This is a genomic window from Agrobacterium cavarae (assembly GCF_004310285.1).
GTDB classification, from domain to species: domain Bacteria; phylum Pseudomonadota; class Alphaproteobacteria; order Rhizobiales; family Rhizobiaceae; genus Agrobacterium; species Agrobacterium cavarae.
In genome coordinates this window covers 30,277-87,947 of sequence record NZ_SISF01000013.1, presented here as the reverse complement: position 1 = coordinate 87,947, position 57,671 = coordinate 30,277, and the positions used below count along the sequence as shown (strand labels likewise).

At 60.0% G+C, this 57,671-nt stretch carries 44 protein-coding genes (1 of these 44 running past the window's edge); 18 read left to right on the top strand and 26 right to left on the bottom strand.

Going from position 1 to position 57,671, the window contains the following annotated elements; all coding sequences use genetic code 11:
* The 7 genes from EYC79_RS00380 to EYC79_RS00350 form a co-directional block, all read left to right on the top strand.
* Positions 1–2,043 carry the 3' portion of a primosomal protein N' gene (locus EYC79_RS00380; RefSeq protein ID WP_130976844.1) on the top strand. 201 nt of this gene lie to the left of the window's left edge, so only the last 2,043 of its 2,244 coding nucleotides appear in the window; its start codon lies off the left edge, out of view; it ends in the stop codon at positions 2,041–2,043.
* An 83-nt stretch (positions 2,044–2,126) separates the two neighbouring features.
* On the top strand, positions 2,127–2,513 hold the full coding sequence (locus tag EYC79_RS00375; RefSeq protein WP_130976843.1) for an AGROH133_08824 family phage infection protein: 387 nt from the start codon (positions 2,127–2,129) through the stop codon (positions 2,511–2,513).
* Between the two features lie 261 nt (positions 2,514–2,774).
* Positions 2,775–3,341, top strand: a complete 567-nt coding sequence (locus EYC79_RS00370; RefSeq protein ID WP_186330269.1) for a F0F1 ATP synthase subunit delta — start codon at positions 2,775–2,777, stop codon at positions 3,339–3,341.
* Positions 3,341–4,870: a F0F1 ATP synthase subunit alpha gene (gene atpA, locus EYC79_RS00365; RefSeq protein ID WP_130976842.1), complete on the top strand. Its 1,530-nt coding sequence runs from the start codon at positions 3,341–3,343 to the stop codon at positions 4,868–4,870. Before EYC79_RS00370 ends, atpA begins: the two co-directional genes overlap by 1 nt.
* A 27-nt stretch (positions 4,871–4,897) precedes the next feature.
* On the top strand, positions 4,898–5,776 hold the full coding sequence (locus EYC79_RS00360; protein ID WP_062424872.1) for a F0F1 ATP synthase subunit gamma: 879 nt from the start codon (positions 4,898–4,900) through the stop codon (positions 5,774–5,776).
* A gap of 23 nt (positions 5,777–5,799) precedes the next feature.
* Positions 5,800–7,257, top strand: coding sequence for a F0F1 ATP synthase subunit beta (atpD, locus tag EYC79_RS00355; RefSeq protein ID WP_062444338.1), 1,458 nt, complete (start codon positions 5,800–5,802; stop codon positions 7,255–7,257).
* A gap of 87 nt (positions 7,258–7,344) precedes the next feature.
* The gene (locus EYC79_RS00350) at positions 7,345–7,755 is read left to right on the top strand and encodes a F0F1 ATP synthase subunit epsilon (protein ID WP_112954622.1); all 411 of its coding nucleotides are present in this window, start codon (positions 7,345–7,347) and stop codon (positions 7,753–7,755) included.
* Between the two features lie 332 nt (positions 7,756–8,087).
* Here the strand turns inward: EYC79_RS00350 and EYC79_RS00345 are convergent, their stop codons facing one another.
* The 6 genes from EYC79_RS00345 to EYC79_RS00320 all read right to left on the bottom strand — a co-directional run bounded on the left by EYC79_RS00345 (position 8,088) and on the right by EYC79_RS00320 (position 19,357).
* Positions 8,088–9,857 (bottom strand): methyl-accepting chemotaxis protein, encoded by a 1,770-nt coding sequence (locus EYC79_RS00345; protein ID WP_130976841.1) that lies wholly within the window; start codon positions 9,855–9,857, stop codon positions 8,088–8,090.
* A 318-nt stretch (positions 9,858–10,175) separates the two neighbouring features.
* On the bottom strand, positions 10,176–10,652 hold the full coding sequence (locus EYC79_RS00340; RefSeq protein WP_062424868.1) for a chemotaxis protein CheW: 477 nt from the start codon (positions 10,650–10,652) through the stop codon (positions 10,176–10,178).
* Positions 10,652–12,436, bottom strand: coding sequence for a methyl-accepting chemotaxis protein (locus tag EYC79_RS00335; protein WP_130976840.1), 1,785 nt, complete (start codon positions 12,434–12,436; stop codon positions 10,652–10,654). Before EYC79_RS00335 ends, EYC79_RS00340 begins: the two co-directional genes overlap by 1 nt.
* A 210-nt stretch (positions 12,437–12,646) precedes the next feature.
* The gene (locus tag EYC79_RS00330; RefSeq protein WP_130976839.1) at positions 12,647–16,807 is read right to left on the bottom strand and encodes a translocation/assembly module TamB domain-containing protein; all 4,161 of its coding nucleotides are present in this window, start codon (positions 16,805–16,807) and stop codon (positions 12,647–12,649) included.
* A 98-nt stretch (positions 16,808–16,905) separates the two neighbouring features.
* Entirely contained in the window at positions 16,906–18,834 is a 1,929-nt protein-coding gene (locus EYC79_RS00325) for an autotransporter assembly complex protein TamA (protein WP_130976838.1), read from the bottom strand.
* Between the two features lie 271 nt (positions 18,835–19,105).
* Entirely contained in the window at positions 19,106–19,357 is a 252-nt protein-coding gene (locus EYC79_RS00320) for a glycine zipper domain-containing protein (protein WP_062424864.1), read from the bottom strand.
* Positions 19,358–19,725: 368 nt separating this feature from the next.
* Here EYC79_RS00320 and hemA point away from each other — a divergent pair, with 368 nt between their 5' ends.
* Positions 19,726–20,943, top strand: coding sequence for a 5-aminolevulinate synthase (gene hemA / locus EYC79_RS00315; RefSeq protein WP_062444330.1), 1,218 nt, complete (start codon positions 19,726–19,728; stop codon positions 20,941–20,943).
* Positions 20,944–21,001: 58 nt separating this feature from the next.
* On the opposite strand, the gene EYC79_RS00310 is transcribed toward hemA, so the two are convergent.
* Both EYC79_RS00310 and dxr read right to left on the bottom strand, forming a co-directional pair.
* Positions 21,002–21,682: a metal-binding protein ZinT gene (locus EYC79_RS00310; protein WP_130976837.1), complete on the bottom strand. Its 681-nt coding sequence runs from the start codon at positions 21,680–21,682 to the stop codon at positions 21,002–21,004.
* Positions 21,683–21,836: 154 nt separating this feature from the next.
* On the bottom strand, positions 21,837–23,036 hold the full coding sequence (dxr, locus tag EYC79_RS00305) for a 1-deoxy-D-xylulose-5-phosphate reductoisomerase (RefSeq protein WP_130976836.1): 1,200 nt from the start codon (positions 23,034–23,036) through the stop codon (positions 21,837–21,839).
* 228 nt (positions 23,037–23,264) lie between these two features.
* Here dxr and EYC79_RS00300 point away from each other — a divergent pair, with 228 nt between their 5' ends.
* The gene (locus EYC79_RS00300; protein WP_130976835.1) at positions 23,265–23,963 is read left to right on the top strand and encodes a phosphatase PAP2 family protein; all 699 of its coding nucleotides are present in this window, start codon (positions 23,265–23,267) and stop codon (positions 23,961–23,963) included.
* Positions 23,963–25,213, top strand: coding sequence for an FAD-dependent oxidoreductase (locus EYC79_RS00295; protein ID WP_418121556.1), 1,251 nt, complete (start codon positions 23,963–23,965; stop codon positions 25,211–25,213). Before EYC79_RS00300 ends, EYC79_RS00295 begins: the two co-directional genes overlap by 1 nt.
* A gap of 260 nt (positions 25,214–25,473) precedes the next feature.
* On the opposite strand, the gene EYC79_RS00290 is transcribed toward EYC79_RS00295, so the two are convergent.
* The 7 genes from EYC79_RS00290 to EYC79_RS00260 form a co-directional block, all read right to left on the bottom strand.
* Entirely contained in the window at positions 25,474–26,649 is a 1,176-nt protein-coding gene (locus EYC79_RS00290) for a glycosyltransferase family protein (protein ID WP_418121531.1), read from the bottom strand.
* Positions 26,646–27,893 (bottom strand): glycosyltransferase, encoded by a 1,248-nt coding sequence (locus EYC79_RS00285; protein WP_165456928.1) that lies wholly within the window; start codon positions 27,891–27,893, stop codon positions 26,646–26,648. Before EYC79_RS00285 ends, EYC79_RS00290 begins: the two co-directional genes overlap by 4 nt.
* A 105-nt stretch (positions 27,894–27,998) precedes the next feature.
* Positions 27,999–29,204, bottom strand: a complete 1,206-nt coding sequence (locus tag EYC79_RS00280) for a glycosyltransferase family protein (protein ID WP_062444320.1) — start codon at positions 29,202–29,204, stop codon at positions 27,999–28,001.
* A gap of 124 nt (positions 29,205–29,328) precedes the next feature.
* On the bottom strand, positions 29,329–30,504 hold the full coding sequence (locus EYC79_RS00275; protein WP_130976832.1) for an ABC transporter permease: 1,176 nt from the start codon (positions 30,502–30,504) through the stop codon (positions 29,329–29,331).
* Positions 30,501–31,499, bottom strand: a complete 999-nt coding sequence (locus EYC79_RS00270; RefSeq protein ID WP_062444318.1) for an ABC transporter permease — start codon at positions 31,497–31,499, stop codon at positions 30,501–30,503. Before EYC79_RS00270 ends, EYC79_RS00275 begins: the two co-directional genes overlap by 4 nt.
* Position 31,500: 1 nt before the next feature.
* Positions 31,501–33,405: an ABC transporter substrate-binding protein gene (locus EYC79_RS00265; protein WP_130976831.1), complete on the bottom strand. Its 1,905-nt coding sequence runs from the start codon at positions 33,403–33,405 to the stop codon at positions 31,501–31,503.
* Positions 33,402–35,294, bottom strand: coding sequence for an ABC transporter ATP-binding protein (locus tag EYC79_RS00260; RefSeq protein ID WP_112519448.1), 1,893 nt, complete (start codon positions 35,292–35,294; stop codon positions 33,402–33,404). Before EYC79_RS00260 ends, EYC79_RS00265 begins: the two co-directional genes overlap by 4 nt.
* Positions 35,295–35,491: 197 nt before the next feature.
* Here EYC79_RS00260 and EYC79_RS00255 point away from each other — a divergent pair, with 197 nt between their 5' ends.
* On the top strand, positions 35,492–36,454 hold the full coding sequence (locus EYC79_RS00255; RefSeq protein WP_165456927.1) for a glycosyltransferase family 32 protein: 963 nt from the start codon (positions 35,492–35,494) through the stop codon (positions 36,452–36,454).
* Here the strand turns inward: EYC79_RS00255 and EYC79_RS00250 are convergent.
* The 3 genes from EYC79_RS00250 to EYC79_RS00240 all read right to left on the bottom strand — a co-directional run bounded on the left by EYC79_RS00250 (position 36,446) and on the right by EYC79_RS00240 (position 38,699).
* Positions 36,446–36,658: a hypothetical protein gene (locus EYC79_RS00250; RefSeq protein WP_165456926.1), complete on the bottom strand. Its 213-nt coding sequence runs from the start codon at positions 36,656–36,658 to the stop codon at positions 36,446–36,448. The genes EYC79_RS00255 and EYC79_RS00250 overlap by 9 nt on opposite strands.
* A 197-nt stretch (positions 36,659–36,855) precedes the next feature.
* Positions 36,856–37,605 carry a polysaccharide deacetylase family protein gene (locus EYC79_RS00245; RefSeq protein ID WP_130976829.1) on the bottom strand — a complete coding sequence of 250 codons (750 nt, stop codon included), beginning with the start codon at positions 37,603–37,605 and terminating at the stop codon, positions 36,856–36,858.
* The gene (locus tag EYC79_RS00240; RefSeq protein WP_130976872.1) at positions 37,602–38,699 is read right to left on the bottom strand and encodes a glycosyltransferase family 4 protein; all 1,098 of its coding nucleotides are present in this window, start codon (positions 38,697–38,699) and stop codon (positions 37,602–37,604) included. The genes EYC79_RS00245 and EYC79_RS00240 overlap by 4 nt, the downstream gene beginning before the upstream one ends.
* 127 nt (positions 38,700–38,826) lie before the next feature.
* On the opposite strand from EYC79_RS00240, the gene EYC79_RS00235 reads away from it, so the two are divergent.
* Together EYC79_RS00235 and EYC79_RS00230 are read left to right on the top strand one after the other, a co-directional pair.
* Entirely contained in the window at positions 38,827–40,167 is a 1,341-nt protein-coding gene (locus EYC79_RS00235; RefSeq protein ID WP_130976828.1) for a nucleotide sugar dehydrogenase, read from the top strand.
* A 16-nt stretch (positions 40,168–40,183) separates the two neighbouring features.
* Complete coding sequence (locus EYC79_RS00230) at positions 40,184–40,666, top strand: class I SAM-dependent methyltransferase (RefSeq protein WP_062424848.1); 483 nt, start codon at positions 40,184–40,186, stop codon at positions 40,664–40,666.
* Positions 40,667–40,678: 12 nt separating this feature from the next.
* Here the strand turns inward: EYC79_RS00230 and EYC79_RS00225 are convergent, their stop codons facing one another.
* The gene (locus EYC79_RS00225) at positions 40,679–42,004 is read right to left on the bottom strand and encodes an aminotransferase-like domain-containing protein (protein WP_130976827.1); all 1,326 of its coding nucleotides are present in this window, start codon (positions 42,002–42,004) and stop codon (positions 40,679–40,681) included.
* A 101-nt stretch (positions 42,005–42,105) separates the two neighbouring features.
* Between EYC79_RS00225 and EYC79_RS00220 the strand changes: the two genes are divergently transcribed.
* From EYC79_RS00220 to EYC79_RS00200, 5 genes are all read left to right on the top strand, one after another.
* Positions 42,106–43,068, top strand: a complete 963-nt coding sequence (locus EYC79_RS00220) for an ABC transporter substrate-binding protein (RefSeq protein ID WP_130976871.1) — start codon at positions 42,106–42,108, stop codon at positions 43,066–43,068.
* 58 nt (positions 43,069–43,126) lie between these two features.
* Positions 43,127–44,017, top strand: coding sequence for an ABC transporter substrate-binding protein (locus EYC79_RS00215; protein WP_062444300.1), 891 nt, complete (start codon positions 43,127–43,129; stop codon positions 44,015–44,017).
* A complete protein-coding gene (locus tag EYC79_RS00210) occupies positions 44,014–44,937 on the top strand; it encodes an amino acid ABC transporter permease (RefSeq protein WP_112359270.1) in 924 nt (307 codons plus the stop codon). The genes EYC79_RS00215 and EYC79_RS00210 overlap by 4 nt, the downstream gene beginning before the upstream one ends.
* Positions 44,934–45,713, top strand: a complete 780-nt coding sequence (locus EYC79_RS00205) for an amino acid ABC transporter ATP-binding protein (protein ID WP_113178101.1) — start codon at positions 44,934–44,936, stop codon at positions 45,711–45,713. The genes EYC79_RS00210 and EYC79_RS00205 overlap by 4 nt, the downstream gene beginning before the upstream one ends.
* A 71-nt stretch (positions 45,714–45,784) precedes the next feature.
* Positions 45,785–46,966: a M20 aminoacylase family protein gene (locus tag EYC79_RS00200; RefSeq protein ID WP_116494184.1), complete on the top strand. Its 1,182-nt coding sequence runs from the start codon at positions 45,785–45,787 to the stop codon at positions 46,964–46,966.
* Positions 46,967–47,092: 126 nt separating this feature from the next.
* Here EYC79_RS00200 and EYC79_RS00195 read toward each other — a convergent pair whose 3' ends face one another.
* The 7 genes from EYC79_RS00195 to EYC79_RS00165 all read right to left on the bottom strand — a co-directional run.
* On the bottom strand, positions 47,093–48,739 hold the full coding sequence (locus EYC79_RS00195) for an adenylate/guanylate cyclase domain-containing protein (protein ID WP_404944077.1): 1,647 nt from the start codon (positions 48,737–48,739) through the stop codon (positions 47,093–47,095).
* A 305-nt stretch (positions 48,740–49,044) separates the two neighbouring features.
* A complete protein-coding gene (locus EYC79_RS00190; RefSeq protein ID WP_116494330.1) occupies positions 49,045–49,905 on the bottom strand; it encodes an MBL fold metallo-hydrolase in 861 nt (286 codons plus the stop codon).
* A gap of 170 nt (positions 49,906–50,075) precedes the next feature.
* Positions 50,076–50,531 carry a cyclic nucleotide-binding domain-containing protein gene (locus EYC79_RS00185; protein ID WP_062424841.1) on the bottom strand — a complete coding sequence of 152 codons (456 nt, stop codon included), beginning with the start codon at positions 50,529–50,531 and terminating at the stop codon, positions 50,076–50,078.
* Positions 50,532–50,574: 43 nt separating this feature from the next.
* Positions 50,575–53,292 (bottom strand): ABC transporter transmembrane domain-containing protein, encoded by a 2,718-nt coding sequence (locus tag EYC79_RS00180; RefSeq protein WP_130976826.1) that lies wholly within the window; start codon positions 53,290–53,292, stop codon positions 50,575–50,577.
* A gap of 176 nt (positions 53,293–53,468) precedes the next feature.
* Complete coding sequence (locus tag EYC79_RS00175) at positions 53,469–55,934, bottom strand: glycosyl hydrolase 2 galactose-binding domain-containing protein (RefSeq protein WP_130976825.1); 2,466 nt, start codon at positions 55,932–55,934, stop codon at positions 53,469–53,471.
* The gene (locus tag EYC79_RS00170; RefSeq protein WP_130976824.1) at positions 55,931–56,917 is read right to left on the bottom strand and encodes a DUF1839 family protein; all 987 of its coding nucleotides are present in this window, start codon (positions 56,915–56,917) and stop codon (positions 55,931–55,933) included. The genes EYC79_RS00175 and EYC79_RS00170 overlap by 4 nt, the downstream gene beginning before the upstream one ends.
* A 16-nt stretch (positions 56,918–56,933) precedes the next feature.
* Positions 56,934–57,671 (bottom strand): amino acid--[acyl-carrier-protein] ligase (locus EYC79_RS00165; RefSeq protein WP_245495150.1); only part of this gene is annotated, 738 nt, incomplete at its 5' end.

Below are 57,671 nucleotides of genomic sequence, written 5' to 3'. Positions count from 1 at the left end.
GTCATCGGCGTGGTGTGGGACAAGAATGACGGACCGCCCGTCGATCCCAAGAAGCTTCGTCCGATCACAAAAACCTTCGACTGCCCGCCGCTTCGCGAAGAAATGCGCCGCTTCATCGATTGGGTGGCCTCCTATACGCTGTCGCCGCCCGGGCTGGTGGCGAAGATGGCATTGCGCGCGCCGGCCGCCTTCGATCCCGAACCGATGGTCGAGGGATTGCGGCTGACCGAAGCCCGGCCGGAACGGCTGACCCCTGCACGCGAACGGGTGATCGAGCTTGCCGGCGAGGGCCATGGCTGGACGCGGAGCGGCCTTGCCCATGCGGCGGGCGTCTCCACCAGCGTGGTCGAGGGTCTTGCCAAGCAGGGTGTGTTCGAGACCGTCTTCCTGCCCGCCCCGCCGGTGGTGGCGGAGCCTGACCCCGAATATTCGCCAGCGCGACTGGAAGGGCCGCAAAGACAAGCGGCCGCCGAAATTCTGGAGGATGTGCGCAAGGGCGGCTTTGCCGTTTCGCTGATCGATGGCGTGACGGGGTCTGGCAAGACGGAGGTCTATTTCGAGGCGGTTGCCGAGACGTTGCGGCAAGGCAAGCAGGTGTTGATCCTGCTGCCGGAAATCGCTCTGACCGCCGCCTTCCTCGACCGATTTCAGGATCGCTTCGGCTCGCGCCCGGCTGAGTGGCATTCGGATGTCTCGCCGCGCATGCGCGAACGCGTCTGGCGCCAAGCGGTGACGGGTGAGGTGAGGGTGGTTGCGGGTGCGCGTTCGGCACTCTTCCTGCCGTTCGACAATCTTGGCCTCATCATCGTCGATGAAGAGCATGATCCGGCTTACAAGCAGGAAGACCGCGTCTTCTATAATGCGCGCGACATGGCGGTGGTACGGGCTCGTATCGGCGATTTCCCGATCGTGCTGGTGTCGGCCACGCCTTCGGTGGAAAGCCAGGTCAACGGCAATTCCGGTCGTTACAATACCATTCATCTTCATACGCGTTTTGGCGATGCGGCGATGCCGGATCTGCATCTGGTCGATATGCGCCGTCACCCGCCGGAACGTGGCGGTTTCCTCTCTCCCGTCCTGTTGCGCGGCATTGCCAAGACGATCGAGAAGGGCGAGCAGGCGCTGCTCTTCCTCAATCGACGTGGCTACGCACCCCTGACGCTTTGCCGGGTGTGCGGCCATCGCTTCCAGTGCCCGCAGTGCTCAAGCTGGCTGGTGGAGCATCGTTTCCGCAGCCAACTCCAGTGCCATCAATGTGGCTATAGCGAACCGACGCCGGATCATTGCCCTGAATGCGGGACCTTCGATCATCTCGCCGCCTGCGGTCCAGGCGTGGAGCGCATCGCCGAAGAGGTCGAGAAGCATTTCCCTGAGGCCCGCACCATCGTGCTTTCCTCCGACCTGATGGGCGTGAAGCGCCTGCGTCTGGAATTGGAAGCCATCGTCAAGGGCGAGGCGGATATCGTCATCGGCACGCAGCTCGTCGCCAAGGGCCACAATTTCCCGCTGATGACGCTGGTCGGCATTGTCGATGCCGATCTCGGACTGGCAAATGGCGATCCGCGCGCGGCAGAGCGCACCTTCCAACTTCTGTCGCAGGTCACGGGCCGCGCAGGGCGCACCGGGCGCAAGAGCCATGGTCTGCTGCAGACCTACCAGCCGCAGCATCCGGTCATGCAGGCGATCGTGTCCGGCGATGCGGAGGCGTTTTACGACCGCGAGATCATCGAGCGGGAAAAGGCGATGCTGCCGCCATTCGGGCGTCTGGCCTCCATCATCGTGTCGGCTGATAGCAGGGCGGAAGCGGAAACCCATGCGCGGGCGCTTCGCGCCTCCGCGCCGCAAGCGCCGGGCATCATGCTGCTTGGTCCGGCCGAAGCGCCGCTGGCACTCATCCGCGGGAGGCATCGTTTCCGGCTTCTGGTGCATGGCAAGCGCAATTCCGACATGCAGTCCTTCCTGCGGGCGATGATTGCCAATGGCCCGAAGGAGCGTGGCTCCATCCATGTACAAACCGATATCGATCCGCAAAGCTTCCTGTAACGGGGTCGGACGCAACCATCTTTCGGCATCGTTCCTGTCATGGCATAAGGCGGCCAAGGGATTCGCAATTTGGGGGCGCAATAATGGAGTTTTACTTTCCGACAGAACTCGGTGAGCAGCTGGCTTTTTTCGCAGCGGTTGTGTCGGCGCTGATCGGCCTGGTGGTGATGTTTGCGCCGATGATCACCTTTCGCCTCTTTGGCCTGCAGGTGGCCGGCGAACGTCGTGACGGGCTGGTGCTGATCCGCTCCTGCCTTGCAGGTTTCTATCTCGGTCTTGGCGCGTCGGCGCTGCTTCTTGCCCAGCCGATGGTCTACCTGGCCTTTGGTGGCGCATTCGCGCTTGCCTCATTCGGCGCGCTGCTCTCCATCCTCTCCGATGGAGGCGCAACGATCCGCAATTCTTTACTTCTGGTTGTGCATGCTGCCTTGGCTGCTCTTCCGCTGATGTATGTCTTCGGACTGGTCTAATGTCCGGTTTGAAGCATTTCTTTCCAGTATCAGCGTCACAAGCGCGTCATTGGGAAAATTAAACGGCATTCCCCCTTGCCCAAAAGAAGGTTTCCGCTATTACGCGTGTTGCGAGTCCCGGCGTCCTATGCTAGACGGACCGCGAAATCGAGATAAGGCAGGGGGGAATTCCAGCCTTTTTCGGGGAAATTGAAACGAATTCAAGAATTTGACGAAGCCGATCGCTCGGCTGCGTTTTCTTGGATGAATAGCAGGGAAAAATTGCCCGTGGCAGATACCTCCCATGGAACATCCGGTGTAGCGGAAAGGTATGCGTCTTCGCTTTTCGAGCTTGCCTTGGAAGCGGGTGTTGTTGAGGCAGTCGGTGCCGATCTCGACAGGTTTCAGGCCTTGCTCGATGAAAGCGACGACTTGAAGCGTCTGGTTGTGAGCCCGGTCTTCTCTGCGGAAGATCAGTCGAAGGCCATCTCGGCCATCGCTGAAAAGGCTGGCATTTCCGGTCTTGCTGCCAATTTCCTCAAGGTCGTGGCCAATAACCGCCGCCTGTTTGCCGTTCCCGGCATGATTGCCTCCTACCGTACCACTGCTGCTGCCCATCGCGGCGAAATTGTTGCCGAAGTTACTTCGGCGCATGCGCTCGATGAAGCGCAGGAAACTGAACTGAAAGCGGCGCTCAAGAGTGTGACCGGCAAGGATGTGACGATCGATCTCACGGTTGATCCCTCCCTGCTTGGCGGTCTCATCGTTAAGGTCGGTTCACGCCAGATCGATACGTCTCTTCGCACCAAACTTTCCACCCTTAAGCTTGCACTGAAAGAGGTTGGCTGATGGATATCCGCGCCGCGGAAATTTCCGCAATTCTGAAAGATCAAATCAAAAATTTCGGCAACGAGGCGGAAGTCTCCGAAGTCGGCCAGGTTCTGTCCGTTGGTGACGGTATTGCTCGCGTTTATGGCCTCGACAATGTCCAGGCTGGTGAAATGGTCGAGTTCCCCGGCGGCCTTCGCGGCATGGCGCTGAACCTTGAAGCCGACAATGTCGGTGTGGTTATTTTCGGTTCCGACCGTGACATCAAGGAAGGCGACATCGTCAAGCGCACCGGCGCGATCGTTGACGTTCCTGTCGGTCCTGAGCTGCTTGGCCGCGTGGTCGACGCTCTCGGCAACCCGATCGACGGCAAGGGCCCGATCAATGCGACGGAACGCCGCCGCGTCGACGTCAAGGCTCCTGGCATCATTCCGCGCAAGTCGGTTCATGAGCCGATGTCGACCGGCCTCAAGGCTATCGACGCTCTGATCCCGGTTGGTCGTGGCCAGCGCGAGCTCGTCATCGGCGACCGCCAGACCGGCAAGACCGCCATTATTCTCGACACGTTCCTGAACCAGAAGCCGATCCACGACAACGGCCCGGACAACGACAAGCTGTACTGCGTCTACGTCGCCGTCGGCCAGAAGCGTTCGACCGTTGCCCAGTTCGTCAAGGTTCTGGAAGAGCGTGGCGCTCTGCAATACTCCATCATCATCGCGGCAACCGCATCCGACGCTGCTCCGATGCAGTTCCTGGCTCCGTTTGCCGGTTGCGCCATGGGCGAATACTTCCGTGACAACGGCAAGCATGCCCTGATCGCCTATGACGATCTTTCCAAGCAGGCTGTCGCCTACCGTCAGATGTCGCTTCTTCTGCGTCGTCCTCCGGGCCGCGAAGCTTACCCTGGCGACGTTTTCTATCTGCACTCGCGTCTTCTCGAGCGCGCTGCCAAGATGAGCGACGAAATGGGTTCCGGTTCGCTGACGGCTCTGCCGGTCATCGAAACCCAGGGCAACGACGTTTCCGCCTTCATTCCGACCAACGTGATCTCGATCACCGACGGCCAGATCTTCCTCGAAACCGACCTGTTCTATCAGGGTATCCGTCCGGCTGTTAACGTCGGTCTGTCGGTTTCGCGCGTTGGTTCTGCCGCTCAGATCAAGGCCATGAAGCAGGTTGCCGGCTCGATTAAGGGTGAACTTGCCCAGTATCGTGAAATGGCAGCATTCGCCCAGTTCGGTTCGGACCTCGATGCCTCCACCCAGCGCCTCCTGAACCGTGGTGCGCGTCTGACCGAGCTTCTGAAGCAGCCGCAGTTCTCTCCGCTCAAGACGGAAGAGCAGGTTGCGGTGATCTTCGCTGGCGTCAATGGCTACCTCGACAAGGTCGCGGTCAACCAGATCGGCAAGTTCGAACAGGGTCTGCTCTCCTACCTTCATTCCGAAGGCAAGGCGATCCTCGACACCATCCGCACGGAAAAGGCTATCAGCGACGATACCAAGGGCAAGCTCAAGGCTGCTCTCGATAACTTCGCCAAGTCTTTCTCCTGATTAGGCTCTGACTGGGACGGATAACGGATGCCTTCACTAAAGGATCTGAAAAACCGCATTGCCTCCGTAAAGGCGACGCAGAAGATAACCAAGGCGATGAAAATGGTCGCCGCGGCGAAGCTTCGGCGCGCCCAGGAAGCTGCGGAGGCCGCCCGCCCTTACTCGCAGCGCATGAGCGCCGTGCTGGCCAACATCGCTCAGGCGGTGGAAGCCGATGTCGCTCCGGCGCTGATGACCGGAACCGGCAAGGACGATGTGCATCTGCTCGTCGTCTGCACGGCCGAGCGCGGTCTTTGCGGCGGTTTCAACTCACAGATTTCCCGCTTTGCCCGCGATCAAGCCCGCAAGCTGATGGCGCAGGGTAAGACGGTCAAGATCATCACGGTCGGCAAGAAGGGCTACGACAGCCTGCGTCGCGAGTTCTCGTCCAACATCATCGAGCGCATTGAACTGCGTGACGTGAAGCGGGTGGGTTTTGCCAATGCCGATACGATCGCCAAGAACATCATTGCCCGTTTCAACGCTGGCGAGTTCGATGTCTGCACGCTGATCTATTCGGAGTTCAAATCCGTCATCAGCCAGATCCCGACCGGCCTCCAGCTGATCCCGGCTGCTGTTCCGACGGTCGAACAGGCAGCGACCAGCAACACTGCGATCTACGAATACGAGCCGGATGCGGCCTCCATTCTGGAAGACCTCATTCCGCGCAACATTTCCGTTCAGGTTTTCCGCGCACTGCTGGAAAACGTGGCTGGCGAAATGGGCGCAAAGATGAGCGCGATGGACAACGCAACCCGCAATGCCGGTGAAATGATCCACAAGTTGACGCTCTCCTACAACCGTCAGCGTCAGGCTCAGATCACCAAGGAACTCATCGAAATCATTTCGGGCGCGGAAGCGCTCTGAGGTAAGGAAAGAGGGTAAGGATAATGGCTCAGGCAGCTACCCCCATTAAGACCGCAGCGACCCAGGGCGCTACCGGCAAGGTTACGCAGGTTATCGGCGCTGTCGTGGACGTTGCGTTCGAAGGCGAACTGCCGGCGATCCTGAACGCGCTCGAAACCGACAACAACGGCAACCGCCTTGTTCTCGAAGTCGCGCAGCACCTTGGCGAAAACGTCGTTCGTACGATCGCGATGGACTCGACCGAAGGTCTGGTTCGTGGCCAGCCGGTGGCGAACACCGGTTCGCCGATTTCGGTTCCGGTCGGTCTTGAGACGCTCGGCCGCATCATGAACGTCATCGGTGAGCCGGTAGACGAAGCTGGTCCGCTGAACACGGCAACCAAGCGCTCTATCCACCAGGAAGCCCCGGCCTACGTCGACCAGTCGACGGAATCGGAAATCCTCGTCACCGGCATCAAGGTCGTTGACCTGCTCGCACCTTACGCAAAGGGCGGCAAGATCGGCCTGTTCGGCGGCGCTGGCGTCGGCAAGACGGTTCTGATCATGGAACTTATCAACAACGTCGCCAAGGCGCATGGCGGTTACTCCGTCTTCGCAGGTGTGGGTGAGCGTACCCGTGAAGGTAACGACCTTTACCACGAAATGATCGAGTCCGGCGTGAACAAGCACGGCGGCGGCGAAGGCTCCAAGGCTGCGCTTGTTTACGGCCAGATGAACGAGCCGCCAGGCGCACGTGCTCGCGTTGCTCTGACCGGTCTGACGATCGCTGAAAACTTCCGCGATGAAGGTCAGGACGTTCTGTTCTTCGTGGACAACATCTTCCGCTTCACGCAGGCTGGATCGGAAGTGTCCGCTCTGCTCGGCCGTATCCCGTCTGCCGTTGGTTATCAGCCGACGCTTGCCACGGACATGGGCCAGATGCAGGAACGCATCACCACCACGACCAAGGGTTCGATCACCTCGGTTCAGGCCATTTACGTTCCCGCCGACGACTTGACCGACCCGGCACCTGCAACCTCGTTCGCCCACTTGGACGCAACGACGGTTCTGTCGCGCTCGATCGCTGAAAAGGGTATCTACCCGGCTGTTGACCCGCTCGACTCCACGTCGCGCATGCTCGATCCGCTGATCGTCGGCGAAGAGCACTACGACGTGGCTCGTAAGGTTCAGTCGACCCTGCAGCGCTATAAGGCTCTTCAGGACATCATCGCCATCCTCGGCATGGACGAACTGTCCGAAGAAGACAAGCTGTCGGTTGCCCGCGCCCGTAAGATCGAGCGCTTCCTGTCCCAGCCGTTCTTCGTTGCCGAAGTCTTCACCGGTTCTCCGGGCAAGCTGGTTGCTCTCGAAGACACGATCAAGGGCTTCAAGGGTCTCGTCAACGGCGAGTACGACCACCTGCCGGAAGCGGCATTCTACATGGTCGGCTCCATGGACGAAGCCATCGAGAAGGCAAAGAAGCTGGCTGGCGAAGCCGCTTGATGTGATTGAACTGGTGCGCGGTTTTTCGCCGCGCGCCGTTGCCCCCCGCGACATCGTCTGTCGCGCAATCAGAAGAAGTGAATAGCCATGGCCGACACTTTCAAATTCGAACTTGTTTCTCCCGAGCGTTTGCTGGTTTCCGAGACGGTCAGTGAAGTCGTGATTCCGGCAACGGACGGCGAAATGACGGTTCTGGCGAACCACGCACCGGTCATGACAACGATCAAGCCCGGCATCGTCACGCTGAAGACGGCATCTGGCGAATCCCATAAATATGTGGTGTTCGGCGGCTTTGCCGACATTCTGCCGACCGGCTGCACGCTGCTTGCAGAATCGGCCGTTTCGGCTGACGACATGAGCCCGGACGACCTGCAGAAGCGCATCGCGGTTGCCCGTTCGGAGATCGAGGAAGGCAACCACCACCACGATCATCTGACGAAGCTGGAAAAGCACCTTTACGAGCTGACGAACCTGCACGAGGTTCTCGTCGCCGCTTGAAAGGACCGGGCGGGGTCGCGCGAGCACCCGTCCACATAGGAAATGAGAAAAAAGCGGTCCTGGTGACCGCTTTTTTTGTTTTGGGTGCCGCTCACAACGGTGGAAATATCCAGCGCAGTATAGACCGCCATGGGGCGTCGAATGCGACTGTCGACATTGCCCAGCCTACCTCATGCCGGCAACATCACCCGGTTTATGGTCACACTCCATATCGAGAACAATCAGAGCGCCGTGTGTCCTATTGGACGGACAAAGGATGCTCAATCTTCCTTGATCGTTGCATCGTGCTTTCCGAAAATCGATTCCGATTTTCGAGCCGATGCTGTCGGCTTTCAGAACTCCGTCCACTCCGCCGCAACGACGGCCGGTGCCGCTGAACCATAGCGTCGAGTCGGCGCGTGTCTCACAGGTGTCATGACCTCTCGGGCGGGAGCAGGCGCAGCAGACGAGGCTCCGGTCGCAAAGCCCACATCAAACTGGGTCAGAAGCTGGCGGAGCGTCTCGGCCTCACGTGCAAGCCCATGGCTGGCTGCCGTCGTCTCTTCCACCATGGCAGCGTTCTTCTGCGTGGCCTGGTCCATGAGGTTGACGGCATTGTTGATTTCGCTGAGGCCTGACGCCTGTTCGCGTGCCGCTTCGACAATGGCCGCCACATTGGTGTCGATCAACTCGACCTGGGATGCGATATCCTTCAGGGCTTCCCCCGTTTCGCCCACCAGCCCCACACCGCGCGCCACATGCGCGCCCGACGCATTGATCAGTTGCCTGATCTCCTTGGCCGCTGCGGCGGAGCGCTGTGCAAGATCGCGCACCTCCTGCGCCACGACAGCAAAGCCCTTGCCGGACTCGCCCGCGCGTGCCGCCTCAACGCCAGCATTCAGCGCCAGAAGGTTCGTCTGAAAGGCGATGCTGTCGATGACGGTGATGATGTTGGTGATTTCGCCGGCGGAATGGGAAATGGCGTCCATGGCGGCGATGGCGCGGTGAACGATCTCGCCGGAGCGCTCGGCGTTCGCCTTCGTCGCGCTGACGAGGCGGCCCGCCTCATCGGCCCGCTGGCTGGCGTCCGCGCCCGTGGTGGTGATTTCCTCGAGCGCTGCGGCGCTCTCCTCCAGAGAGGCTGCCTGCTGCTCTGTGCGCTGCGCAAGCTGGTCTGCGGCGACACGGATCTCTGCCGAGCCGGAGGCGATGATCTCGGAGTTCTGTGCCACAGTCTGCATCGTAATGCGCAGCTTCTCGATGACCTCGTTGAAGTCGCTTCTGAGCTTCTCCATGCTGGGCACGAATGGGGTGTCGAGCCTCTGGCGCAGATTGCCTTCAGCGAGTGCGCGCAGTGCCAGGCCAAGCGTCGAGATCGCACTCATGCGTGGTGTCACGTCGGTGGCAAATTTCACCACCTTCACCACCGCGCCGCGGTCGTCAAGGATGGGGTTATAGGCTGCCTGGATCCAGACCTCTTTGCCATCCTTGCCAAATCGGACGAACTCATCGGAGATGAATTCGCCGGAGGCCAGCCGTCGCCAGAAATCGCGATAGGCCTCCGAGGTGGCGTATGCTTGCTCGCAGAACATGCGGTGATGACGGCCTTGGATATCGTTCAGGCCGTAGCCCAGAGTACGACAGAAATTTTCGTTGGCGGTGATGATGTCGCCTGCTGGTGTGAACTCGATGACCGCCTGGGAGCGGGAGATCGCTTCCAGCTTGCTGTTGTCCTCTTTCGCCTTCAGCTTCTTCTGCGTGATGTCGCTGGCGATCTTCACGACCTTGTAGGGCTTGTTGCCGCGAAAGACGGGGTTGTAGGACGCCTCGATCCAGATTTCTCGCCCGTCTTTGCGCAGCCGCTTGAACTCGCCGGTCTTGAAGGAACCTGACGCGAGTGCACTCCAGAAGTCGCGGTAGTCTGGGGAGTTGACAAAGTCCTGATCACAAAAGATCCGGTGGTGCTTTCCCACGATGTCGGACAGTTCATAGCCCAGTGCTGCGCAGAAATTCGCGTTTGCATCCAGGACATTGCCGTGCAGATCGAATTCGATCACGGCCTGCGATGCGGAGAATGCCTTTAAAACATTGGTCTTGTCTGCGCTCTTTACCAGCCAAAACATTTTCTTCTCCAGGACAGCCGAAATGTTGTGGTCGTGCTCCTGGTTTACTGAGCACAAAAACGCCCGTTACTTGCGCATCGGCCGGATCGATTATGCGCTCGTCTGGGTGTATTAGAGCAAATTAATATTAAAAGTTTCTTTCTTAGTGCGAGCGCAATAATGACGTGTAGAAAATACTCTTGTGTGGTGCGGTGACGGCTTCAGTGGTCAGCGGGATCTTTCCGGTATTTCCCTCCGCGAGGCGTCCCGGGAAAAGCAAAAAGCCGCGCGGAGGTACCCGCACGGCTTTGATGATTGGTCTTGAAGATGAGGCGCCGATCAGGCGGCCAGTTCATCCATATCGGTTCCCTTGAACATCTTGGCTAGGTTCAGGAAGCAGATCATGCCATGCTCGTTGGCGATGATGCCTTCGGAGAAGGACTTGTCGAAGGAGGCGGAGACTTCCGGAACCGGCTGAACCTGGCTCGCCGGGATTGTCAGAATGTCGGAGACGCGGTCGACCAGCATGCCGATGACCATATTATGCACTTCGGCAACGACGATGGCGCTGCGCTCATTGGCAACCGTGCTCGTCATGCCAAGCTTGTAAGCCAAGTCGATGATCGGAATGACCGAGCCGCGCAGGTTCATGACGCCGATCACATCCGGTGGCGCATGCGGGATGGGCGTGGACGGTGCCCAGCCGCGGATTTCGCGGATCGTGGTCGTCTTGACGCAGAATTCCTGATCGTGAAGACGAAACGCTATGATTTCGAGGGTTTCGCCGCCGAAGTTTGTCGAGTTGATCATTGCCATCAGAATTCTTCCCAATCCTTTTGTGTCGGAGCCAGAGCAAGAGAACCGGATGTCGCGTAGACCGCGGGTTTCGGCTTCCTCTCCGGAGCGCGCGCAACGGGCGTTCTCTGTTCCAGCTTCACTGGTTGATTCGTAACAGAAGAATGTTTCTCAAATCTAAATTGCGCGAGAAGTTCGTGCAGGACATGTGCTTCATGCGCGAGGCCGTGGCTGGAGGCGGTCGTCTGCTCCACCATCGCGGCATTTTGCTGGGTGTTGGTGTCCATGGCTTCAACCGCGTGGTTGATTTCCTTGATGCCGTTGGCCTGGTCATGCGCCGTCTCGACGATCGCCGCGACATTGGTGTCGATCTCCGCCACCTGGCCGACGATCTTGCTGAGCGCGTTGCCGGTCTCGCCGACGAGATCGACGCCTTCCTTTACCTGCGAGGCGGAGGTGTTGATCAGCGTCTTGATCTCCTTTGCCGCATTGGCCGAGCGCTGCGCCAGTTCACGCACTTCCTGCGCCACGACCGCAAAGCCCTTGCCGGCTTCCCCGGCGCGTGCCGCTTCGACTCCGGCGTTCAGTGCAAGCAGGTTGGTCTGGAAGGCAATGTCGTCGATGACCCCGATGATGTTGCCGATCTCGTTGGAGGATTGCGAGATGCGGCCCATGGCATCGATTGCCTTGCCGACGATGAGGCCCGACTGTTCCGCATCGGCCTTCGTATTGGCAACGAGGCGGCCTGATTCTTCGGCACGCTCGGCGTTTTGCGCCACGGTGCGAGTGATCTCGTGCAATGCCGCCGAGGTTTGCTCAAGTGCCGCCGCCTGCTGTTCGGTGCGCCGCGCGAGGTTGTCGGTGGCGTCGCTGATTTCACGCGCACCCATGGTGATGCTGCTGGTGCTTTTCGCCACATCGCGCATGGCGCCTTGAAGCTTTTCCAGCGAGGCGTTGAGATCGTGGCGGACTTTTTCCAGCGTGGGGGTAAAGGGCACGGAGATCGTGCCGGTCAGGTCACCATTCGACAATGCCGTGAGGCTGGCGGCAATATCGTCCACAGCCACAACGCGATCGGTCACGTCGGTCGCATATTTGACGATCTTGAACACCTTGCCGTTCTCATCGAAGATCGGATTGTAGGATGCCTGGATCCAGATCGGCTTGCCGCTTTTGCTCAAGCGCTTGTACTCGGCTGCGGTGAATGTGCCGCCAGCCAGAGTCTTCCAGAATTCATTGTAGGACGGATCGTTGCGGACGCTGTCTTCGCAGAAAATGCGGTGATGCTTTCCCTGAATTTCTTCAAGTTTGTAGCCGACGGCATCGAGGAAATTCTGGTTCGCCGTGATGATGTTGCCGGTCGGGGTGAATTCGATGATGGCCTGCACACGCGAAATTGCCTCCAGCTTCCCGGCATCTTCGGACGCTTTCCGCTTCGTTTCGGTGATGACGGTTGCAAGCTTGACGACGCTCTTGACGCTGCCGCCGGCCATGACCGGATTGTAGGAGGCCTCGATCCAGACTTCCTGTCCGCCATTGGCGATCCGCTTATACTGACGCTTGTCGAAACGGCCAGCCGCGAGATTTTTCCAGAACTGCCTGTAATCATCGCTGTTTGCGTAGGACGGTTCGCAGAACATGCTGTGGTGCTTGCCGATCAACTGATCGGCTGTGTAACCCATCGCGGCGCAGAAATTCTCATTCGCAGACAGGATTTTTCCCGAAGTATCAAATTCGATAATCGCCAAAGAACGGCCAAGAGCGGCTAGAACCGCCTTAGCATGGGTTCCAGGAAGAGAAAGCATTCAGTGAACTCCATCACTCACGGTTCAACCGCAAGGTCACACCACTATTGCGTTGCGTGCAGACAAGAGCCTTAAGCGCAACCGGCGCGGATGGTTCAGGGCAACAACAATTGTTTTAGCCCATCAAATTTAAGAATCTCTGAATTTCAAAAAGTTTGACTATTCTCTTAACGTTACCACCTTAAATCTCATGGTTCACGCATAAGTTGATCAATATTCTTTCTCGTAGAAGATGCCGGCGGCGCCTTCTCCATCTGCGCCCGCGGAACCGCGCAGTTTCACGCCCCGGCCGACATCGAGATTGATGATCGCCTTGGCGCCGGAATCGCCGCTCTGCTCCAGCTCGAGATAGGTTCTGTCATTGATATATTTGCCGGCGGAGACACGCGCGCGCCCCTCGGCGTCGGTGGAGATATCAAGATCGTCAATGCCCAGATTGCTGCGCAGGCTGTCGAACAGGGAGGTGGAGCGACCGCCGGCCAGCTGACTTGCCGCATCCGCAAGCCGTGCAATCTGCAAGGGCGAGAGTTTCGACATGGACTGGCCGAAGATCAGCTGCGCCATGATCTCGTCCTGCGGCAGCGCGGGAGAGGAGCTGAAGGCAAAGGACGGATCGTTGGCATTGCCGCTGACGGTGACCGTTACGGTGTTGGAGCCTACGGTGGAATCGGCAGACATATTGAGAACGGGGATCAGGCCGCCGCCGAACGTGATGTCGCCATTGGTGAAATCGAGTCGACGGGTCAGAATTTCCAACCGGCCGCGGCGCATGGTGAAACCGCCAGAGACCTGTGGGTTCGCCGCCGTGCCGCGCACCGTCAGATTGCCGTTCAGCTCGGCGTCGACACCACGACCGCGCACGAAGATGCCACTTGGCGCATTGATCTGAAGGTCGAGACCGATGGAGGAGGAGGTGCCGTCGCCACCCTGGTCGGCCCGCAGTTCCGCATCCTGGCGCCGGACCGCAGGCGGAGCGTTCTCGTGCTTGATGTCGATTTCCGTCAGCGAGGCCGGCAGGCGCTCAGGGATGGTGATGGCGCTCTTATCCAGCGTGATCGTTCCGGCCAACATGGGCGAGGTCAGCACCGGCCCCTTCAACGTCACTGTACCGCTGGCCTGGGTGGAGAACAGCGTACCGTCCACGTATGTGGCGCGGTTCAGCGTGAGGCTGAGATCGGCCGGGAAACCAGCGCCGGGATTGATGCCAATGGTGCCGGAGCCCGAGAGCGTTCCGCCGCCTGACATGGCGCCGGTGAGCCGAGAAATGGTGGCGACATCACGGTTGAAGCTGATCGTCGCGGCTATATTGTTGATGGTCAGATTGCGCCGAACATCAGTCACGCGGGCGCCGTCCGTGGTGATCGTGCCCGTCACCGAGGGTGCGGTTGCGGTACCTTCGATGCGAATATCGACAGCGGCGGAGCCGTTGACGACGAAGCCCTGGGCGGATGTCTGGGCTGCGAGCGCGGCAAAGGGAATATTGCCCTTGAAGCTCATGGCAAGCGGTCGGTCACCAGCAAGGCCGAGCGTACCGCCGCCGGAAAGCGCCAGACCGCCGCCTGCGGATAGCGTCGTATCAAGCCGCACCGTCTGTCCCGCATAACGGCCATTCGCCTTGATGCCCAAGGGGCCAAGGCCTGCGGCGCGCGTCTGGGCCACGGCTGCGTCCGACCAGGTCAGATCGTAATCGACAGCCGGATCGGTCGCGGCCCCTTTTGCCACGACCGTGCCAGAAATGGTGCCTGCGGCATCGAGCCCCGGAGAGAAAGCATTGGCAAGATTGGCGGGTAGCGCGCGGATGGCGACGTTAAGATCGAGCGTGGACCCAGCCGTCCCGTTGACATCGACACGCCCATTGCCTGTCTGGATGGTGAGACCTGCGATACGGGCAGCGCCGTTTTCGATGGCGATCACAGTGGGGGCGGCAAGCCGCACCGGAATCCCGCGCGGCATTGCCGAGAAGGCGTCCACGGAGACTGTCATCGGCGAGGCGCCGGTGTTTGCCCGACCCTTGAGCACCAGCGGCGCATTGTCATAACGACCGTTGAGATCGAATGTGGTGGCGTTGGCCGCATGATCGATATCAAGCGTGATGCCGGAGAGGGCCGCCGCACCCGCATCGATCTTGTCCGCCTTTACATTGCCGTTGATGGCGAGCGCCAGAAGATCGTCCACCTTCAGATCGGCCACCAGTCCGGCAATCGTCGTGGTGCCCTGTCGTAATGTGTTGCCGCTGGCGCGAATGGTGGCGGCGATCTTGCCATCGGTATTGCTGATCGCGACATCGCCCTTCAGGTCGCCGCTTGCCTGCTGGGCGGCGAGCGCTGCCAAGAGCGAAATATCGGGGAAATCGAAGGAGAGGTCGCCGGATGGCAGGAATTGCGGCGTCAGTTGCAGCTTGCCGGTCAAGACATTCGGGCCGACCTTAACGTTCAGTTCCGGAATGGCTGTGCCTTTACCCGTCTGTACCAGCGCGGCAGAGGCATCGATCGGCTGGTTGTCGAGCGTGCCGGTTGCCTGGAACTTGGCTTGCGGGGCTGCGACATCCGCCTTCCCACTGGCGGAAACCTTGAGCGATTGCAGTGAGCGTCCGGCCAATGTTGCACGGGCGGCTGAGAGATTGGCGGTGAAATCCGCCGCATTGATCGGGCCGTTTGCCTCCAGCGAAAAGTCGAGCGACCCTTGCGCCTGCGGTGACAGCTTCTGCAGCGAGGGCAAGCGGCCGGAGAGTTTTGCGCCGATCGTCCCATTGTCGAGGGTCACATCGCCATTGGCTTCAAGCGTGCTCGATTTCACCACAAGGTTTTCAAGGCTGGTTGCGCCGCCGATGAGGCTGTTGACATAGCCGTCAATCGCAATCGTTCCGTCGAATTTCTCAGACAGACCAGTCGGCAGTACGGAGGGCAGTACGAAGAGGCGCAGGTTGGAGGAGACGCGGCCTTCGGTGAGATCGTAGGAGCCGCTTGCCGTGCCGCCGATGCTGGCGCTTTCCAGTGTGGCGCCTTCAAAGGCGATGGATTGCGGCGAGACGCGCAGTGGCGCGCTGAGCTTCAATGGTGCCTTGACGGCACGCTCCAGATCGGGCGCGGTCAGCGCCGACTGATCGACGGCAAGCAGCGTGCGGATCGTGCCGGTGCGGCTGGCGACATTCAGATCGTCGCTGGTTGCGGTCAGCTTCACACCCTGAAGCGTGCCTTGCGGCGCGGTGAGCGAGCGCAGCGACACGACCGTGTTCAATCTGGCTGCATCGGCATTGCCGCGCAGGCTGAGATCGATGCCATCGACCAGCGCCTGGACCTCTTCCTGACCAAGCGGCAGGCGCACATCGACGGGGCCGTTGGTGCCGATCAGATTGGCGGTCAGATCGTTCTGGCCTTGGGGATCGATGCTGCCGGAGGCCGTCAGGATCAGCGCGCCGGTTTCCAGATTGCCGCTTTCGACGCTGATGCGTCCTTCCGGCGAAATGGATGTGGCAAGATCGATCTTGGTCTCTCCGGTAAAGAGCTGGCGCATCAGTGGCGGAAGCAGCCGATCCGGCTCCCCGCCGCCCTGCAGCGTGATCCGGCGCGTTCCATCGGATGCCAGGCTATGACGGCCATCAAGCGTCAGGACCTGATTTCCGCTAACGGAGCCGACGAGCTTGCCCGTCCAGTCCGACAGCGGTCCATCGCCATTGAGGTCGATGGAGACGGCGGGAGCGCCGGGAAGACGCAGCAGATTGGCGAGCAGACCGCCTTCCGGTTCGTTCAACAGCGCCTTGAGTTTCAGGACGTTCTCGCCCGGAACATAGGCGAAGTCGGCGTCGATCGAAGCGCGCTGCTCGTCCTTGCGGGTGACAGAGAGGGAGGCCGTGATCGTGTCGGATGCGGCATAGCCATGGCCGGATGCGCTGAGCGAGAACGGACGGCCGGCAAGCTTTTGGCCAAGTTCGATATTCGGCAGGGAGAGATCGTCAATGGCCACTTCGACAGGCAGGGTGAAGCTGCCGGAACTCCGATCAGCCGGTTCCGTCGATGGAAGAGGAAGACGATCGACGGTGATAGTGGCGGCCGTCAGCTTCTCGGCATGGAATTTACCGCTCAGGAGATCGAGCGGCGACCAGTCGAGCTCGACGCCGTTGAGCTTGGCATAGGGTCCATCCCGATCGGCAATCGTCACCGCGTCCAGCCGCAGCCTGCCGCTCAACAGGCCTTCCGGCGGCGAGATGGTGATCGTCCGATCCTGGCCGGAGGCAAGCCGTGAGACTTCGTCTGCTACGAAACGTGCGCCGAAGGGGCTCAAGCCCAGAAAAAGAACCGCCACCGCAAGAAGGGCGACAGCCCCGAGTGCGATATAGGCGAACCACTTCAGCAATCGAATCAGCATGGTCATGAAGGATAATCTACACTTCGCTTCGTCGTCGTGACAGATGTGGACATTGTGCCTTTGAGAGGCCAAGCCCGGCGTGGTTGGCTATACCTTCTTCAGCGTCAGAAGGCTTGTCCGATACCGGCGTAGATGCCGAAGCTGCTGCCGTTCGGATATTTCTCCAGCGGCATGGCGACATCAAGACGCAAGGGTCCAAAAGGTGTCTGATAGCGAAGGCCAATGCCGGCGCCAGCACGGATATCGGAAAAATCCGGGGTGATCTCGGAGGAGACGACGCCCGCATCGACGAAGGGCACGATACCGATGGTCTCGGTCACCTTGATGCGTGCTTCCAGCGAGGTGACGATATAGGAACGCCCGCCGGTCGCTTCGCCATTGGCCGCATAGGGCGAGATTTCCTGGTAACTGTAACCGCGCACCGAGCCGCCACCGCCCGCAAAGAAGCGACGTGTGGTGGGAATGTCTTCCAGCGAGCCACCGCCAACCAGCACGCCGCCTGCAAGCTTGCCAGCCAGCACCACTTGATCATCCGAGCCGAGGCCGAGATAGCCGGTGGTCGAGCCTTCGAGCGAACTGAAGATCGTGCCGTTCAAGGCTTCATAGCTTGGCGTGGCCGCAATCGAGGCGCGGAATCCCTGTGTCGGATTGAGCTTGTCGTTGCGTTTGTCGCGGACGAACTCCAAGGGGACAGACGTCGTCAGGTATTGGTTTTCGCCGAATGCATCTTCGGTCTGTTCCCACTCGACTTCGAGACCGGCGGATGCGGTGTCGTAGTCGTTGAAATCATAGGCAAAGCCGGCATAGGCCGTGACAGTCTGGGCGTCGTAGCTGTCCGGATGCTCGGTCTTGGCTTTCAGGCTCGCGGTGAAGGTGGTCTCCGGCGTGAAGATCCCGGGCTTCACGAAGGTGATGCCGGCGGAATAATCCATGTCCTGAACGGTGGACGCTTCCCCAAGGCGCGTGACGGCACCTTCGATGCGGAGCGACTCGGCTTTTCCAAAGAGGTTCCGGTGGCCCCAATAGCCCTGCAGCCCGGCGCCTTCGGTGGTCGAATATTGCGCGCCGACGCCGAAATAGCGGAACTTGCCTTCCGAAACTTCAATGGTCAGCGGCAATGTTCCGTTCGGGGCCAGCGTGTTGGCTTCCTTGATGGAGATGCTGGAAAAGACACCGAGCTTGCGAAGGCGGTCGGAGGCCTTGCGCAGTCTTTCCGGCGAGTAGGGCTCGCCGCTGTTCAGGCGCGAATAGCGACGAATGAAATCCGGATCGACCGCCCGGTCGCCCTTGACGGCCACATCCCCCAACGCGGCAACGGGGCCGGCGTCTGCGACCATCGTCAAATCCACGGTATCGTTGGCGTGATTGGCCACGGCCTCGCGCTTGGTCAGCTTTGCAAAGGGGTGACCCTCCGCCTTCAAATCCTCAATGATCTTGTTGCCGGCCCGAATGATGGCAAGCGAGCCTGCGTCTCCGCCCGGAACCAGACCGTAATCTGCCGCGGTGCGTCCTCCAACGTCCCCTTCCAGGCGAACGGTGCCGAGCTTGAAGAGGGGGCCCTGCGTCACATCGATGACGATGGGAACCGGACCGGAGGTGTTGAAGGTCGGAACAGGCGGGATGGAATCGATGTCCTGGCCGGCAATGGTGATATTGACGAGGCCGCCATAGCGCGCATTCTCATAGAGTGCGGCAACCAATCTGTCGCGATCGTCCTTGGCGCGGATCAACAAACCCAGATCGCCAGACGCCGCCTTGTCCGGCTCCGTCACCAGAAGAGAACTGTTTTCCAGACTGTCGCGCAGCTTGCTGTCAGCGCCCGGCGTGTTGAGGGTCACGGTAAATTTGACGGGATTGAGAACTTCATTCTCTTTGTCGTCGTCGGATCCCCACAGCTGGATGCCGAAGATCTTCAGCGCGAAAGCCTCGCGCACGAAACCCGGAGAACAGGTAACGGCTGCCGCCACCGCCAATGCAGTGCCTGCCCTCCAGTACGCAATACTCTTCCGTTGGTCAGTCCGCTTGTTTGGCATACGCTGCTTTATGGTTGAGCATTTATTATTGCTCCCGCCCGTTTATCCTTCGTTAAAGCGCGTGGCGATCCAAAACAAATCGCGCGCTCCGCCTCCCGTTCGTCGCAGTCCTGCGGCGCAGACAACGGCTTTGCCGTTTTACGCTGGCTGCTGATACCCTCAAATTTAATCATAAATCAGAGACAGGGGGCACCCCAAAAACGGTCACATGCATGTGGAAACAAAAAAGCCCCGGTTTTTGCCGGGGCTTCTGATGCAATTGTGCCACGCCTTAGCGGCAACGTGCCGTGTAACGCTGACCGTACTGGTCGCGATAGTAGCAATAGCCCGGCTCGGACGCGCGACCGATAAGGTAGCCCGTCGCGCCACCAATCAGACCGCCGACTGCCGCGCCGCGCACGTTACCGGTAATAGCGCCACCAGCCAGCGCACCGATCACTGCGCCGCCACCAGTGGTCTTTTCGGTCTGCGTGCAGCTTGCGAGCGCCAGACCCATAACAGCAAAAACAACAGCCTTCTTCATGAACTCTCTCCACGTTACATTTGAGCTCGATGGCTCTCGGTAGGCGTCCCAATACATCTGCGGCGACTGCTACCTCCGACCGCTGCAGATATCTAACAAGTCGAGTGTTACTGTGGAAGCCCCCATTTAAGGCTGCGCTCCCCTGGTCAATCGATTGTGCCCTACTCAACGGCGCGTTGATTAAAAGGTTCCAAATTTTTTAGCAGTTTGACATGAATCAAGTTTGTCATTCCTTTAGAGTCTTATAAGAATATTGGAACGGTTCAAAAGTGGAGGCGAATTGACGCAGCGATGCAATATCGGCGTCAAGGGGGTTGACGGTTCAAGGAGGTGGACCGAAAACGCTTGCACGTATTCTGGAGCATGGAATGGACTTCGAGGCATATTTCAAGACCGAACTGGATGGCTTGCATTCGGAAGGCCGCTACCGCGTTTTTGCCGACCTCGAGCGGCAACAGGGACATTTTCCGAAGGCAACCCGTTACACCGCCGATGGTGAAAAGCGCGACGTCACGGTCTGGTGCTCCAACGACTATCTCGGCATGGGGCAGAACCCCAAGGTGATCGAGGCGATGAAAGCTGCGATCGATCACTGTGGCGCGGGTGCGGGAGGCACCCGGAATATCTCTGGAACCAGCCATTATCACGTCAAACTCGAGCGCGAACTTGCCGATCTGCACGGCAAGGAATCGGCGCTGATCTTCACCTCCGGCTACATCTCCAACTGGGCGACGCTTGGTACGCTCGGTCAGAAGATCCCCGGCCTGATCATCTTCTCGGACGCGCTGAACCATGCCTCGATGATCGAGGGCATTCGTTACGGCCGCTGCGAGAAGGTCATCTGGAAGCATAACGATCTGGAGGATCTGGAAGCCAAGCTGAAGGCCGCCGATCCGGCAGCGCCCAAGCTGATCGCCTTTGAATCGGTCTATTCCATGGATGGCGATATTTCGCCGATCAAGGAGATCTGCGATCTCGCCGACAAGTACGGCGCCATGACCTATCTCGATGAAGTGCATGCGGTCGGCATGTATGGCCCGCGCGGTGGCGGCATCGCCGAACGCGAAGGTCTGATGGACCGTCTGACGATCATCGAAGGAACGCTCGGCAAGGCTTTCGGTGTAATGGGCGGCTATATTGCAGCGTCGGAAGCGCTCTGCGACTTCATCCGTTCCTTTGCCTCCGGCTTCATCTTTACCACAGCACTTCCTCCGTCCCTGGCAGCCGGTGCCGTGGCTTCGATCCAGCACCTGAAGGCCAGCCCTTTCGAGCGCGCCCGTCATCAGGAGCGTGTGCGCACGCTGCGTTCCATGCTGGACGCGAGCGGCATCCCGCATATGGCAAACCCCAGCCACATCGTTCCGGTGATGGTGGGCGATGCCGCCAAGTGCAAATGGATTTCCGATATCCTGCTCGATGACCATGGCGTCTATGTGCAGCCGATCAATTATCCGACCGTGCCGCGCAAGACGGAGCGTCTGCGCATCACGCCGACCCCGCTTCACACCAATGCGGATCTGGAAGGTCTGGTCGGTGCGCTTCATCAGCTGTGGTCGCGTTGCGCGCTGGCGCGGGCTGTCGCCTGATCGTCACCTCATCTTTCTGAAAAGGGGCGCAGCTTGCCGGCTGCGCCCCTTTCCCGTTTTAATGCTCGAGCATTTCCTGGACGATCTCCTTGCCCGACAGGGATGACGGGTAGTAGGTCGGCCAATTGGTCAGCTCCTTCAGCACCGTGGCGCGGTCATCACCCCAATAGAGGTGGTAATGGCCAGCCTTTTGCGGCGCGATGGTGTGGTCGCTGAACTGGATATATTGCGGTGCGGATGCATCGCCGCCGGTCTTCTTGAAGATGTAGCGAACGCCGCGATTGCCCTTCTTGTAGGTCAGGATCTCATAGCCGTCGCTGGCATACTTGCCTTCTGTGGCCTTGCCGTCCCGATAGAAGGTCACATCGTCGCCCTTGATGGTGATGCGGTTGACGTCGGTCTTGTAGCCGACATCATATTCCTCACGAAACGCCTTGGCGCTCTTCTTGCCGTGCTCGGCCTTGTGCTGCATCACCGGATCGAGCGTGCCATCCACCAGATATGGATAGACCGACTGCCAATCGCCTTCCCAATCGGAGAGCGGGCGCTCCTTCACGGCACTGTCCTCGAAGTAGCCCTTATAGACGTCGCTGGAGCCGTGCGAGTGCCTATGGGAATGGTTATGGGCGTGGTTGTGGCTTTCGGACTTTGCCGGCGCCGATTTCTCCTGTGCCGCCGCGGCAGTGGACAGAAGCAGCAACGAGCTGACGGAGAGGGCGAGGGCTTGCGTGAGTTTCATCGTGTTTCCTCATTTGTGATGTAATAACGTAACAAGACGCGACATAACGAGAAAGCTGGGGCGTGGCAAGCCGGGATCGAAATTTTACGCACAGCAATGCGCCCGGTGGTGGCCACCGGATCGTCGTCCTGTCGATCACCTGTGAGGAGAGGCCCTACGCGGCCTTCTGCTTCTGCCGGATCACATCCTCGGCATAGGCGCGGGCTTGCGTGTCGGCGGCCAGAATGGCATCGATCGTATCGGCTGGCCTGCCATCATTCATCCGCTCCATGACGGATTCGACCGTATCGGCCATATGCAGGAAGCCGATCTTGCCATCGACGAAGGCGTGGAAGGCGGTTTCCTCCGCGGCATTCAATACTGCACCCTGCACGCCGCCGCGTTGCAGCGCCAGACGCGCGAGCCTGATCGAGGGGAAGCGGTCCTCGTCCGGTGCCTCGAAATCGAGCCGAGCCAGCTTCGCAAAATCCAGTCGCTCGACATCGAGCGTGCCGCGGCCGGGATAGGTCAGGGCATAGGCGATGGCCGTGCGCATATCCGGGCAGCCGAGCTGGGCGATGACCGAACCGTCGGTATAGGCCACCATGGAATGAATGATGGATTGCGGATGGACGATCACTTCGATCTGCGAGGGCTCAAGGTCGAAAAGATATTTCGCCTCGATCATCTCCAGCGCCTTGTTGAACATCGACGCACTGCCAATCGAGACTTTCAATCCCATGGACCAGTTGGGATGAGCGCGCGCGATCTCGGCGGTGACGCCATCCATCTGCTCGCGGCTCCAGGTGCGGAACGGGCCGCCGGATGCGGTGAGGACAATGCGCTCTACCTTGTCGCGGTTGTGGGGCTCCAGGCACTGGAAGATGGCGCTGTGTTCGCTATCGACCGGAATCAGCGTGCCGCCGCCCTCGCGCATGGTGGAGATGAAGACATCGCCGCCGGTGACCAGACATTCCTTGTTGGCGAGCGCGATGTTGGCGCCGCGACGCGCAGCTGTGAGCGTCGGCTCAAGCCCAGGCGTGCCGGCAATCGCCGCCATGACCCAATCGGCCTCCAGACTTGCGGCTTCCTGCAGGCCGCTTTTGCCGGATGCAACGGCAATGCCGCTTCCGGCCAGTGCGTCTTTCAGTTCGGCATATTTCTCGTCATCGGCGGTGACGGCGAGTTTCACGCCAAGTTCGCGTGCCTGTTCGGCCAGCAACGCCACATTGCCTGCCCCGGTCAGCCCTAAAATCTCGAAACGATCGCGTCCGCCGAGCTGGCGGATGACATCCAGCGTGTTCGTTCCAATTGAGCCGGTGGCGCCGAGGACGGTCAGTTTTTCAGGCGGGTTGCTGCCCTTTTGGCGTGTCATGTGAAATCCGGCTTTGGTGGAAACTGTTACCTCATGGCTCTACAAGCGAAACCGGGGCAGAACAAGGTCAAAGCCTGTCAGCGATTTTTTGCCACTATTGCGTCCTCTTCCTCACCGATGACATCTGCGTGCGTCGCTTGCCAATAATGGTGTGAGCATGCAGGTTGTATGGCTTGATGCGACGCGCCCTGACGCATTGGATACGGCATTGATAAATAGAGGATTTTCATGAAGCGATTTTTGATCTCCAGCGGCTGGATTTTCGTCATCACCCTGTTGCTGGTGCTTGTTTTCATTCCCTTCGATCCGCGCATCTCGGAGCGGGCACAGACGCTTCCCGGCTCAATCGTCGGCTTCAACAAGGCGATCACCGATTTTGGCACCTTTCGCTGGATGCTCTACAGCACCGGGCTCTTTGCCATCCTTGCCTATATTGCCGCGCGCTTTTTCCTGGCGAGCCCCTATTCGGCGAGGCTTCGTACCGCATGGCGGCTCTTCGCCTATTTCTTCCTGACGATCGGCAGCGCCAGCATCTTCGTACATCTTTTGAAGTTCCTGATCGGCCGGGGGCGGCCGGAACTTTATGCCGAGATCGGCGCGTACAGCCTGACACCTTTTACCGGCGACAATCTCTATGAGAGCTTTCCCTCCGGTCATTCCACGGCGGCGGGTGCCTTCTTCGGCGCCTTTGCCATGCTGATCCCGCGCTTTCGCTACGTGTTCATGGCGCTGGCACTCATCATCGGCGTTTCGCGGGTGATCGTCGGGGCGCATTATCCAAGCGATGTGGCGGCGGGCCTTCTGCTCGGCATCTGGACGGCCATGCTCTTCGCCTTTATCTTCGCGCGCAAGGAATGGTTGTTCCGTTTGATCAAGGGCTGGCCCTATCCGAAAAACACGCCGCTTCCGCCTGCCGATCAGGCATGATGACACAGGACATTGCCATGCCAAGCGACGACCACGACGACGCCCAGGCCATTGAGACCACGGTTGCTATCGTCGGCGGTGGGCCGGCGGGCATGATGCTCGGTCTGCTTCTGGCACGGGCGGGGATCGATGTCACCGTCATCGAAAAGCATGGCGATTTCCTGCGCGATTTTCGCGGCGATACGATCCATCCCTCGACGATTGCACTGATCGAGCAACTGGGTTTTGCGCAGGAATTTCTGGCGCTGCCGCATACCAGGGCAGAGAAGCTGCATGCCGACGTGGGCGGTCACAAGCGCACCATCGCGGATTTCTCCTGGCTGCCGGTCAAGCACAAGTTCATCGCGTTCATGCCGCAATGGGATTTCTTGAACTTTCTCGCCGGCAAGGCCGGGCAGTTCGAAAGTTTCCGTCTCTTGCACAATGCGGCTGTCAGCGATCTCATCGAGACCAAGGGAAAGGTGAGCGGCCTCAAGCTCTCCACGCCCTCCGGCGGCCTTACCGTGAAGGCCGATCTGGTGGTCGGTGCCGATGGCCGCAATTCCACGGTGCGGGAGAAGGCCGGGCTGCATGTCGAGCGCTTCGGCGTTCCGACGGAAGTTCTGTGGATGCGGCTTTCGAAACAGCCGGGCGATCCAAACGAGACTATGGGCCATGCCGGCCCGCAGCAGGGCTTCGTGCTGATCGATCGTGGAGACTACTGGCAATGCGGCTATGTGGTGCGCCGCGGCGTCTATTCCGAGATCAGCCAGAAAGGCATCGAAGCTTTCCGCACACGTGTGGCCGCAGTCTGCCCGCTGCCTGCCGATCGGCTGCAGGAGATCAAGAGCTTCAACGATGTGTATCTTCTCACCGTGCGCATCGACCGGCTGACGCAATGGTGGAAGCCGGGACTGATCTGCATCGGCGACGCCGCCCACGCCATGTCGCCGATTGGCGGTGTCGGCGTCAATCTTGCCATTCAGGATGCGGTGGCGGCGGCCAATATTCTGGTGCCGGCTTTTCGCGATCGGGGCGTCGTTTCCGATGACGATCTGGCGGCGATCGAACAGCGCCGCACCTTCCCGACCAAGGCAACCCAAAAGCTGCAATTGATGATGCGCAGCAAGAACCGCAAGGACCACGAGGCGGCCCCCAAGGCCAAAGGCCCGCCCGCCTTCGTACGCGCCATCCTGCGCTTTCCGCTGCTTGCGCATCTGGCGGGCCGCCTGATCGGGCTTGGGTTTCGGCGCGAGAAGATTACTTATTAGCGCGGCAGCCCCAATAGAATTTCTTGGTGTTGCCGTCTCAACCGGCCCCTGACAAGGTTCGAAAACCTCTCCGCCGTCATCCTCGGCCTTGAGCCGAGGATGACGGGCTGGAAACTTAAGTGGTTGAAAAATATGGATCCTCGGGTCAAGCCCGAGGATGACGAGGTGGAGGGATTTATCCCCCATATGAACGTTGTGCGGAAGAAGCCTTCTGACCTCAGGTGGCAGGGTACATGGCCGTTGCTGCGAGGGCTGAAACCCTACACATCATCCATCTGATGCTCGGCATAGAGCCTACGCAGAACGCGCGCCGTGCCGTTGGCGCCATCGAGATCAAGGCTGATCTCGCCGGGCTCCGGTAGCGCCAAGGCTGCGCGGATCGCCTCTGCCATGGTCTGCGGCGAGATGGCGTTTTCTTCCAGCACCTGGGCAAGGCCAAGCTTTTCCAGACGCGAGGCGCGGGCGCCCTGTTCGGTTTCTCCGCCAGCAGCGAAGGGGATGAGCAGCGAACGGCATTTGGCCTGCAGGATATCGCAGACGGTGTTGTAGCCGGCCTGCGAGATGGAGAGCTTGGCACCGGAGAGAAGGCTGGCGAAATCCTTGCGGAAGCGGAAGACGGAGATAGTCTCGCCGGCTTGAGCCGAGATCGCATCGAAATCCGCCTGCGGCATGTTGGGGCCGGTGATCAGGCACCAGGATTTCAGTTCGGGGATGTGGGGCGCGGCGGCAAGCGCTGCTTTCAGGAGCGCGCCACCCACGGCGCCGCCGCCTGCCGAAACCACCACGTCGAAACGCTCCTGCGGCGGCTGTGGTTTTGCTGGGGCAACAAGGCCGGTATAGACGATGCGCTGGCTGATCTGTTCGGCGAGCGGAAAGGTTTCTTCCAGCCGTACGAATTTCGGATCGCCATGGACGAGCACCGTGTCGAAGTGCTTCTTGACGAGATCGATGGTCTCTTCGTCGCGGCCGGGCTTGGCACGCTCCTGCAGGATATCGCGCAGCGAGGTCATCACCAGCGGGCGCTTGATGCTTTTCTCGATGGCGGCGAGCAGCGGCAGCAGTTCGAAACGCACTTGTCTGCGGCCAAAGGGAAAGGCCTCGATGATGACGATATCCGGCATGGTGCCGTGATAGGCACCGAGCAGCATGCTGGTACGATTGTCCTTGAAGGCATTGTCCACCGGCGCACCATTGGCATCGACGAGGCCTGCAAAATTGCCATCGGCCACCGCCACCGGCGGCAGTTCGACATGGCGTATGCCTTCTCCCGGAAAGCCCGGAACCGGCGTTCCGCCTGTCACCATCGTCACGTCGAAGCCATCGGCGACCAGTGCATGGGCCACGCGGCTGGCGCGGGCGATATGGCCGATGCCGAGCAGATGCTGGACATAGAAGAACACGCGGGGGGCTTGTGTAGCGTCGGTGGCAGTGGTCACGGGGTCTTCTCCCATTCCTGTTCGAAGAGATTTTTGAGGTCGGTGATGCTGGTGCGATGATCGAAGCCGGTGCGCACGCGGTGTTCCGCGGCTTGGCCCAGCTTCGCTCTCAGCGCGGGATCGGAGATGGCGCGCTCCAGCGCGTTCGAGAAGGCAGCTTCGTTTTCGGGCTCTGTCAGCAGACCGTTTTCGCCATCCACGAAGAATTCCGGAATGCCCGAAATATTGGTGGAGACGCAGGTCAGCGCCTGGCTGGAAGCTTCCACGAGAACATTCGGCAGGCCGTCGCGGTCGCCATCGGCGGTGATGCGGCAGGCGAGCGCAAAGAGATCGGCCTTGCGATAGTGCTCCAGCACCTGTTTCTGATCCATCGCGCCCGTCCAGGTGATCCTGTCGGCGATACCCAGTTGTTCGGCGAGCGCTTTCAGCGTCGCCAGTTCGTCGCCGCCACCAATATGGGTGAAGCGCCAGTGCAGAGACTGTGGCAGGGCGGCAAGCGCCTTCAGCAGAATGTCGATGCCCTTCTTCTTCACCGCGCGGCCAACGCTCAGGATCTGCACCGGATCGGCGGGGTCTGAGCCATCGCGTGGCGGGCGGGTACCCTCCATCGGTGGAAAGCGCGTGAGGTCGAGGCCGTGATAGCTTAAATGCACCGTGGCTGGAGTGGGCGACAGCGCCTGCAAGTGGCGATAGCCGCTGGCGGTGCAGGTTACGGCCCAACGGGCGCTGCCGAGCTTGTAGGAGAGATCGGCATCCGTCGAGGTCCAGATATCCTTGGCATGGGCCGAGATCGTCCACGGAATGCCGGTGATCAGACGCGTATAGGCGGCAACGGAAGCGGGCGTGTGGATGAAGTGGACGTGCAGCCAGCCGGCATCCCGCGGCCATTCATGGGAGAGCACCGCCGCCTGACCGAATCGGCGGAAGCGGTTGCGGGAAAAGTCGTGGCGGAGATCATGGAGGAATTGCCGCAGCGCCTTGCCGAAGCCTGGCTTCCTGCGGCACGCCCACAGCGCTTTCAGCACGCGCAACGGTTCCTCATGCAGATATTCCGGCAGGTAGGTGACGGGCGCGCGAATTTCGTCATGCACCGGATGGCGCTTCTTGTCGGTCGGGCGGCGCATGGAGACGAGGTCGAGTTCGAGACCTGCTCTTTCCAGTCCCAAGAGTTCCTGTGCGATGAATGTTTCGGAGAGGCGCGGATAGCCTTTCAGCAGCACCACGATTTTCTTTCTTGCGGTCACGTCGTCGTGCCTTCTTTTCTTTGGCGCAATCGTCCTTGGCGCAATCCCGGCAAATGTGAGGGGTGCAACATCACCAGACGTTTCGCGGAGATGCTTCTGCCCGCCTCAGGCGGTGGCGGAGATGACGTTTGGCGTATCGTCCGGTTGCAGCCATTCGGCAACGCGCCGCGAGATGTTTTCCAAGCCGTCGAGCTTCATGTTGCGGCCATTGGCAGAGGGTGGCGGGCGCTTCAACAGCGCCTTCAGCGCCTTTGCCATCAGTTCGGGATTTTCCGCTTCTTCGGGCGAGAGCATGTCGAACAAGCCAAGTTCCGAGGCGCGGCTGGCGCGGATCAGCTGTTCTTCACGCGGCACGATACGCGGCACCACCAGTGCCGGCTTGTCGAAGGAGAGGATTTCGCAGACGGTGTTGTAGCCGCCCATCGACACCACGCCCTGCGCCCCGGCAACCAGATCTTCCATGCGGTTGTCGAAGTCGATGATTTCCATCTGCGGAATATCGGCAACGTTTGCCGCAAATTTCTGCCGCTGTTCGGTCGGCATATAAGGCCCGAGCACAACGAGCGCCTTCTGGGTGAGGCTGCGATCGAACTTGTAGGCGCGGATCACGTCGTCGATCAGCTCGCTGCCATCGCCACCGCCGCCGGTCGTCACGAGAATATAGTCCTCCTCATGCCGGTTGGGGTTATCGCCCCGCGTCTTGGAGCGTTGCAGGAAACCGACGAATTCGGTCTTCTCGCGAACCCCGGGCGGCACCTCGAGGCCGGACAGCGGATCATGAAAATCCGGCGGGCCGTAGACCCAGACGTGGTCATAAAAGCGCTCGATCTTGTTCAGCACATCGTTGCGCTTCCACTCGGCTTCAAGCAGTTGCGGCGCATCCATCACGTCGCGCAGGCCGATGACCAGCTTGGTGCCGCGCGATTTCAGATAGGTGAGGGTTTCTTCCACTTCGCCGCGCAGCCCCATTGGCTCCTTATCGACGATGAAGATATCCGGCTGAAAGCTCTCGGCAGTGTGGTAGATGATCGAGCGGCGCATCTTCAGGGTTTCCTGAAGATCGATATGCTGGTCGAGCGAGGTGTATTCGCCGTTTCTAAGCTTGATGACGCTCGGGATCTTCACGAAGTCGACGCGCGCGCGATAATCGAAAGCGCCTGCAATGGTGGCGCCGGAGATGATCAGGACATTCAGGCCGCGATAATCCTCCACCAGCGCATGGGCAATGGTGCGGCATCGACGCAAATGTCCAAGCCCGAAGGAATCGTGGCTGTACATCAGAATGCGTGCATCGTTTAAACGAACTGTCACGAGCAGAACCTCTTCTTACCGCCTGGGCGCGCGGTGAGTGTCTTTATGCGGAAGGCGCAGAAGCGCCTTGTCTTGTCGCATGCCATGGTCGCAAAACCGCCAAGCATGCTTGCAGTGAACCCCATCATTTAAACGGGTCTGCTGCATCACGTAGTCCATCGCCAAGGAAATTAAAGGCGAGCACGACGAGGACGACTGGAAGAATCGGGATTAGGAGCCAGGGATACAAGGCAATCACGCTAACGCTTCGCGCTTCCGTTAGCAGAATGCCCCAACTTGTGATCGGCGGACGAAGGCCAAGCCCCAAGAAGCTCAGTGCCGTTTCGCCGAGGATCATGCCTGGAATGGTGAGCGTGGCGGACGCAATCAGGTGCGACATGAAGCCGGGGATCAGATGGCGGCCGATGATGCGGCTGGTGCTGGCGCCCATCAATTGGGCGGAGAGCACATAGTCCTCCTCGCGCAGTGCCAGAAGTTTGGAGCGCACGGCGCGCGCAAGCCCCGTCCAGTCCAGGAGGCCGAGGATGACGGTGATGCCGAGATAGACGAGGATCGGGCTCCAGGTGACCGGCATGATGGCGGCGAGCGCCAACCACAGCGGAATGCTGGGGATCGATTGCAGCACCTCGATGATGCGCTGGACGATGAGGTCGAAAACGCCGCCGCGATAGCCTGCGAGGCCCCCGATCACGATGCCCAGGACGAAGCTCATCGCCACGCCGAAAAGGCCGATGGTCAGCGATATGCGCGCCCCATAGATGATGCGCGACAGCACGTCGCGACCAAGCCTGTCGGTGCCCAGCAGGAACATCTGGCCGTCCTTGGCCGGGCAGACGAGGTGGATGTTGGAATCGAACAGCCCCCAGAAGGTGTAGCCGTCGCCACGGCAGAAGAAGCGGAGTTTCTGCACATCTGTCGGCACATCGGAATAGACGCGGCGCAGATTGTCCATGTCGAGGCTCATGGTGCGGCCATAGACGAAGGGGCCGACGAACTCGCCGTCATGGAAGAGATGAATGCTCTGCGGCGGAGCGTAGATGTTCTCCACGTCGCGCGTGTGGAGATTATAGGGTGCCAGAAACTCGCAGATGAAGATCGAGAGATAGGCCAGCAGCAGGAAGACGCCGGAATAGAGCGCGAGCTTATGCTGCCGGAATTGCCACCACATCAGCTTCCACTGCGATGCCCGGCCGACCATGGCGAGCGCCGTTGTGGAGGGCTCCACCAGATAGGGATCGAAGGGCGCGGTGGAAATGTAATGCGGCAGCGGCTCGCCGGGCTTTGGAATGGATGAAGTCATTTGACGCTCCCACCTCCCAATCGAATGCGAGGATCGAGAATGGCGAGCGCAATATCGGAGATCAGCACGCCGATGACGGTGAGGAAGGCGAGGAACATCAGGAAGGAGCCGGCCAGATACATGTCCTGGCTCTGCAGCGCGCGGATCAGCATCGGACCGGTGGTTTCTAGCGAAAGCACCACAGCGGTGATTTCCGCTCCGGAAATGATGGCTGGCAGGATGGAGCCGATATCGGAGATGAAGAAGTTCAGCGCCATGCGCAGCGGATATTTGGTCAGCACCTTGAAGGGGTGAAGCCCCTTGGCACGCGCCGTCACCACATATTGCTTCTGCAATTCATCCAAAAGGTTGGCGCGAAGGCGCCGGATCATGCCCGCCGTTCCTGCCGTGCTGATGATGAGAACGGGGATCCATAGGTGTTCGAGGATCGACTTGAACTTGTCCCAGCTCATCGGCTGGTTCAGATATTCGCGGTCCATCAGATGGCCGATGGATGTGCCGAACCAGATATTGGCGAAATACATCAGGATCAGCGCCAGCATAAAATTGGGAATGGCGATGCCCAGCAAGCCGAGGAAGGTCAGGCCGTAATCGCCCCAGCTATATTTATGCGTGGCGGAATAGATGCCGATGGGAAAGGCGACAATCCAGGTGACGATGATGGTGACGAAGGACACCAGAACCGTCAGCCACAGACGCTCGCCCACCACTTCGCTGACCGGCAACTGGTATTCGAAGGAATAGCCGAAATCGCCAACCAGCATGCCCGTCGCCCATCTGAAGTAGCGAATGGGGGCCGGTTGGTCGAAGCCGTAGCGGCTGCGCAGTTCCTCGATTTCGGCCATGTTGGCCGTCTCGCCCATGGCGCGCATTTCCGCGACATAGCTTTCGAAGTAGTCGCCCGGCGGCAATTCGATGATGGTGAAGACCAGCATCGAAATCAGGATCAGCGTCGGGATCATGAAGAGGATGCGCCCGATAATATATCTGAGCATGTCAGGCGCTCCCGTCGTACCAGAAGGTGTCTGGCATGTAGATGCCGAGATAGGCGGTCGGCTCGAAGCCGAAAAGCGCCTTTTCCGGCACGTTCTTCAGCCGGGCTCTGTGAACGATCGGCTGAAGCGCGCCGTTCACCGTGCCGATGGAGAAGACCTGTTGCGTGTAGATCGACAGCATTTCCAGCCAGATCGCCTTGCGCTCCTCAAAGGTGACGCTGCGGCGCCATTTCTTGAAGAGGTCAAGCAGCTGGATTGCTTCCGGCAGATCCGGCGGTTTGCCTTCGCGCCCGCCAGAGAGATAATGGATGCCCCAGACCGGCCATTGCAGCTGGTCGTCGCCGGTGGGTGCAAGCCCGGAGGGCAGCATGTCGGCGTTGGGAATGGCATTGTCCATGCCGAACCAGACCGACATCAGCACCTCACCCGCCATGGCGCGCTTGCGAAACACGTCGCGCTGCGTCGGGCGGCTGGAGAGCGAAATGCCGACCTTGCGCCAGTGATCGGTGATCAGCTCCAGCACATCGGTTTCCAGCGTGCTTTCGCCAGCCGTTTCGACAATCACATGGGCGGGCCTGCCATCGGGCAGAATGCGAATGCCGCGGTCGTTGCGCTCCGTCAGCCCCATCTCGTCCAGAAGCCGGTTGGCAAGCTCGGGATCGAACTGCGCCCAGGCGGTCGCAAATTCCGGACGGAAGAGCGGGCTTTCCGGCAGCACGGTGTCGGCGCTTTCTTTGGCAAGGCCGTAGAAACAGACCATGTTGATCTCGTGCCGGTCGATCGCCACCGAAAGAGCGCGGCGCATGCGCACATCGCGAAACAGCGTGCGCCAGGTGTCGTCCGCACAGTTCAGGTTTGGCAGCAGGCAGACCCGCGACCCCTGGCTGCGCTTCCACAGATTGACCTTCAGCGGATAGCGGGCCTCGGCATCCTTCAGGAAGGTGTAGTCGTTGAAATCGAGGTTCATGAACTGCAGGTCGCTATCGCCCGACGCCGTCTTGGCGGCGATGATTTCCGACGATGTGACGTTCAGCAGGTAGCGATCGATATAGGGAAGCTGGCGGCCATTCTCATCGACGCGATGGTAATAGGGATTGCGCTCGAAGATGAACTGCTCGGCCGGCGGCGCGGTGATGACGCGCCAGGCATCGAGTGTCGGCAGATCGGGATTTTCCGGGCGCAGCTGGCGCGACATCTTGATGTGCAGGCTGCTCCAGTCGTCCGCCTTGTTCTTCTTCATCAGCTTGGCGAGCATTTCCGGCGTCTGATATTTGACGTGGAACTGCTTCATATAGGCGGCGGGCAGGAAGATGCGGGCGGGTGATGCGCCGGCAAGCTTCGCCAGGAAATCCGGGTTCGGGCCTTCCCAGGTGTAGCGCACCGTCAGCGGATCGACGGCCTCGACCAGAGGCGGCTTGCCATAGACAAGCAGCTCGATCGGCGGGCCGCCCTTGTGGATTTCGAGATTCAGCGCCACGTCTTCCCAGAAATAGCGAAAATCCTCGGCGGTGAAATCGCTGCCATCCGACCATTTGTGGCCTTCGCGCAGTTTCAGCGTGAAGATGCGCTCCTCATCCACCGTGTAGGATTCCAGGATGTCGGGGATGAAGTTCAGCTTCTCATCGTAACCCACCAGCCGCGCGTAAGAGTCGATCGGCATCAGGCGAATGTCGCGCTGGCCGCCGATCAGCATGCGGATATTGCCGCCATGCTGGCCGGGCTCGCGGCCCATGGCCTTCAGATTGATGACGCGCGGATTTTTCGGCAGGCGCTGATCGAGTGGCGGCAGCTCGCCCTTGTCGCGCTTTTCCTTGAAGAAATCGGCATCGATATAGGGGGCGGCGGACGCCTTCCAGGGCGCGAAGACCGAGGCGAGCAGGGCAAGGGTGGTGCGGCGCGTGATCAAGACCGTAGCTCCCGAACATCCGCATTGGCATTGGCAAGCACGAGGTGCCCACCACCAAGATCGGCTGTTATCATCTGTCCGTTATCGTCATCGCGGAACTGCTTGCCCCAGTCGAATTTGCCGGTGGCGCTGATCTTGCCGATGGTCTTGAAATCCAGCGGCCGGTCGAGATCGGGGAAGGGAACGGCGGCCAGCAGCGATTTCGTATAGGGATGGATCGGATTGCGCATCAGCGTTTCGCGTGGCGCCAGCTCCACGATCTTGCCTTCGCACATCACCGCCACGCGGTCCGCCATGTAATCGACGACGGCGAGATTGTGGGAAATGAAGAGATAGGTGAGCCCCAGATCCTTTTGCAAATCCTTGAGCAGATTGAGGATTTGCGCCTGCACCGACACGTCGAGCGCGGAGACGGGCTCGTCGCAGATCAGCAGTTCGGGTCCCAGCATCAGCGCACGCGCAATGCCGATGCGCTGGCGCTGGCCGCCGGAGAAGCTGTGCGGATAGCGGTTCAGCGCATTGTCGCCAAGGCCGATGGCGCGCAGCAGGTTCTTGACGCGCTCCTGCCGGTATTTCGAGTCACCGCGACCGTGAATTTCCAGCGGTTCGCTGAGGATATTGCCGACCGTCATGCGTGGCGACAGCGAGGAGACGGGGTCCTGAAAGACCATCTGGATGCGGGTGCGCAATTCGCGCAGGTCGTCATCCCTGGCATTCAGCACATCGATGTCGCCGTTCTTGCTGTGAAAGATGATCTCGCCGTCTTCCGGCCTGACGGCGCGCATCAGGATTTTGCTGACCGTGGTCTTGCCGCTGCCGCTTTCGCCCACAAGGCCCAGACATTCACCGCGCATGATATCGAAGCTGACGCCATCCACCGCCTTGGTGGCACTCGCCTTGCCAGAGGTGAACCAGGTGGATTTGCGGGTGGTATAGGTCTTGGAGATGTTCTTGACGCTGAGCAGCACGCCCGGCGCCTTGTCGACATTCGCCGTCTTCTTGCCGATCAGGCTTTCCTTGTCGATGGTGACATCACGCAGCGCCTTCAGCCGTTCGCCGGGCTTCATGTCGAAATGCGGCACGGCTGCCATCAGGCCCTTGAGATAGGGATGCGAGGGCGCGCGGAAGATGTCATCCACCGTGCCGGCCTCCATGATCTCGCCCTGGTAGATGACGGCGACTTCATCGGCAATATTGGCGACGACGCCGAGATCGTGGGTGATGAGCAGCATGCTCATATTGAGCCGGCTCTGAAGGTCGCGCAAAAGCTTGAGGATCTGCGCCTGGATCGTCACATCGAGTGCGGTGGTCGGCTCGTCGGCAATCAGCAGCGCCGGACGACAGATCAGCGCCATGGCAATCATCGCGCGCTGGCGCATGCCGCCGGAAAGCTCAAACGGATACATCTGGCAGATCTTGGCCGGATTGGAAAAGCCGACGAGATCGAGCGTCTCTTCCATTTTTTCCTGCCGCTCCTTCGGTGTCAGAACCGAATGGATGCGCAGCGCCTCGTCGATCTGGTTGCCGATGGTGTGGAGCGGCGAAAAGGAGGTCATCGGCTCCTGAAAGATCAGGCCGATGCGGTTGCCGCGAATGGCGCGCAGGGGCTTGCCGTCGGGCTCCAGTTGCAGCAGGTCGATGGGGCGTTCATCGGGCTTCAGCGGATCGGAGAAGAGAACGCGGCCGTTGACCCTTGCGGTGCGCGGCTGGATGCCCATGATCGTCTGGCCGATGACGGATTTTCCCGAGCCGGATTCGCCCACAAGCGCGGTGACTTTTCCAGGCAGAATGCGAAGGCTTGCGCCCCGGACCGCCTCGATCTGTCCGCCCATGATGGAAAAAGAGACTTGCAGATTTTCGATGCGAAGCAAGTCTGCGCCTGCACTCATGCCATAGGTTCCCTTGCCGTCTTGTTGGATGCCTGTGGCATTATCACGCGGCGCTTGACATTCACGTTATCGCACACTCCAGGTTCTGTCCATGCTCTTGAAACCATGAAAATTTCCGGCTTTCTGCCTGATCTTGGGGTTGCGAGAAAACCTCTATTCCGAAGATATGTCGGGGATATTAAAGCTGCGGAGCGACCATGCCAGACAAAGCCAATTTCGATGAAACGCTTGCAGACATCCGCCGGTTGCTGGCGCAGAAAGATTTCGTGTCTGCGCAGGATCGCCTGGCGCGTCTTTCGGCAGAGGAGGATCAGCACCTGATGGGTGAGGTGACCGCACTTGGCCTGCCGCGCCGCCTGCATTCGGCCTATCTGCGGCTTGCAAAGGCCAAGGGCGATGCGGTTGCCAAAGCCGGCTACCAATTTCTCCTGGTGCCGCCGCCCGAGATATTTGCGCCCTATGGTCGTTTCTCCCCTGATGAAAGACGAGCGATTGCGCAGAAGAACCGTGAGGCGGTGCCAAGGCTGATCCACCAGATATGGATCGGCAACAGGCAAGTGCCGCCCGCAACCGATGCCTGGCGCCAACATGCGGAGGCCAATGGCTATGTCTATCGCCTGTGGCGGGAGGCCGATCTTGAGGCGGAGGGCATCGATGCCGATCCGATCTTCCGGCGGATGCTGGAGGATGGGGATTATCCGGGTGCTGTGGATGTGGCGCGCTATTTCATCCTGTCGCGGGTAGGCGGCATCTATCTCGATTGCGATTTCTATCCAGCGCGGGATGACATCAGTTTTGCCGATATCCTTCCCATGGTCGGGCTCACCGCCTTTGCCGAGGAAACGCCGCGGCTGACGGGGCAGGGAAGCGTTCTGCTCGCCAACTCCTTCATCGCCACACCGCCCGGCCATCCCGTCTTCGAGCGTATCTTGCAGGCGCTGCCTGAGATTGCCGAGCGCCTGCCGCGCGCGCCCGCATGGTGGGGCACGGGCCCGCTGATCTTCAGCGTGGTGGCGCGTGCGGGATCGGTGACGCTGGCGGGGGCCGATTTCGTGGCGGCGTTGCTGGCAGACCGGGCGGATTTCAGTGTGGTGGAAGAGGCGCGTGCCGAAGCCAGCGCCAAGGGCGATGGGCTGCTGATCGCCTGGAAATCATGGTGAGGGCTGGGGTAGTTCAGTCAGTTCTGCATCACGCTCCGCAGCGGCTTTCGCGGCCGCAGCCATCTGCTGCTTGCGCTTCTCATCTTCGGCGCGGTGCAGCTTGCCCTGATCGTAATGCCATTTGACCGAATAATACATGCCGATGCCGACAACGAGCAGCTTCAGCGGCAGCATTACGATCGGGAAATACTCGAACCATTCCATGTGCGTCACACTTTCCAAACAGAGCCTACAGCATCGGCCCGAAAATCGGATTCGATTTTCGGAAAGCACGATGCGTAGACCCAAAAATTAAAGCGTCCTTTGTGCGCCCATAGGGCGCACGGCGCTTTAGTGGCTCTCTGACCGTGTGCTTACGCCTGCGCGGACCGACTTGATATTCGACATTTTGTCGCGTGGCATCAGGCCGCCGAGCCGGCCTCTTCGACCAGCGCTCCGGCGCTGCGCCAGCGGCAGCCGGGGTGGTTGGCCGTCAGCGCAAACAGCCGATCGAGAAAGGCCGATGCCGTCTCGTCATGATCGAGGTGATGGGTGAGGATGCCGGTGGTTCTTGAACCTGGTTCTGCCGCCACCATGCGTTCGGCGGTCTCGGCAAAGAGCAGATCGTGATCCTTGCCGCCTCTCGTTCCCCGCCAGTCGATGATATCGACATGGGTGTTCAAGAGAGCAAGAGGTGCAGTCTTTTCCGGTCCATAGACCGACAGCGCCCGGTAGCCGATGGCGGGCAGGCCTTCGACGATGTCCGGATCGACCCGGTTCCATGGCGGCACCAGCATCGGCACGAAGCAGCTCGGAAAGAGGATCTGCAGCTTTTCAAAGCCGGCACGCAATTCGCCAAGCACGGTGTCCTTGGGGCGATGAAGCCCAAGCTCCCGCTTCTTCTCCTCCGGTCCGGCATGATTTTGATGCGCCCAGCCATGCACCGCGACATCGATTTTGTCGGCGCTGTCCAGCCGACGCGCCAAGGCATCACCGGTCGGCTCGGGAATGACCGCCAGCGTCATCGGCACGGCATAGCGGTCGGATAGCGCCAGCAGGCGGTCGAGCGCTGTCGTCGGCTCGGTCGCATCGTCGTCGCGCAGCCAGAGGTCGGCGGCAATGCCGCGGCTCACAAAGCTGTCGAGCGTGTCCAGAAGTCTCTTTTCCGTCATGGTGCGTTTCCTCTGGCGTCTTGCAGAATCCGGTCGAGCGTCGATGCGGCCTTGCGCAGTGAACGCTCCTCGATGACGAATGTCCGCGCATTGTCTGCCATGGCCTGTCTCTTTTCCCGATCGGTCAACAGGTCTTTTATGGCATCCGCATAGGTTTGCGTCTCTCCGGGCTCCGTCAGAATGCCGGTTTTTCCATCGATCACCACTTCCGGCACGCCCGCGATGCGCTCGGCAATGACCGGCAGACCAGCGGCCTGCGCTTCCAGATAGGCAAGCCCATAGGCCTCGCCATGGCCGGGCCAGAGATAGAGCGAGGCGCAGGACAGGATGTCGGCAATCTGCTGCGGCGTCCTTTCGCCATGCCAGACGAGGCGATGCGGCGCGATCGCCTGGAAGAGCTGCTGCACAGCCTGACGTTCTGGCCCGTCGCCGATGATATCCAGCGTCCAGTCGAGATTGGGCGGCAGGCGTGCCAATGCTGCCGATAGCGCCTCATAGCTGCTGAGCTTGTCGCCCGCGCGCATCATTGCCACGGTCGCCATTCGCCCGGCTTGCGGTGCCGGGGTCTTTGCTTCGAAAAGGGAGGTGTCGAGGAAAGGTGGCAGCATCTGCAGGCGCATCGCCGGATTGGCCTTTCGCAGGCCGTCGCGGTCGCGATGGGTGAAGCAGATATTGACCGCGGCAAGGCTAAGATCCTTAAGCAGCGTCGCCTGAACCTCCGCCCAGCCCGACGCATTGCGCTTGGGAGAGTAGGAGGCCTCCGCCGTCACATAGGGGATGGCATAGGAGTGGCTGAGTTGTGGCCCCAGACGATCGAGCGCCTTGTAATAGGGGTGGTAGCAAAACCAGAGATCGGGAGTGCCATGGCTCTTCCAGAGCGCCGAGATGCGCTGCCGTTCCTGCTCCGCGTCACGCGCCAGCGCATCCGCCTCTTCGCCATTGGGCTCGCGCATGAAGGACCGCAGTTCCGAGACCACCTCGACCTCATGACCGGCAAGTTGCATGGCCTGCATCAACAGCCTTGCCATCAGCCTGTCGCCGGAGGGGACCGGGTGGTTCGGAGACTTCATCGGGCAGTAGAACGCGATCTTCATGGCTCCAGTCATGCGTTCTCGGCTGACGCTTCGTCAACTGTAATTTAGACCGTTGCAGCCTTGACACCATGGGTCTTCTCGCCCAACTGAAGTGCATGTTTTCCTCGCGCGCAGGACGCAAAACGCTTTGACCTCTTCTCCCCACGCACAGCGACTTCTCGACCTCATTCAATCGAAAGAGGCGCGGGCGGGTGTCATCGGCCTTGGCTATGTGGGCCTGCCGCTTGCCATGACGATCGCCACCTCGGGCTTCAAGGTGACGGGTTTCGATATCGATCCGGGCAAGATCAAGGCCGTCGAGGCGCGCAAGAGCTACATTGAAGCGGTGCCAGATGACATTCTTGCGAGCACCTGTGATAACGGGACTTTCGAAGCCACCAGCGATTTCTCCAAGCTTGGCGACTGCGACGTGATTGCGATCTGCGTTCCGACCCCGCTCACCAAGTATCGCGATCCCGATCTCTCCTATGTGGAGAACACCTGCCGCGAGATTGCCGAAACGCTTCGCCCCGGTCAGTTCGTGGTGCTGGAATCGACCACCTATCCCGGCACCACCGATGGCATCGTCAAGACCATCCTGGAAAAGACCGGGTTGAAGTCGACCGAAGATTTCTTCCTCGGATTTTCGCCCGAGCGCGAAGACCCCGGCAACCGTGACTTCCACACCTCCACCATTCCGAAGGTGGTGGCCGGGGACGGGCCGGATGCGGCGGAACTGATGACGGCCTTTTACGGCTCCGTGGTCAAGACGGTCATTCCCGTCTCCACCACGGCCACGGCCGAAGCGGTCAAGATTACCGAGAATGTCTTTCGTGCGGTCAATATCGCGCTCGTCAACGAGTTGAAGGTCGTCTACGAGGCGATGGGCATCGACATCTGGGAAGTGGTGGATGCGGCAAAGACCAAGCCCTTCGGCTACATGCCCTTCTATCCCGGCCCCGGTCTTGGCGGACACTGCATTCCGATCGACCCCTTCTACCTGACCTGGAAGTCCAAGGAGTACGAACTCCCCACCCGCTTCATCGAACTCGCCGGCCAGATCAACACGGCCATGCCACGCCATGTCGTCGGGCGGCTGGCGGAAGCGCTGGACGTCCATCAGGGCAAGGCGCTCAGCCGCTCCAAGGTGCTGGTGCTGGGGCTGGCTTACAAGAAGAACGTGCCGGATATTCGCGAAAGCCCGTCCTTGAAGCTGATCGAACTCATTCTCGAGCGCGGCGGCAATGTCGCCTTCCATGACCCTTACGTGGCGGAAATCCCCAAGACGCGCGAATATAGCGAGCTGATGGGCATGAAGTCCGTCGCCTGGACCAAGGACAGCATTGGCAGCTTCGACGCGGTGCTGGTCTCGACGGACCATGACAACGTCGATTACCAGCAGCTTGCCGACTGGTCGCCCCTGATCATCGATACGCGCAACGCCTTTGCCCGTCGCGGCATCAGCGCAAGCCACATCCTCAAGGCCTGATCGGAAACCCCTTCACATGAGCAGACTGGACAGCTTCATCCGCCGCCTCAGCGCCCAGCGCGATATCTTGAACCATGTGCATGGCGATCTCGATCTGCCAGCCGAAGGTCCAATCATGGAGATCGGGCTCGGCAATGGGCGCACCTTCAACCATCTGCGCGAGCTGTTTCCCGATCGCCGCATCGTCGCCTTCGACCGCGCCATGGGGGCACATGCCTCCTCCGTGCCGGAAGAGGGCAATCTGGTGCTGGGCGAAATCGACCAGACGGCGAAGGAGTGGGTGGGCATCGGTGCGGCCCTCGTCCATGCCGATATCGGCACCGGCTATGACGAGAAGGATGCGGTGACGCTCACATGGCTGCCGCAGATCGTTTCGGGCATGCTGGCCAAGGGCGGCATTGCCATCAGCGGCCTGCCGCTGAAGGAGCCTAGCCTCGATCCGCTGTCGGTACCGGACACGGTGCCGACGGATCGGTATTTTCTGTATCGGAAGATTTGAGGCGTCAACGCTCTATATGACATGGGCGAGTGCTATCGCCTCGGCCACCTGCGCGTGGCCGGAGGTGAGCTTGCTGGTCGCCACACGGATATGAGCGCTGGGCAGGATGGAGAACTTGTTGCCGGGTACCACGGCAATGTTTCTGGCTGCCAGGGTTACCATGGCGAAAGGTTCGGACTGCACCGGCACCCATAGACAGAGGCCGCTTCCCGGAATGGTTTGGACGCCGCGCTCGCGCAGCTCGCGGGCCAATGTGTCGCGTCGTTCCTGATAGGTGGCGCGCGCAGCTGCCACAATCTGAGAGGTTTCCTCGTCCCTGATCAACCAGGCGACGGCGGCCTGCAAAACCCGGCTGGTCCATCCCGCGCTAAACGCGCGGTAGGATTGGATCTGTTCAACGATAGAAGCCGAGCCGGAAAGCACCGCCAACCGTAAATCGGGACCTAACGTCTTGGAGAAGGATACGATCCGCACTGTTCGATCCGGGAAGCGCTTGCCGAGAGAGACCGGTCTTTCTGCCGAAATATCTGCCAGGCCATCATCTTCGATGATCAGCGTATCGCTTTCGGCCAGAACATCTCCAAGCGCCTCAATGCGTTGAAGGGTAACGGTCTGGCCGGTGACGGAGTGAAGGCGGGGCTGGAAGAGAAAGGCGGCGGGCCGCTCGGCGAGCGCCTGGCTCAAGGATGCGGGCAGTGGTCCCTCGCTATCCGACAGGACCGGCACGATCTTCACACCAAGATCTTCCAGAATATCCAGAAGCCGCATGGCGGTGGGATGCTCGACGGCAACCACCGATCCCGGGCGTACTAGGGCGCGCAGCGTGGTGTAGACGCCGTTATAGCCACCATTGATGGCAAGAAAGGCTTCCGGCTCATAGGGCCAATCGCCCGCAATCGCGTCTCGAAGTTCGGGAACGATCCGGCTGCGCGCATAGCTGTTCAGGTCGCCGACGGATGTCGCATAGACCATTGCCTTGGCAAGCGGCGGCAGCAACGCCTGGTCCGGCACAGCCATCGAAAGATCGAGAACATTGGCGCCATAATGACCGGCGCTCGCCAGACGCTCCGGCTTGACAATGAAGCGTTCCGCACAGACCCATGTCCCGTTACGACCACGGCCGCTGATGATCTTCTGCTGGCGTAGTTCGCTCCAGGCTTCGGAAATTGTCGCCGGGCTGACACCAAGTTCGTAGGCGAGGTCGCGCATGGCAGGAAGCCGCGTTCCCACCGGCAGAACGCCAGCCCTCACGAGTGCGCTTGTTTCCAGTGCGATGCCGCGGATCGTCTTGTTGGTAATTCTCTCGGCGAGCCAACGGGCCTCGCAAATATCGGTCACTTCATTCTCTCACTTTAAATGTTCAATAACGTAATAACATTTGTGCACTTACGAGTGTACATTTAATCTTTCGGGAATGGAAAATAAATGAGTGCCAAATGATGCCGCTGAAACTTCGTCTTGCCCTTCGCGACTGGGACTATATGACGCCGCTCGTTCTGGGAGACGTCTCGTCTCCAAAGCTTGAGATCGAGGTCGATCGCGTCGGCACGCTCGTCTCCAATGTCGCTGAGGACGATCTGCATGACGCTGCCGAAACGTCTTTCAGCCGCTATGCGCAGATGCGCCATGACGGCGATGAGAGCGTTATCGGCATGCCGAACTTCATCATGCGCGGTTTTCGCCATCGCTGCATCATCACCACCAAGGATAGCCCGATCCGCACACTTGCTGATCTTGCCGGCAAGAAGATCGGCGTGACGGGCTGGCGTGATTCCGGCAATACATGGACCCGCGCGGCCTGCCGTCGCGAAGGCGTGGGCGTCGAGGACGCCATGTGGTACGCTGGCCGACTGACGGAAGCGCATCCCATCACCGACCGTCTGGATGGTTTCGGTCGTCCGGGCCGGATCGAGGCGGCGCCTGGCGAACGCCCGATGGTGGATCTCCTCAAGGATGGCCGGCTGGATGCCATCTTCACGCCCTTCATGCCGAAGGGTTTCTTCGACCAGGACTCTCCGTTGCGTCAGGTCCTACCGGACTACCGGGCGTCCGAAGTCGCCTATTTCAACGAGGTCGGCTACGTACCTGGCATGCATCTGATCGGTTTCAAGGCGCAGTTCGTGCGCGAAAATCCATGGGTGATGGACGAGCTTAGCGCGCTCATCGATGCTTCGCAGCGCATGTGGCTGGAGAAGCGAGAGAAATACGCCGACACGACGCCGTGGATGATCGATGAGTTGCGCCGTTGCGCCGCAGACCTGCCGCCGCACTGGAATGTCAGCGGCTTCAAGGAGAACAAAGTCATGATCGCCGATTTCGCCCACGAGCTTCATGCTCAGGACATTCTGCCGCGTCTGCTGACGCCTGCGGAGTTGTTTCCGCTGCATGCTGAGGTCAACTGACGACCATAGTCAGGCCTTTGCAATTCAAATCGCTGCATACAAAAAAGGGGAATTCCAAATGCATCCGAAACTCATTGCTTCCATCGCCCTTTCCGGGCTCATTCTTGCCACACCGGCTCTTGCCGAAACGGCGGCCATTCCCAAACAGAGTGTGAATGAGGAACTTCGCGCCCGCCTGCCGGAAAAGATCCGCTCCGAAGGGAAGATGATTTCCGTCAATAACGGATCCTTCCCTCCTTATGAAATCGTGACTGGCACGAAGATGGAAGGCGCCAGCGCCGACCTGACCGACGCGCTCGGCGAAGTGCTGGGCATCAAGATCGAGCATGCAACCGTGGGCGGATTGCCAGCGCTTCTGGCAGGCGTCAATTCCGGGCGCTACCAGTTCGCCTTCGGGCCTGTCGGCGATTTCAAGAGCCGTGAAGAATCGAATGATTTCGTCGATTGGGTGCAGGAATTCGTGGTCTTTGCCGTTCACAAGGGCAACCCCAAGGGCATCGTTTCGCTCGACACATCCTGCGGCCAGCGCATCGCCGTCATGGCGGGCGGCTCGGCAGAGCGCGTGATCCAGGCCCAGGCGGAAAAGTGCAAGGCTGATGGCAAGGCTGCTATCGAGGTACAATCCTACACTGATCAGCCAAGCTCAATTCTTGCGGTTCGCTCCAAGCGCGCCGATGCGTTTTTCTCCTCGCAGGCGCCGCTAACCTACTTCGTGTCCCAGGCGAATGGCCAGCTGGAACTGACCGGCGTTGGCCAGAAGAACGGCTTCGACGATCTGTATCAGGGCGCCGTCGTTCCGAAGGGTTCGGAACTCGGTCCGGTCCTTCTCGATGCCATCAAGGTCCTCATGGACAACGGAACCTACGAGACGATCATGAAGAAGTGGGGTCTTGAGAATAACATCCTCAAGCAGCCGGGCATCAACCTCGGGGGCCAGTTGCCAAAATGACGAGCCCTGTTGAAACGAAAGTGCCATCCTTGGGTGGCACCGATCTGCGGGATGTGGCGACAGCCCACACCCCGTTCCGCACCGGCCGCCTTGTGCTTTGGCTGGTCATTGCGCTCTTCGTCGTCAACTTCGCCTGGATCGTTGCCAACAACGAAAACTTCGGCTGGCCTGTCGTTGCTCAGTATTTCTTCGATCCTGTGGTCATCAGCGGCCTGTATGTCAGCCTTGGGCTCACCGTCATCGCCATGATCCTCGGCGTCATTCTCGGTCTGATCATCGCCATTGCCAAAATGTCTCAGGATGGGCTGGCAAGCTCCTTTGCCTCCTTGTTCATCTGGTTCTTCCGCGGCACGCCGCTGCTGGTCCAGTTGATCTTCTGGTACAACATGTCCACCTTGTTTCCGCAGCTCTCCATATCGATCCCCTTCGGGCCGACCCTTGCGAGCTGGGATACCAATTCCGTCATCACGCCGATGACCGCGGCAATCGTCGGCCTGGCTCTCAACGAGGCGGCCTATATGGCGGAAATCATTCGCGGCGGCCTTCTCTCGGTCGATCGCGGCCAGGCAGAAACCGCAGAAGCCTTCGGCATGACGAAGGCGCGCGCTCTGTGGCGCATCATCATTCCCCAAGCGATGCGCTCCATCGTTCCACCAACGGGCAACCAGCTGATCAGCATGATCAAGGCAACCTCGCTCGTCAGCGTGATTGCGATGGCCGACCTGCTCTATTCGGTTCAGTCCATCTATAACAGGACCTTCGAAATCATTCCGATGCTTCTGGTCGCAGTGATCTGGTATCTGCTCATTACCTCCGTCCTCAATATCGGACAGAGCTACATCGAGGCCTATTACGGTCGCAGTGATCGCCGCAATGCAGGCGTTGCCAGGCCTGCTCTCGACGAGGAGGCAAGCCATTGACCGCAGTTGCAGATACCAAGCCTCTCGTCGTGGCGCGAAACGTCCATAAATCCTTCGATCATCTCGAGGTTTTGAAGGGCATCGATCTGGATGTGATGCCAGGGGAGGTGGTGGTCATTCTGGGGCCCTCAGGCTCGGGAAAATCAACCTTCCTGCGCTGCATCAACCATCTGGAAACCATCCAGCAAGGCGCAATTGCCGTGGACGGTGAGCAGATGGGGTACCGGGTGAAGAACAACCGCCTGGAGAAGCTTTCCGCCAACGGCATTGCGCGCCAGCGCCGCAAGATCGGCATGGTGTTCCAGCAGTTCAACCTCTACCCGCATATGACGGTGTTGCAGAACATCATCGAAGCACCCGTCGGCGTTCACGGCGAGAGCCGCAAGAGTGCGACCGAAAACGCAATGCGTCTTTTGGAGCGGGTCGGCCTGTCGGAGAAAGCCTCCGCCTATCCGCGTCAGCTTTCCGGTGGGCAGCAACAGCGTGTCGCAATCGCGCGTGCCCTGGCCATCAAGCCAAAGCTCATGCTGTTCGATGAGCCGACATCCGCACTCGATCCGGAACTTGTCGGTGAAGTTCTTGCCACGATGAAGGATCTTGCCAGCCAGGGTCTGACGATGATCGTCGTCACGCACGAAATCGGCTTTGCGAAAGAGGCCGCTGATCGCGTGGTCTTCATGGATGGCGGCCACATCGTGGAGATGGGCAAGCCGGAAGAGGTTATCGGCAACCCGCAACATCCGCGCACGCAGGCCTTTCTCTCGCGCTTCCTGTAAGCGCGCGATCTTTCCCCAACTTGGCGCCAGCCTCACGGCTGGCGTCCTTTTTCAAGATCTTGGTGGACCCAATGCTGAACGACAATCACTATGCCCGCGTATCCGATTTCGAGCCGATGGAGGCGGGGCTGAAGGCCACGCGCCAGTATCTGCATGCCAATCCGGAGCTTTCACTGGAGGAGGCCGAAACCGCCCGCTATGTGGCGGAGAAGCTGGAAGGATGGGGCTACGAGGTCACCCGGAATGTCGGTGGTCACGGCGTTGTGGCTTGCTTGACGAACGGTACTGGAAAGAAGAGCATCGGCATTCGCGCCGATATGGATGCGCTTCCAATCCTGGAGGAAACGGGACTACCCTATGCCAGCAAGACGCCTGGCAAAATGCATGCCTGTGGCCATGATGGGCACACGACCGTTCTGCTTGGTGCAGCGGAATATCTCGCTCGCACTCGCCGTTTCGATGGCACGGTGACCCTGATCTTCCAACCGGCGGAAGAAAATGGGAAGCCATCCGGCGCGCAGAAAATGATCGAGGATGGTCTTTTCGAGCGCTTCCCGATCGACGCGATTTTCGGCCTGCATAACCACCCTGGCGCACCGGAAGGGACGATCTTGACGCGTTCGGGGCCGATGATGGCATCTTCCGATACGGTCAACATCACCATCAAGGGCAAGGGCGGTCATGCCTCGCGTCCTCACCTCACCATCGATCCCATTATGGTGGCCTGCAACCTCGTCGTCTCGCTTCAGACGGTCGTATCCCGCAACATCGATCCTACCCAGACGGCGGTGGTCACCGTCGGCACCATCCATGCGGGAGAAGCGGTGAACGTCATTCCCGAATATGCAAAGCTGGCGCTGAGCGTGCGCTGCTTCGAGCCCAAGATCCGCGAACTTCTGGAGCGGCGCATCACCAAGCTCGCCCGATCCATGGCAGACGCTTATGATGCTACAATCGAGGTCGATTACGAGCATGGCTACCCGGTGGTTGCCAATTCCGAGGCCGAAACGGATTTTGCGCGGCTCGTGGCGCAAGAGCTGATCGGCTCCGACAAGGTCGCCACCTGCCCGCTCATCCCCGGCAGCGAGGACTTTTCCTATTTTCTCGAGCGAAAGCCAGGCAGCTTCCTGCGCTTGGGCAACGGAATGGATTCCGCCATTCTCCACAGTCCCAAATATGATTTTGCCGATGGCAGCCTGACCGTGGGTGCGGCTCTGTGGGCTCGCCTGGCGGAACGATTTCTTGCAGCGTAAGTGATGTAGGGCTTGGCCGAACGTCGTTCGGCCGAGCAAAGCACCCTTGGTCCGAAGCATAAAATCGACGGCATTATCTCATGGGATGCGCTCATCAGATGACGCAGGCCTCGGGTCACGTTCAGGTCAAGACAGCAGCACTCGGCTTTCTTCTTCGGAAATCAGAAAGACCTTCATCTCCGAACTGCGGCCGCGGATGGGAATGGTGCGGCTTCGAAGTCCGTCACGCTTGTGCCCGGACTGGACCATCACCGGTTCCGAGACAACGATGGAGGTGTCGAATTCCTTTGCGGCCGTCTCTAGGCGGCTTGCGACATTGACCGTATCGCCGATCGCCGTCAGCGTCTTTGCCGCGCCATAGCCCATGATGCCGACGATCGACGGGCCAGCGTGAATACCGATGGCGATGCGCAGGCGCACGGCAAACTGCTGTTCCAGTTCTTCATTCAGCTTCTCGACATTGCGCAGGATCAGGCAGGCGGCCTTCAGCGCATCGGCCGAGGCGGTTTCCCGGTTGCCGTCCAGACCGAAAAGCGCCATGGCGCCATCGCCGATGAATTTGTCGATGCGCCCGCCTGCCTGCTCCACCGATTGGCTAACGACGGTGAAGTAGCGGTTCAGCAGAAACACCATGTCGTAGGGCAGGCGCGATTCCGAAAGGGCGGTGAAGTTTCTGAGATCGCAGAAAAGAACCGCAATCTCCTCTTCGCGACCGGGGCGGATCGGCTCGTTATTGGCCGGTGCATCATCCTGCTGGCGGGCGGCAAGAAGCAGCGCCACCTTGACGCGACCGGTCGGACGAAGCTGGCAGCCGAGCCTCACATCGGAATCGGCATGAATACGCTGCAGGGTGGCGCGCTCGATATCGCCCGGCTCCGGCAGGGGGGCCTCCGATTCCAGGATCTTGACGCGGCAGGTGGAACACCGCCCCTTGCCGCCGCAGGCCGAGAAGTGGGAAATACCTTCGAGCCGGCTTGCCTCCAGAATGCTGAAGCCCGCGGGCGCGCGCAGCGCATGGCCGTCTTCATACAGGATTTCGAAGCCGCGCGATCTCTGCCGCCAGCCTCTTATGGCGCGCGCGGCAAATGTCAGGATGACAGCCGCGCCGAAGGCAAGACGTATCCCGAAGGTGATATGCGATATCGTCGCCTGGCGCTCCGGCGACCGTGGCGAAGGGGCGGGCGGCGGGTCTGAGGGCGAGCGCATCCCCGCTTCGGAATGGGGATGATCGGCGGGAAGGTCCATCTCCATCTGCCGCCCGGCATCGCTGAAACCCAGAAGCGCCATGATGGGCAGCAGAACCGCAAACATCAACAGATACGGCGCCACCTGCCGGTACCAGCTTCGGTACCGCAGCCAGAAATAGACGCCGAGACAGCCATGCGCCCAGATCAGCACCAGCGCAATGCTCTGGCGAAGGCCGAGATAGGGGGACATGATCCAGAACCGGCGGATGACGACGTCATAGCCCTCATCGATGCCGAAGAGCATGCGTGAGAAGCGGATGCCGGCGGCGTGGTCGATGATGAGGAAGGGGATAGCCAGGCCGAGCAGGATTTGCAGCGCTTCGCGCCACGGCATCTGCAGCGATCGCAGCAGGTAGATGGAGCGCAACACGAGGAAGAGGTGAACGACGACCGAGCCGTAGAAAATGACGCTGCTGACCGGGTTCAGCCAGAGGATACTGAACCAGCCTCTGCCATATTCAGCCGTATCGATGGAAATCAGGGCAAGGGCGTGGTTGAAGAGGTGACAGGCGACGAAGGCCAGCATGACGAGACCTGAGAGCAGTCGCGCTCGCCGCAAAGAGGTCTCTGTCACGTATTGCGCCAATCCCGACCTCAAATCTCGTTCAATACAAATGGATATTCAAATAATCGTCGTCTGTCGCGGTCCGCAGGAGCACGCTTGGTCGTGACCTGCCGATACACCGGCTGTCGTTGCCTGCTCAAGACGAATCCTGAGCCTCACGGAGATAATGTTTTTTAGTCTTATTCGAGGCAGCCGCCGGCCTAAAGCATGATCCGCGCAAAACTATGCAGCGGTTTTGCGACAACGACATGCGATGAAACAAAGACCTAAAGCTCGATCGTCTGCCCGTCATAGGCTGCAAAGGCGCCGGCAAATTCCTTCTTCGCATCCTGGTCGATCTGGTCGAGTTCATCATCCGTGCGGAAGGGGGCGTGGTGAATGAAGCCGACCGATTTTGCGTTGGCATGTTTGGCAAGCTTGATCCCCTGCTGCCAGGAGGAGTGGCCATACCCCTTGTAAAGCTCCATTTCCGCGTCGGTGAAGCTCGCGTCATAGAGAAAGAGATCGACATCGTCGATGAGCTTCAGCACGGCCTTGTCAAGCTTGCCCGGCTCATGCTCGGTATCGGTGATGATGGCAAGGCTCTTGCCCTGCCAGTCGATGCGGTAGCCGATGGCGTTGCCCGGATGGGTGAGCATACCGGTGCGGATCGACAGGTCCGGATGGACCGACAGCGTGTCTTCGGCGGTAAAATCGCGGGTATCGATATGGGCGCAGCAAATGTCGAGTGGTGCGGGAAACCAAGGCGGGCTCATGAATTCGCGCAGCATGTCGCGGGTGGTCTTCTGGCCTGCCAGATGGCCGGACCAAATGCGAACGTCGTTCTCGCGCTTAAAGAAGGGTTTGAAATAGGGAAAGCCGACAATGTGGTCGTAGTGGCAATGGGAGAAGAACATGTCGACGCTGCCGGCACCTTCGGCCCTCAGCGCCAGACCGGCCGGGTGAAGACCCGAGCCTGCGTCAAAGAGCAGGATATGCTCGCCGCATCGAACCTCGATGCAGATCGTGTTGCCGCCATATTTGTGGAATTTTTCTCCCGATACAGGAAGCGTCCCTCGCGCTCCCCAGATCTTGACCCGGAATTCCTGTCTATTGCCCCGACGGTCTCCGTCGGAATTCAACGCCATCATATACCCCAACCTGCCACGGCAACCCGTCTCAACGCTTCCTCCGTAGGGTCCCGTTTTCTCTTCGCCAACAACTGGCGCGTGCCTACTCCACGCAGCATTTCAGTTTTATGACTGCAGCACCACTTTTATTTTTTCCTTAAAGCGCCGCAGTCTGGAAGAATATATTATCAAACGCTTGAATGCGCGCGAGCCTTGCTCAGTTCCGTCGTCGTCTGCGTCAGACGCTCGGCCAGAACACGCATGACCTTGATGGTGATCTCGGGGAAGTCCGACATCAGCTTGAAGAATTGCTCCTTGCCGATGCGCAGCGCCTCCACCGGCGTCGAGGCTTTCACGGTCGCGGTTCTGACACTGTCGCAAAGAATGGCGATCTCGCCGACGATGGCATTGCCGCTCATTTCCGTCAGCTTGATCTGGCCCGACGGAGAGTCGATCAGAACATCGACCTTGCCGGTCAGAAGCACATAGGCACTATCGCCAATATCGCCCTGCCGGAATAGCTCGTCTCCTGCAAGATAGGAAACGCGGTCCGAAGCAAAAGCAAGCAACTTGAGTTTCGACGGTTCCATCTCGCTAAAGAAGGGAACGCGTTTCAGCATCTGAATTTCATCTTTGAAAAGCATAGCCTTGTCCTGGTTCGTGTTCCTGTCGGGCGCCTGCAATGTATCAGGCCGCGATCATTTCCTTGAATGTACCGTTTTCTTGCATAAGAGTCTCGTATGATCCGTCTGCGACAATTGTACCGTGGTTAACAACGATAACCCTATCGAACATCTTGGAAAGCGACGGGTTCGACAAGACCCACAAGACTGCCGGATTTGCGCCATCTCTCCTTAAGAAGGCGATGACGTTGTCGACGATCTCCTGCTGCAGGCGGTGATCGAGGCCCGGTAACGGACGGTTGAGCACGTAGTAATCCGAGCGGCGCATCAGGGCGCGCGCGAGATTGAGCTTCTGGCGCTGCAATGGGCCAAGCCGCTTGCCGCCGGCGCCGAGGTTGAATTCCAGCCCTACGGCCAGAACGCGCTCGTAAACGCCCTGCTTGCGCATGGCATCGGCGACGATCCGGGTGATACGGCGCGAGGCATCGGTGTAACGATGGCTGACCTTGCCGAAGAGGATGTTGTCGAGCAGGCTGGTGGAGGCGGCATATTGATCCGGATCGTAGGGCTCGATCACGTCGCGAAGGTCTCCCGGCAGGTTCTCGTGGAACATGTGGCGCACTTCGACGATGCGGTTCATCACCTCTGGCGTCAACAGACCGAAACGCTGTCTTGGTTCGACGTAGAAGAAGCTGAGGCGGATCATGGCGCGGCGGTCTGCCTCGCTCGCATCGTCATACTTCTTGCCTTGCAGACGCTGCAGCATCTGCTGATAGTTGGGAATATCGTCCGCCGTCATGAAGCTGAGCTGCTGGAACAGCGGATGATCCGGCGGCAGGTCGGAGAAGATTTCGACGATGTTCTCCGCAATCGTATAGCCCATTTCGAAGAGCGTGTGGGACAGGCCCGTCTCGCGCATCAGCGCGCGGAAATAATCGCTTTCGATGATCTTGCGGCTGGTGTTCGTGGGATCGCGCATGGTGCCGAAGAGAATGTTCTCGCCCACCGTCGCTTCGCTATTGTAGCTGTCCGGTTCGAAGGGGACGATGAGGCCGGAGAGGTTCTCGCGTTCCAGTTCGCTGCGCAGCACGCGACGCAGCTCAACGATCCGGGCGGCCAGATGCAGATCGGTCAGCGGGTCGATGGAGGAGCGCAGGGCAAATTCCAGCACGTCGGGCGAAAGTTGGACCGTGTCGAGAACCGCAAGCATGGATTTGAGGAAGTGCTCGGGATCCTCGCTGCCGGCAGGGCTGGACTGGTAATCGATCCAGTCACCGTTGAGATCCATGTCCGGATTTTCGGCAAGCTTGGCCTCGCGGATTTCCCATTTGCGATGCTCGAGCTCGGCCCCCTCATATTGCCGGGGTTTGAGCGGCGCGTGCTTCAGCCCATAGAGAAGATTGTCCTTCAGGCTGGCATGGAAAAAGTAGCTGTCGGCCGAGACATAGGAAATGCGCCGTCCGGTTACGGATTCGGGCAGGTCGTGGAAGTCGGTGTCGCCGATGGAAATCTTGCCAGAGCTCGGCCAGAGCGTGCGTCCCAGAGCATCTGCCAGCGCCTCCGCCCCGGCGCTGCCGACGATCGCGACGGTTTCGCCGGGATTGATGGTGAGCGTTGCCTGATCGAGCAGCCGCGTGCCGCTATCATCATCCAGCGACAGCGCCGAAATGACGATCGGGCCGGTGATCGCGGCGGCCGCTGCCGGCGCCAGATCCTGGATCTTCGGGTCGATCATGCTTGGCGAATCGAACTGTTCGAAGACCTGTTCGTACTTCACCTGCACGTCCTGACGGGCCTGATCCCAGTCGATCAACTCTTTCAGCGGGCCGGGCAGCTCCTTGTAGGCGTTGATGACGGCAACGAGCTGACCGACGTCGAGACTGCCGCGCAGCGTCAGATAACCGCCCACCGCATAGAAGAAGAAAGGCGTCAGCTGCGCCAGGAAGTTGTTGATGAACTTGACCAGAAACTTCCACTGATAAAGGTCGTAGCGGATCTTGAAGATCTGGCCGAGCCGCTGGCCGGCATCGGCACGTTCGAAATTCGATGTGTCATAGGCATGGATCGTGCCGATGCCATCGACCATTTCGCCGATGCGACCGGCAAGCTCGCGCGCGGTCAGCTGTCTTTGACGGCCAAGCTCGATCAGGCGGCGGCGCATTTTCGGGATGATGCCGACCTGGATGGCGGCCATGAAGGCGGCAATCATGCCGAGCCAGAAATTCTGTACCAGAATGAAGAAGAGCGCCGACAGCGCCTGGCCGCCAAGCAGCGCCGGCTGCACGAAGGCGTCACCGGTAAAGCCGCCGAGCGGCTCTACCTCGTCCTTGATCATGCTGGAGATTTCCGCGCCCTTGACGCGCTTGAAATGCGTGGGCGGAAAGCGCAGGACCCGGTCGATCAGCTGGAAGCGGATGCGACGCAGCAGCCGCTCGCCCAGCCGGCCCTTGTAGGTGTTGATGTAATATTTGAAGAGGCCGTTGACGATGACAAGCGCCAGGAAGGTGAGGCTGAGCCCCATCAGCGTCGCCATGCGGTTCAGCTCGATGCCCGGAAACAGCGTAACGGTGCCGTAATAGGGTATACTCAGCGTCAGATGCATGAAGAGCTGGGTGGCGTTGGCGCCTTCGAAGCCATCGCCCTGAATCGGGCCGTTGACGATCTGCTTGGGCAGATCGAAGGCCAGGAAGTAGGGGATCATCGACAGCGCCACGATCAGCAGAATGAAAAGCTGCTGATTCCTGGTGTGCGTCCAGATGTAACGCGTCAGACTTTTTTCCATCGAGGACTTCTATGCCGTGCCGGATAAAGTGGAAGGTAATGGATGTTCATGCGCGCGTCAAAGCGGCTCCGGAGGGGTAAGGGAGCGCTTAAACGGGTAAGGGATATGGTGGTTCACCTACCGGTGAAACAAGTCGCTTCACTACAACATTGGCCGGAAAACCGAAACATTTTTTATCAATACCGAAAATGCTGACGTGACCCAAGCGAGCGGATCTCGCCATGGGGCTCGGCGGGTGCATTCTCGCCTGCGATCAGCTCGATGGTCCTGGCCTCTGTCGGTGCCAGATGAAACCAGTCATCGGCCGGGCGGAAGCCATCGGCGCTGATACTGATCGACTGCGCGAAGCGGTCCGTGGTCACCGTCAGGAACCAGCGGCCGTCCTTCTGCTCCGTCGTCGCCGTCAGCGTCGCAGGATGCATGGCGGCGGCGCGGCCGCGCGGGAAATGGAAGGCTTCGGCAATCAGCTCTCCCGTCACGGCGTCCTTCAGGCTGGCGACGGTCACATCATGGGCGGGCGGGCCAAATCGATAGGCATAGGTGGTATCGAAAAAGGCGCCGAAACAATCGGTGGCGGCAAGGCTTGCCTTGGATCGCGGAGCAAGTTCGAGCTGCTTCTGGCCTCGAACGACGGGCTGCAGGCCATCGCGCAGGCAGGCGAGTTCGACAATGAGGCCGCGCGTTTCCGCCGTCTCGTTGACGAGATGGACGGCAAGCCCGTTGGTGCCTTCGTCGGTCAGGATCAGCTGCACCGGGCGAAAGGCGCGTTTCAGCCCATACCAGGCCGACTTTGGCTCGCCGGTCGAATCGATCACGCCCCAGCCGGCACCTGGCACGAGGTCCTGAAGGGTCAGCACCATGGCGCCCTGGCAGGAGGAGCCGTTGCGCCGCCACTCGCCATAGGTCGCCCCCATCACCTCGGCAACCGCGGCACGCGAAAGGTCGAGATAGCGCTCGCCATCTTCGCGCCGCGTCCGCGACGGGTCGAGATCGTAGAGGAGGTTCAGATAATGATCACGGACATCCTCGAAATCCCAGGAGGCGCCGCGATCGCGCGGCACGCGGGATTTCCACACCGGGTGATGAACGGCGGGAACGGGCAGGTGCCGATCAAGCGTCTTCTGCTGCGGCACATTGGCGAAGGCGAGGCACTCGCCGGCAAAGCGCACATCGGCGCGCCGCGCATCGTCCAGCGGGCGGCAATAGGCGCCCACGCCGTAATAATGGCCGACCTTCTCGTCGGTGAAGAAGGGCTGTGCGCCGCCAAAGGGTGAGTTCGGGACATAGGCGATGTCGGAGCGACGCGCTTTGATGAAGCGTGGCAACATCTCTTCGGTCAGCGGACCTTTCCAGACGCTCTCGCCGAGGCCCAGCATCGCGCCCTGCTGGTACATTTCGCTGCCCCCGCAGATGACGGTCAGCGAGGGAGAGAGCGCAGCATTCGCCAGAAGGTCCGCCGTTTCTTTTTCGATATGGGCGACGAAGCCTTCATCTTTCGCCGGGTAATCGAAATTGGCGAGCATCATGTCCTGCCAGACCATCAGGCCGAGTTCATCGCAAAGGCGAAAGAAGTCTCTGGTCTCATAGGCCATGGTTCCGCCAATGCGGATCATGTTCATGCCCGCCTCTGCGGCAAGCCGTAGCCAGGGCTCGTAATCCACTTTGGCGCCGGCAAGCCGGACGATATCGGCATTGGACCAGACGGCACCCCGGCAGAAGATGGCGACGCCGTTGATCGTCACGCCAAAGCCTTTGCCATCCGCGCTATGATCGATCTCGATGCGGCGGAAGCCGGTTTTGCCAAGTATGTGCGTCTTGCCGCCGATGCGAAGGTGAACCTCGTGCAGCGTCGGCGTGCCATGGGTGGCGGGCCACCAGGGCTCGACGTCCGGAAGGCGCAGCTCGGCTGAGAAGAGACCGTCTGAAACGGGCTCAAGCGTCTGCCAGCGATCCCCACAACCGATCTCGATAACGGACGATGACCGCGCTCCAACGCTGACACGGAGGATGCCAATGCCATCTTCTGTCAATTCGGTGGCGAAGGCGGTGAGGTCGAAATCCGCATCGCCGTCACGCACCAGCCGGATTGGGCGCCATGGTCCTGCGGCATGGATCTCCGGGCACCAGCCGGGCATGTAACCCAGCGCCGTCGTGCGGATCAGCCGAAGCCCCTGCGTCGACATCATCTGCGGACGCCAACGGGCGCGGGGGCCGGTCTTTTCCAGATGGGGTTTCAGGGCGCGAAAGCAGATCGCCAGCTCGTCCGTGCCGAAAAGCGTTACGTCAACCTCCAGCGCCTCGAACATGCTGGCGGAGTGCGCGATAGGCTCATCATTCAGATAGATATCGGCGATGGTCGCAAGGCCATCGAAATGCACCGTCGCGCTCTGTGGTTCAGCGGTTTCGAGTGTCAGTCTGTACCACGCATCGAGATGGTTGAGCGGCTTCGGATCGAAGCGGTCGAACTTGCCCGCCTTCTCCAGCGCCTCAGCGACGCTGCCGGGAACCGGTGCTGTAAGGCTTTCCGAATCTGTTGGGATGTCGGATGGGCGCTCGCAGGCACCCGCTTGCGTCAATGTCAGCGTCCAACCCTCCGTCAGCCACTGGCCGGGGAGGGCGTCATGTCGAAGGCTCGCGCTCACGCGGCCTCGCTGGCATCATCGAGATGGGAGTTGAGCTTCGCCATCAGCGCATCCCAGGCGTCAGCCGCGGGATTAAGAGCGGTGGCAAGCGGCTCGAATTTGCGACGCGCCACGGCGCGTGCCAGCTGGAACTGCACCGTCTTTGCCACTTCGGCGATCTTCAGCGCCTCGGCGGCTGCGTCATCGAAAGCCTGTGGTCCGGCAAGCCATTGCAGGTGGCTCGCGGCGAGTTCGAAATTGGCGCCGAGCTGGCGCAGCGTATTGAAGGCGTATTTGTGGAAGAAGCCGAAGGGGCGGTCGGCAACCTTTTCCACCTGTGCCGGGAAGACCTGCGAGAAGGCCCGGATAGGATTGTCCGCCGGTCGTCTGGAAAAATGCTGCACCAGCAGCCGTTCGGCAACCTTGCGGCGGCGCTCTTCGGGGACCGGCTTTTCCGGGAATTTGGCGAACTCCGCATAGGGCAGGAAGGGCGGTTCGCCCTCTCTCAGATGGTGCTGGAACACGCCGGCATAGTCCTCGCCTTCCAGCGCGAAGTAGCCGGCATTGTGGAAATAGTCGAGCTTGAGATTGGCGCGATCGATGCGGTTGATGGCAATCGTCGTCTTGCCGTGATCGTTTCGGTAGCCGACCCCATGCGTATCCGGCAGGTAGAAGCTGTCCACCTCGATCAGGGAAATGCGGCCGCGCTTCAGCTGCGTTTCGATATGGGTTTCGACATCGTCGAAGATCGCAAGCTCGGTCGAGCGGATGCCATAGAGCGCTTCGAGGTCTTCGAGCGGCATCTTGAAGAAGGTGAAGTGGTCGCCCTCGAAGTCCTGCGTCAGGGTAAAGCCGAACATGGCTTCGGGCGGCAGGCCGCACGAGGCCACAAGCTCGATCCACAAATCGACAAAGCAATTGGTTTCCGGCCACATCCTGTCGGATGCGTGGAGCAGGTGAGGGACATGGCTCTCAGGGCTCAGGGCCGCAAAAATTGCCGTCATGCGTACCTCTTAGGCCTCAGTTCCAAAGCGTGTCGCGAACCGACTGCGGCCATTGATCGACATCCAGCCCGTGCTTGGCAAGGAGGGCGAGCGCCAGTCGCTCCAGGCCGAAGCCGACGCAGGCGGTGTGGGCGACAGAGCCGTCTGCGAGATTGAGACCCCATTTCGCGCCGAAGGCATCCTGGTGGTAGTTGAAGCTCATGCAGGCGGTCAGGTTGGCCGTCGACGTGACCGGGATCAGTAGTTCGAACTTCAGGTTCTGGTCGCGCTGGTTGTTGGCCAGCATACGGCCTGCGCGTCCGAAGAAGGGATCGTTGGCGATATCGAGCTTCACGTCGAGGCCGATGCCTTCCATCATTGCCACGCCGCGATCCATCCACAGCTGGCGGAAATCGGTGACGTCGCTTTCGGTGCCCATGCGGACATATTCGCGCATGCGGAAGAGCTGCTGGCGCGCCGGGTCCTTGGAAGGCTCATGGCGGAAGCAGTAGGACTGGATGTCGTAGAGACCGCCGCCATCGGGCAGATTGCCGCGCTTGGCGATGGTCGGATAGAGCGGATAGCAGGCGGCCGGTGTGAGCACGATATCGGTGATCTTCTGGTCTTTTGCCCAGTCGTCGCCGCCCTCATCCATTGTCTTCAACAGGTTGACGTGGTCGAGCTCGCAGCCGCAGAAGGAATGGACGGTACCGGCGAGCTGCGGGAAGCTCTTCATGTAGCCGCTTTTTTCGAAATAGGCGCGGTTGATGCCGGG

Excerpts from the sequence above, each read along its gene's own strand:
- EYC79_RS00375 (WP_130976843.1), top strand. The coding sequence starts at position 2,127 with ATGGAGTTTTACTTTCCGACAGAACTCGGTGAGCAGCTGGCTTTTTTC.
- atpA (WP_130976842.1), top strand. The coding sequence starts at position 3,341 with ATGGATATCCGCGCCGCGGAAATTTCCGCAATTCTGAAAGATCAAATC.
- EYC79_RS00360 (WP_062424872.1), top strand. The coding sequence starts at position 4,898 with ATGCCTTCACTAAAGGATCTGAAAAACCGCATTGCCTCCGTAAAGGCG.
- atpD (WP_062444338.1), top strand. The coding sequence starts at position 5,800 with ATGGCTCAGGCAGCTACCCCCATTAAGACCGCAGCGACCCAGGGCGCT.
- EYC79_RS00350 (WP_112954622.1), top strand. The coding sequence starts at position 7,345 with ATGGCCGACACTTTCAAATTCGAACTTGTTTCTCCCGAGCGTTTGCTG.
- EYC79_RS00345 (WP_130976841.1), bottom strand. The coding sequence starts at position 9,857 with ATGTTTTGGCTGGTAAAGAGCGCAGACAAGACCAATGTTTTAAAGGCA.
- EYC79_RS00340 (WP_062424868.1), bottom strand. The coding sequence starts at position 10,652 with ATGGCAATGATCAACTCGACAAACTTCGGCGGCGAAACCCTCGAAATC.
- EYC79_RS00335 (WP_130976840.1), bottom strand. The coding sequence starts at position 12,436 with ATGCTTTCTCTTCCTGGAACCCATGCTAAGGCGGTTCTAGCCGCTCTT.
- EYC79_RS00330 (WP_130976839.1), bottom strand. The coding sequence starts at position 16,807 with ATGACCATGCTGATTCGATTGCTGAAGTGGTTCGCCTATATCGCACTC.
- EYC79_RS00325 (WP_130976838.1), bottom strand. The coding sequence starts at position 18,834 with ATGCCAAACAAGCGGACTGACCAACGGAAGAGTATTGCGTACTGGAGG.
- EYC79_RS00320 (WP_062424864.1), bottom strand. The coding sequence starts at position 19,357 with ATGAAGAAGGCTGTTGTTTTTGCTGTTATGGGTCTGGCGCTCGCAAGC.
- hemA (WP_062444330.1), top strand. The coding sequence starts at position 19,726 with ATGGACTTCGAGGCATATTTCAAGACCGAACTGGATGGCTTGCATTCG.
- EYC79_RS00310 (WP_130976837.1), bottom strand. The coding sequence starts at position 21,682 with ATGAAACTCACGCAAGCCCTCGCCCTCTCCGTCAGCTCGTTGCTGCTT.
- dxr (WP_130976836.1), bottom strand. The coding sequence starts at position 23,036 with ATGACACGCCAAAAGGGCAGCAACCCGCCTGAAAAACTGACCGTCCTC.
- EYC79_RS00300 (WP_130976835.1), top strand. The coding sequence starts at position 23,265 with ATGAAGCGATTTTTGATCTCCAGCGGCTGGATTTTCGTCATCACCCTG.
- EYC79_RS00295 (WP_418121556.1), top strand. The coding sequence starts at position 23,963 with ATGACACAGGACATTGCCATGCCAAGCGACGACCACGACGACGCCCAG.
- EYC79_RS00275 (WP_130976832.1), bottom strand. The coding sequence starts at position 30,504 with ATGACTTCATCCATTCCAAAGCCCGGCGAGCCGCTGCCGCATTACATT.
- EYC79_RS00270 (WP_062444318.1), bottom strand. The coding sequence starts at position 31,499 with ATGCTCAGATATATTATCGGGCGCATCCTCTTCATGATCCCGACGCTG.
- EYC79_RS00260 (WP_112519448.1), bottom strand. The coding sequence starts at position 35,294 with ATGAGTGCAGGCGCAGACTTGCTTCGCATCGAAAATCTGCAAGTCTCT.
- EYC79_RS00255 (WP_165456927.1), top strand. The coding sequence starts at position 35,492 with ATGCCAGACAAAGCCAATTTCGATGAAACGCTTGCAGACATCCGCCGG.
- EYC79_RS00250 (WP_165456926.1), bottom strand. The coding sequence starts at position 36,658 with ATGGAATGGTTCGAGTATTTCCCGATCGTAATGCTGCCGCTGAAGCTG.
- EYC79_RS00245 (WP_130976829.1), bottom strand. The coding sequence starts at position 37,605 with ATGACGGAAAAGAGACTTCTGGACACGCTCGACAGCTTTGTGAGCCGC.
- EYC79_RS00240 (WP_130976872.1), bottom strand. The coding sequence starts at position 38,699 with ATGAAGATCGCGTTCTACTGCCCGATGAAGTCTCCGAACCACCCGGTC.
- EYC79_RS00230 (WP_062424848.1), top strand. The coding sequence starts at position 40,184 with ATGAGCAGACTGGACAGCTTCATCCGCCGCCTCAGCGCCCAGCGCGAT.
- EYC79_RS00220 (WP_130976871.1), top strand. The coding sequence starts at position 42,106 with ATGCCGCTGAAACTTCGTCTTGCCCTTCGCGACTGGGACTATATGACG.
- EYC79_RS00215 (WP_062444300.1), top strand. The coding sequence starts at position 43,127 with ATGCATCCGAAACTCATTGCTTCCATCGCCCTTTCCGGGCTCATTCTT.
- EYC79_RS00210 (WP_112359270.1), top strand. The coding sequence starts at position 44,014 with ATGACGAGCCCTGTTGAAACGAAAGTGCCATCCTTGGGTGGCACCGAT.
- EYC79_RS00200 (WP_116494184.1), top strand. The coding sequence starts at position 45,785 with ATGCTGAACGACAATCACTATGCCCGCGTATCCGATTTCGAGCCGATG.
- EYC79_RS00195 (WP_404944077.1), bottom strand. The coding sequence starts at position 48,739 with ATGCTGGCCTTCGTCGCCTGTCACCTCTTCAACCACGCCCTTGCCCTG.
- EYC79_RS00190 (WP_116494330.1), bottom strand. The coding sequence starts at position 49,905 with ATGGCGTTGAATTCCGACGGAGACCGTCGGGGCAATAGACAGGAATTC.
- EYC79_RS00185 (WP_062424841.1), bottom strand. The coding sequence starts at position 50,531 with ATGCTTTTCAAAGATGAAATTCAGATGCTGAAACGCGTTCCCTTCTTT.
- EYC79_RS00180 (WP_130976826.1), bottom strand. The coding sequence starts at position 53,292 with ATGGAAAAAAGTCTGACGCGTTACATCTGGACGCACACCAGGAATCAG.
- EYC79_RS00170 (WP_130976824.1), bottom strand. The coding sequence starts at position 56,917 with ATGACGGCAATTTTTGCGGCCCTGAGCCCTGAGAGCCATGTCCCTCAC.